Source organism: Thiothrix nivea DSM 5205 (genome assembly GCF_000260135.1).
GTDB lineage: Bacteria > Pseudomonadota > Gammaproteobacteria > Thiotrichales > Thiotrichaceae > Thiothrix > Thiothrix nivea.
Window position 1 is genome coordinate 1,780,695 of the sequence record NZ_JH651384.1, and the last position, 57,671, is coordinate 1,838,365.

Genomic DNA, 57,671 nt, shown 5'->3' on the forward strand with positions numbered 1-57,671 from the left:
ACGCCTGACCGACATGGGGATTGGCGGCAATGTGCGTTATGTGCAGGCCAATGCCGAATGCCTGCCATTTGCCGACAACCATTTCGACATCATCACCATCGCTTTCGGTTTGCGCAATGTGACCGACAAGGATTCCGCCCTGCGCTCCATGTACCGGGTGCTGAAACCGGGCGGGCGGCTGCTGGTGCTGGAATTTTCCAAACCGATTGTGCCGGGGCTGTCACCGGTTTACGACCAGTACTCCTTCAAGTTCCTGCCGATGATGGGCAAGCTGATTGCCAACGATGCGGAAAGTTACCGTTATCTGGCCGAATCCATCCGGATGCACCCTGACCAGGAAACCCTCAAGGGCATGATGGAAGCCGCCGGTTTCGAGAAAGTCACTTACACCAACATGACCGGCGGCATCGTAGCACTGCATAAAGGGTTCAAATTCTGACAAGCAAACAGGGCGTATGCGATACGCCCTACACGCCATTTACTGGCATCATCCCGTTAATGTAGGGGCGTATTGCATACGCCCTGGCTCCAACCTTCGGGATTGCTGCTCCTTCTTACGTTTCTGCCGCTGCTCATACCACCATGCAGGCAGGCTCAGGCTGGCGAGAAATAGCGGCAACAGCACCCATTTCTGGTTGTCGGTCAGCGCCCATTCACCCCAACGGAACGGGATGTAGCAATACAGGAAAATCAGGTGGTAGGCGAATACCTGCAAGGAATTGCGCCCCAGAAACGCCAGCCAGCGTCCCGGCAATGCCAGCAGGTTAAACAGGCCATAACGTTTGTGGAACCCGATCACGCCCGCTACCACATAAACCATCGCCAGGAAATTCAGCAAACGCAGCCACGCCATGTTGTCCCGGGCGATATGGCGGTATTCCTGCAACCAGGCCATCAGCGGCGACCAGTCATGGTGGATATGGCCATGCCGTTGCATATACAGGAACATCACCACCACCACGCTCGCCATGAACAACCAGCCGTTGACGCGCGGGAATGCATCCTTGCTGCTGAAACGCAGGTAGCCCAGCACCATACCCAGCACAAAAATCAGTTGCCAGGCCATGAAATCAAACGCACCGACCCGCACCATGACGGCATGGGGCAGCAAGGCAAGCAACGCCCGCCCGCCACCGTATTGCGCCGCCAGCCAGAACCCAACGCTTCCCAACAGCAGCATGGCCACGCCAATACCCCGGTACTGCAACATCAGACGCAAACCAAACGGAGCCGCCAACATCACCAACACATACAGCGGCAACACATCCAGCATCGGTGGCTGGTACACCAACGCCATGCCTGACAGCAAGCCGCGCACCGGCTCGGCCTGCATTTCGGTGGCGAAACTTTTCCAGTAAGCGCCGGACAGATCCGTCAGCACCGTAAACACAAACACGGCCAGCAGCACAATCAGGTGATAAAGGTAAATGGTGCCGGCGCGATGCCATACACGGCTTTCCAGCACATGCCCGCCCGCCGTGTGGTAACGGCTGTAGACCAGCGCCACCAGCATTCCGGACAGGAACACAAACCCTTCCGCCGCGCTGACATAGCCTGCAAATTCATACAAATGCTGGAAAACCGGCTCCCCGAAATGGTCAGCGGCCATCACTATCAGCATGATGCCTCTCAGTATGTCCAGCGAAATGTCACGCTTCATCTGATCCTGTTTCCTTGCCCATCAGGGCTTGACAATTTGTGGTAGCGAACTATACGGCCAAGCAGGCTCCCTGCCAACAATATACCGCTAGACGCGACCGGAATTCTGCTCTAGAATTCCCGCCCCAAGTCCTTTGGTCAATTCTGGCAACCTACCCTGCAACAGCTTTCTGCGGTATCCTTCCCACCATGAAACCCAACCTGCCATTGTGGCTATTTTCTACCCTGATCCTGGTAATGGCCAGCGCTTCCGTGCAGGCTGCTGACGGGTGCTTCGGTCATGTCCAACAGCTTGCCGAGCAGCTTTCCGCACAGCCTTTCAGCAAAACGCCGATGATGCAGGTCGATACCGGGCGGATTACCTATGACCACTACCAGCACATCAAGTTCAAGGGCAACCAAACCTATTGGCGCGATGAAATGCTGCCCTTCCAGCTGGAATTTATGCACCCTGGGATGCACTTCATCCGCCCGATCGAGCTGTTTGAGTGGAAAGACGGGCAGGCTACCCCGATCAAGTTTTCCAGCAAGTATTACGACTACAGCGAAGTCAAGGATCTGCATCTGGAACGGGATGAAGACAAGATGGCTTTCACCGGCCTGCGCATCCTCTCCAAACTGGGGGGCAAACATTCCAGCTATACCGAAACGCTGGTTTTCCAGGGCGCTAGCTACTTCCGCGCCCTGGGGCTGGATAACCGCTATGGCCTGTCAGCGCGCGGCCTGGGCATCAATACCTCGCTGGAAGGGCAGGAAGAATTCCCCGACTACACAAAATTCTGGCTGGAAAAGCCTGCCAGGGATGCGGAGCAACTGGTGCTGTGCGCCCTGCTGGATTCGCCCTCCACCACCGGGGCGACCCGCTTTGTGCTGACTCCCGGCAAAACCACAGGTATTGAGGTGGAAACCCAGTTATACCCACGTCAGGGCATGGCCGAAATCGGTGTTGCCCCCCTGACCAGCATGTTCTTCCACGGCGAAAACTCGCAGGAGCGCTACGGCGACTACCGCCCGGAAGTGCATGATTCCGACGGCCTGCTGATCCAGCAAGGCAAAGACTGGCGCTGGCAACCGCTGGTGGAAGTCCCCTACTTCAACTTCCAGTCACTGCCGCTGGATGGCATTAGCGGCTTCGGCCTGATGCAGCGCGACCGCAATTTCGACCATTACCAGGATTTGGAAGCATGGTATCATGCACGTCCAAGTGTATGGGTCGAACCAATGGAAGACTGGGGCAAGGGAAACATCCAGCTATTACGCCTGCATACGGAATCCGATACCGTGGACAACGTGGTGGCATACTGGAAAAGTGACGCAGGCCAGGATTTCCGCCACCTGCATTACCGCTTGTCGTGGGGCATGGATGAACCACCCGCGCATACCCTCGGCAAGGCCGTTTCCACCCTGGCCACCAACCGCGCTGTGGACAGTATGCCAGGCCACAAGGGGCGGATGCGTTTCATCGTGGATTTTGCAGGCATGCCCTCCGGTAAGGAAGCGCCAGAAGCCGAGGTCACCTTTGACGGCAAAGGCCACTATAACCCCCCTGTTGTAGTGGAAAATCCTTACACCAAAGGTTGGCGGGTCATTACTGCCGTTTTTCCGGAGATATGTGAAAAAGATGCGACACTCACTATCCAGCTGACAAACGGTGGAAACCCGGCGAGTGAAATATGGTCTTACCCAATTCCAGAAACACTATGCAACGCGCCTTGAGCGCAGCAAGACAAGAACAAAAACAAGTAACAACCGGGCAGTTAATAACCCCTTGAATGGACTGACTGACACATGACTGAACAACTAGTACAAACCCTGACCAGTACCCAGCAAATGGACTCCCACAACACCATGGACGCCTGGACACTGGCAAAAAAACGCGCCAACGCCTACCTGAAACTGCATGGCTTGCTCGACTACGAACGGGAACGCCTGCTCGCGCGCATCACATTCCGGCTAGCGCAGACCAACATTTTTAGCGAGCAGGAACTGATCCAGCTATACATCAGCACGGCCAGAGAAGAACTGGCCTTGCTGCAAAACGGGCGTGATCCCTCCTGCTGCCAATGCAAAAAGCCCACCGGGGCGGCACAAGCTGTTGAAGATGACGCATCTGGCAAGCCTGAGCTGCGCACCCAAACCGGGCCACGGTTTGAACGCAGCAGCATCCGGGTTGCGCCCTTGCAGGCCATTTCCCTGCTGCCATCACGTCAACGTTCTGTGCGCCATTCCCACTAAATGCACACAGACAGCGGGCAGCGCCCCTGGCAAACGCTTGCCACCCGGCGTCGGGCAGCCTTTTTTGCCGGTATTGGCCTGCTGACAGCATTGGCAACTTTCTGGCTGGGCGCAAACCTGCCAGCGGGGCTGCCATTCGCTTGGCAGGCGCTGGTTGTTATCCCTTTCGCCATCCTGTTTTTCTGGCTGGCGCTGGGTTTCATGACGGCGCTGGCGGGTTTGTGGGTACTGAATTTCGGCGGCATCAACCGCGTTGCCAGCGCACCTTCCGCCCCCCTACCCCAGTTGCAATCAACGGAAACCACCGCGATCCTGCTGCCGATCTACAACGAAGACATCGCCTACGTCTATGCCGGCTTGCAGGCCATCTACCAATCACTGGAACAAACCGGACACTTGCAACATTTCGAGTTTTACATCCTGTCGGACTCGGATGACGCCAGTAACTGGCTGCGCGAGGAAGCCGCCTGGACAGCCCTATGCGAGGCAGTCGGCAGCACTGACCGCATTCACTACCGCCGCCGCAAGCACCGTACCAAGAAGAAAAGCGGCAACGTGATGGATTTCTGCCGTCGCTGGGGCAAACGCCACCCCTATATGGTGGTGCTGGACGCCGACAGCCTGATGACTGGCGATACGCTGGTACGGCTGGTCGACGCCATGGAGCGCAACGAGCGCGTCGGCCTGATCCAGACCCCGCTATACACGGTCGGGCTGAATACCCTGTATGCACGTGGCCAGCAATTCGTCAACCGCCTGTACGGGCCGGTGTTCTTCGCCGGGCTGCACTGGTGGTGGCTGGGTGAAAGCCAGTACTGGGGGCATAACGTCATCATCCGCACCCAGGCTTTCATGGCGCATTGCCACCTGCCCAAGCTGGAAGAAAGCGGCAAGCTGGGTGGGGAAATCCTCAGCCACGATTTTGTGGAAGCGGCCCTGCTCAACCGTGCAGGCTGGGAAACCTGGCTGGCCTATGATCTGGAAGGCAGTTTCGAGCGCCCGCCACCGACCCTGACCGATGCACTCAAGCGCGACCGCCGCTGGTGCCAGGGTAACCTGCAACACTGGCGCATCATCTGGTCGCATGGCATTCCCCAGCTGCACCGTTTCCTGCTGCTGGGCGGCATCATGTCGTATGTCAGCTCCCCCATCTGGCTGGGTTGGCTGCTGGTGCTGACTGCCATTGCCGTGTCTTACCCGCACCTGACGCTGATTCCACTGACACCAGGCAATAGCGCCTTGCTGGTCATGACCGTTATCCTGCTGTTTTTCTACAAGACATTCGGGCTAGTGCAGGCGGCACGCAAACATTCCACCCAACAATTTGGCGGGACACTTGCCCTGAGCGCCAGCGTGATCACCGAAACCCTGCTTTCCATGGTGACGGCTCCGGTACGGATGATGTATTACAGCCAATTCGTCATTCAAGTATTGCGCGGCAAAAAGGCCGTGTGGGGAACCCAGCAACGTACCGGCGGCGGTCTGGAATGGCACGATGCGGCGCAGGAATATGGCTGGGTCAGCCTGATTGGTCTGGCGTGGGGGGGATTACTGTTGGCCGTCAACCCGATGACCTTCCTGTGGATGTCACCGGTGCTGGCCGGGCTGGTGCTGGCGGTGCCACTGGCCATGCTGACCAGCCTCCAGACTAGCGTGCAAAACCCGCTGTTCCGCACGCCTGACGAAGCCGAGCCGGATTTTATCCTGCAAGCCTTTGAAGAAAATCATGCGCGGATGCAATCCACCCCCTGCATGTCGACCCGCGACCTGTTCACCCGTGTGATTGTCGACCCGCTGGCATTCCGGCAACACATGACCTACATACCGCAGCGCTCCAATGTGCCGGAGGGTACGCGCCACCAGCGCGAGGATCTGGTCAGGCGCCTGCTGGAACAGGGGCCGGTTTCCATTTCCAACAGTGAGCGCTTGGTCATTCTGGAAGACGCCGACATGCTTTGCCAATTGCATGCACAGGTCTGGCAGTTGCCGGAAACGCAGTTCCACGAACACTGGATGTCGAAGCTGTAACCAGGCATCCAGTGTTCACCAGCCGTTACGTTACTGGTAGTTGGTTGTATACTGGCGCTGGACGTTCATCACCGTAAAGGTCACGGGGTCGACTTCAATAGTAACCTCATCCCGCATCTGGTTAGTGGGCATGACGTTGCCACCAATCAGGCTGCCCGCCAGCGAACCAAGCGGCCCGCCCATGTAGCCGCCGACTGCCGCCGCGCCTGAAGACACTACCTGCTTTTCAACATTATTGTTCATGGTGTAAGCATAGACCAGTACCCTGCGCTGCGGCGTCACCGTAAGGGAGGTCGGCCTCCCCAGGCGCTGGACAACTTCCTGTTCTGTCGTTTGGCCCTGCCTGATCATGCTGAGTTGCTGGTTGTCAATCCTGACGCCTGCGGGTGCGCACGCACCTAGCAAAACAGCCGACAGCGAATAAACAAGAAGTTGTTTCATTCATATCTCCAAAATGTCTTAATGCCCATTATGACATTCGAGACAGCGGCTTTGTTCAAAACGAAAGCGAGCCGACGCTTATGTCGTCAAACGCCGGTAAATATCGGCCACCTTCAGCGGTAACTTTTTCACATCATCGATCTCCACCCAGTTGGCGTGGCCGTACATGTGCGGCAAATAATCCTTGCCGTGCTTGTCAATGGTGATGCAAAACGGGTGGATGCCGGTGCGGCGCGCCTCAAACAGCGCTTGGCGGGTGTCTTCAATCCCGTACTGGGTGTTGTAGATGTCGAAATAATCTTCAGGCTTGCCGTCGGAAAGCGTGATCAACAGCCGGGTTTTCGCTTCCACAGCATTCAGCTTCTGACTCAGATGGCGGATCGCCACCCCCAGACGGGTGTAATCTTTCGGCACAATCCCGGCAATACGCGCCTTGGTGTCGGCGTTGTAAAGATCGTCGAAGCTTTTGATGCGGTAGATTTCGCAACGCTTGCGCCCGATGCCGGAAAAGCCGTAAATCGCGTAACGGTCGCCCAGCGTTTCCAGCACTTCGCACAACATCACCAGCGCTTCGCGTTCGGCTTCGTTGATCCAGCCCTTGGTGCTACCGCTCATGTCGACCATGAACATTACCGCCAGATTGCGGTCAGCGCGATGCATGTGCTGGAACAGCTTGTCGCTCATTTCGCTGCCGTCGCGGCTGTCGGCCAGCGCTTCCACCAGTGCGTCGATGTCCACGTCATCGCCCTGCGACTGGCGCTTCAACAAGCGGTTTTCATCGCGCATGGCCTCGAACGTGCGGCGCAAATGCTTGACCAGCCCCTGATATTTTTCCTGCACCCTGTCGACGTAGGCCGGGTCGCCTGCGGTCATTTCAATTTCGCGCAACACGCACCAGTTCTTGCGGTAATGCTGGCGGGCGTAATCCCATTCGCCATACAGGAACGCGCCCTCTTCGTGGTAGACCCCTTTCCAGACATCCTCCACATCCTTTTCTTCCTTTTGGTAGAGCGAAGGGTCGTATTCGCCATCGCCCGCCGGCACCAGAAATTCCGGCGGAATATCCCCCCAGTCGAGCATGATGGATGACATCAGTTGCTTCACATCTTCTGGCGGCGCAATCGGCTTGTCTTCCAGCACCAATTCCACGCCTTCGCCCTGTTGCGCCTCGCGCACCTCAAATTCCGGCGGCGACTTCTCTTGTTCCTCCCCTGATAAGGGGAGGTTAGGAGGGGTTTCTTCCTCCCCCTTATCCTTACCCAGTTCCTTCACCAGTTCCGCCAGCTTCACCCGGAACAGGATTTTTTCCCGCTCCATCCGCGCCTGCATACAGGCTGTGACGGCTGCGGGGTCGAGACGGGGCTGGTAGACGGGCTGAGGGAATGCCATTCCCAGTACTTCCGGAACCAGTGCCAGTACATCGTTGACAGTCGCAGAGGGCATATGCAATACGCCCCTACAGGCTTCCCACGACGGGTGTAGGGGCGTATTGTATACACCCTCTCCGCCATGCAAACCTTCCAACCGCTGCATATCGCGCCACAAGCCCGGCAACTCCCGCTCCAGGCACGCTTCCAATCGGATCGTATCCAGCGCATGAAACGCCGCCAGCGCCTGTTCCGGGTCGGGGTATGCCGCAAACGCCGTGGCGAAATCCACCCGGAAACTGCCAAACCGCGTCTGCGCCCACATGAAGGCCACCTGCGCCTTGCACAGCAGGAAATTGTCCTTGGCCTTTTCCATGCGCGCGGAAATATTGGGCAGAAACAGGGTTTCGCTGTCGGTATACACCTGTTCCCCCTGCGCCAGCTTGAGTCTGCGACCTGACAAGCCGCAGACGAAGGTGGAAAGCACTGGTTCGACTTCATCGAAGGTAATACCTTCTGCATGGGCATGGGCATTGAGGAGGAAACTGTCGACCTTCTGGATAACATCCAGCGCCGGACGCAAACCGGAACGGTCGAAGGTGTCCGCCGCGTGTACCGCCCAGGCTTCGATGACGCGCCGCTCCAGACTGTCGAGCGCTTCCACCACGCGGATGATGAATTCGTGGCTGATGTAGATATTGGTGGTCAGCAAACGGGTTGCCCAGCCGATGATGAAATCCTGCGTGTCACGATCCAGGCCAGACAGGCCATCGACCAGCTTGTCGACCTTGAGCCAGGTGAACTCGACTTCGTACAGCTCTTCCAACTTTTCCAGCAGGTATTCTGCGGTGTAAGGAGTGCGGGATGCTTTCATCATTTACCCCCCACCTCAAAACAACGCCCCGATCAGCTCGTTGATGGCGGCAATCATGTCGCTGTCATCAGTCAGCGCCAGCGCAATCGCGCCTTGGCAGGCGGCACGCTGATCCACGCCCCGGGCAATCAGCTTGCCTGCATGCACCAGCAGGCGGGTAGACGCCCCCTCTTCCAGCCCGTTGCCCTTGAGGTTACGGGTCATGTCGGCCAGTTTCAGCAGTTTATTGGTGGTGGCTTCGTCGAGGCCGGTTTCGTGCATAATGATCCTGCGTTCCAGATCGGCCTTGGGGTAGTCGAATTCAATGGCAATGAAACGTTGGCGGGTGGACTGTTTCAGTTCCTTCAACACGCTTTGGTAACCGGGGTTGTAGGAAATGGCCAGACAGAAACTTTCCGGCGCTTCCAGCAATTGCCCCAGCTTTTCGATTGGCATGATACGGCGGTCGTCGGCCAGCGGGTGGATCACCACCATGGTATCTTTGCGCGCTTCGACGATTTCATCCAGATAGCAGATGCCGCCAGCACGCACCGCACGGGTCAGCGGGCCATCCACCCACACGGTTTCGCCGCCTTTCACCAGATAGCGCCCGACCAGATCGGAGGTAGTCAGGTCATCGTGGCAGGAAACGGTAATCATCGGGCGTTGCAGTTTCCACGCCATGTATTCCATGAAACGGGTCTTGCCGCAACCGGTCGGCCCCTTCAGCAACACGGGCAGATGACTGGCGTAGGCGGCCTCGAACAGGGTAATTTCATCCCCGACAGCGACGTAATAGGGTTCTTTTTCAATCAGGTAGGAAGACGGGTCGTGGATAAGGGCGTTATTGTTGCTGGCAATGTTTCCCACTACATACTCCTGTGGCTGGTGAACTCGACAGCAGGATCATAGCAGCAACAAACCATCCAGGGGTATTGTCTGCGCCATATGTCAGGAAAAGTGGCCAACAAACTTTCCCGGTGATAGATTTACCCGCACCCAAAATAATAATAACAACAAGAAAATCACGACCATGAGCACAACAGAAGCAGACATCGAATTGGCAGCACCGGTGCAGGACAAAAACCTCGACATGGTGCGCAACATCCTGTTCGGCGAACAAAGCCGTGAAAACGAAAAGCGCTTGGCCACGCTGGAGCGTTTCGTCAAGGTCTGGACGAATTCCGTGCGCGACGAAATGCGCAAGAACATGGACAGCCTCAACCACGAAATCCTCATGCTGCAAGACCTGCTGGATCAGGAAGCCAAAGCGCGCATGGAAGACACCGCCATTGCCCGCAAGCATTTTGACCAGACCAGCAAAGGCATTGACAGCCTGCAACGCCAGCTACAAGCCAGCGAAACCCGTCTGCAACATAACCTGGAGCAGGAAAGCAACCAACTGACCGACCTGCTGGACGAACAACGTACCGAACTCCTCGCCCAGCTCAAGCAAGCCACCGAGCAACTGCGTCAGGACAAGGTTGACCGCAACATGGTCGCCGCCCTGCTCGGCCATGTCAGCCAGCAGCTGGCTAGTGAAACGGTGTAAGCCATGCAGGGCACGCCCGACATTGCCCAGTTACGTAATCTGCTGTTCGGCAAAGGCTATGATGAGCTGCTGGCGCTGAAGGAACAGTTTGCAAACTCCGACCGCTACAGCGCCAGCGTCGCCAGCATCATCGCCGAAGCCATCAGCCTGCGTCTGCAACAGGACGACGCCCTGCCCACCGTGCTGGAACCGGTAGTGGAGCAAAGTATTACCCGCGCTATCCACAACCAGCCCAAACACTTTGCCGATGTGCTGTACCCGGTGATGGGGCCGGCCATCCGCAGATCCATCCAGCAGGCACTCAGCGAAATGCTGGAAAACATCAACCAGCTACTGGAACACAGCTTTTCCCTGCGTACCTTGCGCTGGCGTTTCGACGCCTGGCGCACGGGGCACAGCTACGCCCAGATTGCCCTGCTGCATAACCTGGTCTACCAGGTCGAGCAGGTCTTCCTGATCCACCGCGACAGCGGCCTGCTGCTGCACCATCGGGTGGCTGAGAACGCCATTAGCAAAGACCCGGAAATCGTCTCCGGAATGCTGACCGCCATCCAGGATTTCATCCAGGACTCTTTCGCCATCAACAGCGAGGATACTCTCGACTCACTGCGCCTCGGCGAACTGACCGTATTGGTGGAACACGGCCCCCACGCCATTACCGCGCTGGTGGTGCGCGGCACGGTTCCGGGAGAATTGCGATCGCTGCTGGCGAACACGTCCGCCGCCATCCACAGCCACTACGCACAAGCGCTCCAGGCTTACCAGGGCGACGCCAGCCAGCTCGCCGGGGTTGAAACCCTACTGGAACCCTGCCTCAAGCGCCAAACCCGCCCCCAGCAACGGCGCAGGCCATGGCTGGCCTATGTCCTGCTGGGCGCGCTGCTGGCAACAGCTGCTTACGGCCTTTACGCCTACTACCAGCGGCAGGCACAACAGGAAGCCGCAACCCGGCAGGTGCAACAGGCCGTCCAGGACAAACTGCAACACTTGCAACAAGCGCTGACCGAACAGCAAAGCCGCAATGCCGAGCTGGAAACCAGCCTGCAAGACCTGCGTGCACAACACAGCCAAACCGCAGCACAACAGGCGCAGGAAACTGCCGCCAACGAGCAGCAACTGGCAGCCCTTGCCCAGCAACTGGATGCCTCGGCCTACCCGTTCGCCCACGCCCAGGCAGATGTTGACCCAACCAGCCCCGCTGTACAGCAAGTGGGCAAGACCATCCGCCAATTGCTACAAATGGCCCAGTCACTCAACAAAATTCCGCAAATCACCCTGGTCGGCAATACCGACGCGAGCGGCACTGAAACCATCAACCAAACCCTGGCACAAGACCGCGCAACCAACATGCGTAAAGCCCTGATCCAAACCGGCATCCCAGCTTTTATCCTGCTGGCACAGCCCGCCTACCAACCAGGCACGCCGACGGAAGCCCATAAAAACGAACGCGGCATCCGCTACAAGGTAGAACTTTATTAGAGGTAGAACACCCATGATCCAGAAAAAAATCTGCCTGCTAGGCTCCTTCTCGGTTGGCAAGACTAGCCTGATCCGCCGCTACGTCGACAGCCTGTTCAGCGACCGCTACCTGACCACGGTCGGCGTCAAAATCGACAAAAAGCAACTCCAACTCAACGGCCAAGACATGACCCTGATGATCTGGGACATCGCCGGGGAAGACGCTTTCACCAGCATCCGCACTGCTTACCTGCGTGGCATGGCGGGCTACGTCATCGTCATTGACGGTACCCGCCCGCAATCGCTGGAAGTCGCCACTTCCATCCACCGCATGGTGCAGGAAACCGTAGGTGACTTACCGGTTGCATTTGCCCTCAACAAGGCCGACCTGCAACAGCAATGGCAACTCGACAACGCACAACTCGACACCCTGCGCCAGCAGGGGCACACCCTCATCGAAACCAGTGCCAAGCATGACCAGGGCGTCAATGACCTGTTCCTGCATCTGGCCAAACAATTTGGCATCTGACATGAACTTTACGCTGCCCAACCTGTTCGGCGCACTGGATATGGCTGTATTCCTGCGCCAAGATGCAGACACCTTCGGCCTGCATACCGAAGCACCGCCTTGGCTGCTGTTCTTCCTGCGCCAAAGCGAACAGGAAGGCTGCTCCCTGAGCCAAACATTCCCCTACCTAAGTTGTTTCATGGAAGATGCCGAACAACACTGGCAAGCGCATCAAACCCAGCGGCTCCCCTCCGGCATCTGGGTCGAAACGGACGAGCTCGGCAATGAACTGGCGCTCGAAGCCAACGCCTTGTGGGTTGACGGTCAGGCCGTCCTGCTGATCCAACACCTGGGCGAAAAATACCGTGAGGCAGTCAACCACCTGCAACACCTGCGCAACGGCCTGCTGGAACAGGAAAAACTCGAAAATGAAGTGCTGCGCCGCACCCTCAAGATCAAGCAACGCGAAGAAGAAATCGCCATCAAGCTGGTCAGCCTGACCAGTTACCGCGACGAAGAAACCGGCGCACACGTCAAGCGCATCGGCCTGTATGCTGCCGCCATGGCCAAAGCGCTGAACTGGCCAGGCCAACAAGTCGACGACATCCGCATTGCCGCCCCCATGCACGATATTGGCAAGATTGGCGTCCCCGACAAGATTCTGCTGAAAAAGGGCAAACTGACTGACACCGAATTTGCCATCATGAAGCGCCACACCGAAATCGGCGCCCGAATGCTGGAAAACTCCAATATTCCCGTGCTCAACATGGCAGCAGAAATTGCCCTCTGCCATCACGAAAAATGGGACGGCAACGGCTATCCCAGAGGCTTGTCCGGCACCGACATCCCCCTACCCGCCCGTATCACCAGCATCGTCGACATTTACGACGCACTGGTGCATGAGCGCGTCTACAAGAAAGCCATGAGCGAGAAAGAAGCGCTGGCCTTGATGCAAAGCATGACCCATTCCCATCTAGACCCCGAACTGTTCCAGCTATTTTTGGAACTGCTGCCGGTGATGCGGCGCATCCGCAAGGAAGTGAACGAAATTGGCGATTTGTTAGTATCTTACTAAAGGGGTAGTGGGTTAAACCTGTTACAAACCCACTACCCCCTAGCACGCTCAGGGTTGCTTCTGATAAACGGCAGCATTAGCACTCTATGCAGTATGTTAATATTGATTAACGCAAGCTTAATCACAACAAACACAAGCAACATAAATGAGGCGGGTTCTAATCAATGCACGTCGTATCCACTTTCTACACCCAGCCCACCGGCTGGCATATTCCCTTGCCTGACATGGACTCACCACAAACGCTGGTCATGGTCTTCGGCGACGCTGATTTCGCCCCCTACAAACATGCCCTGGCGCAATTACAGCGCAAGTACCCCAACTCGGTCATCGCAGGCTGCTCCACCCTCGCAGGTATTTTCAACGAACACCTGCTGGAAAACGCGCTAGTGGTAGGGATAGCCCGATTTGACAACACCCGTCTGTTGCTGGCCCATGCAGAGCTGAATTCCAAGGAAACCTCCTGGCAGGCGGGACTGCAACTGGCCAAGCAACTGGCCGCGCCAGACCTCAAGGGCATCATCATCCTCACGGATGGCCTACACACCCAGGGAACCGACCTCATCCAGGGCATGGCTTCCTACATCAACCCGCATCAGGTCAACATCATCGGCGGGCTGGCCAGCGACCCCTTCAAGTTCCAGTCCACCTGGGTACTGACCAATGGCACGCCAGCCGAACACATGGTGTGTGGCATCGGCTTTTATGGCGAAAAACTCGTATTCACCAGCAACACCCAGGATGGCTTCAAACCATTCGGTGGCGAACGCATGATTACCCGCGCCAATGACCGCATCCTGTATGAACTTGATGGCCACCCCGCCCTGCAACTCTACAAGGAATACCTCGGTGCACACGCAGCCAGCCTTCCCCAGTCTGCGCTGAATTTCCCACTGGCCATCTGGAATGAAAACAAACAGCATTACGCTATCCGCGTACCAATAGCCGTTGACGAAGACACCCAGAGCCTGCATTTTGTCGCCGATATTCCTGACGGCCACAAAGCACAGCTCATGTACGGCAATATGGATAACCTGCTGGAAGGCGTGGAAACGGCAGCCCGCACCCTGGCCGACGCCCTGCCGGACGACAGGCCGGTACTGGCATTCACCATCAGCTGCACTGTCCACAAACTCATCATGGGCGACGATACCGTCCAGGAGCTGGAAACCGTCATGGATGAACTACCCACCGGCAGCCAGCAAATCGGCTGCTACACCTACGGCGAGCTGGCTCCGACCGAACAGGGCGGCGGATGCAGCCTGCACAATGCCACCATGACGCTGGCAGTGTTGTACGAACAGGATGCCTAAGCAGCCACCTGTCCCAACTCACATGGAAATTGCATTTCCGCCAACCCTGAGACACACTTCCGGGCTGTTTATTGTCAGGAAGTGATGTCTCATGCTCATGAAAATCGACGCCAATGCCTTCATGCCGATGGAAATGCCCGTCATGACCGAAACGCATGAAGAAGAGCGGCTCATGCTCAACGAAATCTATGAGCTGTTGGCGCAGGAGCCGCTGGATGCAGAGCTGATCGATACGAAGCTGGATGCATTGCTGCACCACACCGAAGTGCATTTCGAGCGCGAAAACCGCAACATGCTGATCATCGAATTTCGCCCGTACCCGGTACACAAGGACGAGCACGATATGGCGCTGTCTGCCATGAAAGCCGTTATCAATCAATGGAAACTCAACCGGAATCTGAAAGTGCTACGCGCCTATCTTGAAACCGAGTTGCCTGCCTGGTTGCAGCAGCACATCGCCACCATGGACATGATCACCGCCCGTTTCCTGAAAATGTATCAGGACAAGGGCGGTGAACTCGACTTTAGCTGAGTGGCCGTTTTGCTGACGCTACACCCGCACCCGGCAACGCCCTGTGCCGCCGTCCATTCGCTGCAAGTCACGGTGGAACGGACTGAAGAGGGCGGTTTGCGTCTGCAATACCGGCTTTCCGGCGACCTTACCCAAATCCGTATTCCGGAACCACAAACCCCGGTATTTGCCGATGGGCTGTGGGAACACACCTGCTTTGAAGCCTTCATTGGTGTGCGGGGGGAAAGCGGCTATCACGAATTCAACTTTTCGCCTTCCGGCCAGTGGGCTGCGTATACCTTTAGCGGGTATCGGGAGATAGAGGGAAGAAAATCCTCCCCCGGCCCCTCCTTTTTCAAAGGAGGGGAGCTTGATCGTGACTCCGTTGGTTGTTGCGGAGTTGAATCTGGCTTCCCCCTTTGCAAAAGGGGAATTGAGGGGGATTTGCTTCTGCAAGTGGTTATCGTTACAACCGACTTACCCCCCAACTCCGGCAACAACCCTTTTGAACTGGGTCTGACCGCCGTCATCGAAACTACAAGCGGTGAAAAATCCTACTGGGCGTTGCAACATCCGGCTGCTCGTCCCGACTTTCACCTCCGGAGCGGATTTACTTGCCAGACAGCTTCTAACGGATGCTTCTGATCACCTTATATAGAATCTCAGCTTGGGACTGTAATCGCCGTCGCCGTAGGGGGTATCATCGGCACGGACTTTCCACTGATAGCGATGTGCCGCCCAGGATTGGGATGGCAGACTGACCGTACAGAGATTACCGTCGCAAATGCTGTTCGCCGGATACTTTTGCGAATGGACTGTGTAGTCATCGTCACGATCCCACACCGACACTTTATATTCTTGAGTTTGGTACGGTAGTGCTGCAAACGTCAAAGTAACCGCGTCACCCGCTGAATAATAAGTACCGTTCGGTGCAACTTGCGTTACAACATGGGCACCGGCGGTGATCGGCTGGTCGACAACGAATGGTTGCGCATCTGCCCAACGGCTATGCCCGACATCATCATGTGCCTTGACTGAGAAATAATGATAACCAGGCATTGCATCAATGTTGATTGAGCAAACACCATTACGGCAACTAGAGGGATTTGCTGACAAACTGAAGAACAAGACATCTTGGTCTTGCAGCCATTTGTAGACAAAGGCATCAGCCTCAGTATTGTTTTGGGCGAGACCGACTAAAATTTCATAGTGGGTTGCACCATTTACCTCATTCCAGCTTAAGGCCACCGTACCGGATGGCACAGTACCTTGAGGCTGCAAATTTACCGGCGCTGGCAGGCGTGACACCACTTCGTCACGGAATGCTTTCACAGTGGGTGCGGTCAAATGCAAGGAAGCGACTGCATCGGCATCACAGGGAGGATTGTCCAGATTCCGGTTTTTGCAACTCACGTCCGTGCCTGCTGGTACTCCCATCGCAAAACCACCGTAGTGAATCCGGTTCGGATCTGAGAACAGTGGTAAACGGTAGCAACTGATCCCGGTAGCAACCACACAGTGCTCGTCATAAGCCATCAAAGTGCGCCAGGTGAAGTCAGGGCTTACATAACCGAACGAGTGCGAAGTCGGTAGTTCCCCATATTTATGGGAGGAGCGGAACCAGTCATGGTGTAGCCCCATTGCATGGCCGTTTTCGTGAGGCCACGCGCTTGAGTCGATCCCGTTCCAGTCGACCAAATAGAAAGGGGCAGATTCACTGAGCGCCGGATCGTTGGCAGACAAGACATTGGAGCTGCCACCCGTCCAGGTCGGCCAGTCATCCCCCTCAACGAGCAAGACCACCATGTCAGCCCCATATTGATCACGAAGCGCCAGCACTTCATCCATTACGCCATCATCTTTGGCTGCCAGGTGGTCAAGCGTTTTTCGTTGTGCTGAATCTCCATCATCGTCTGCGTTGCCCGGATCATCGGTGACAGTCGCTTCATCAAAATCAACCGGATGATCCATGAGATGCGCAATTCGGTAACGTACATCAGTGCCACTATTTTGATGGACATGGTTCATACTGACCATCGAGAAATTCAACGACTCCTCCAGGGTGCGGTTGACTCCCAGTCCCCGAAAATAAGCATCATGATGGGCTAATGCCAGTGGTGTATAGGCCACCAGGATGTCAATGTCCTGAGTTTCCGCTTTCACCGCATGGCTCCAACCAATGCTGGCCAATACGGATAGGGATAATAAGCTGATTTTAATTGCCTTTAGCATTGAAAATAACCTCGCAAGAAATACACGATAAACCAATGTTTGGTATAAAAATTATACAAACCTTTACAATGTTGTCGTAATTTTGAATGCTCCGGATACACCGCCAATTCTTAGGATGGTAGTAACCGTAGTATTGGCTTTGGATGATGAAGTACGCCGCAACTGCACGGTATCACCGTTGTTCACAGTTCCTGCCGCATTGGTGTAATTCCCGCCATTAATGCGGTACTCTCCCTTGGTGATACGAATGGCCGCAGGCGCGTTAATCCCGCTGACTGTGATGGTGTTTGATTCAAACACTGTTGATCTGGCCACATGTGTCAATGCACTGAAACTGAAGGCGTCTGGCTTGGCGTCCTTCTTCACCGTGATGCTTTTGAAGTTTCGCTTGATCCCGCCGATTGTCAGTCTGCTTACTACGGCTGTGCGGAAGTTGGCGGAAGATGTATGCCGCACCTGCACTGTGTCACCGTTGTTGATGGTTCCGGTGGCAGAGGTGTACTCCCCGCCGTTGATACGGTATTCCCCTCCACTGATACTGATGGCAGAGGTCGAGTTGATACCACTGATGGTTACAGGGTTAGAAGCGATAGCGGCTGATAAAGCCACTCCAACCTGGTTAGTGAAGCTAAACGCATCGGGGGTGGTATCGGCATTGCCAGCACCAGTAACGGCCTTGGACAACAAGCGCACATAGGCTGCCTGATAATTGATGGCCGGTTCAGTAATCTCGTAAGACTGCTGTCTGGCATTGTTCCATGACCAGTAACGTTTCATTGCAGGTTGGCTTTTCAAGTTGTGGTCGCTGTCCTGCACACCGTCAATGTAGACTTTGGCCGTGCTCCAATACTGGTTTGGCCCGCCAACCAGGAAACCGGGGGCTGGTCCGTTGGATGTCTGGATATTGTCCCATTGCGTATTGTCGGCAAACCACATGTGGTACATCTCCGGTACGGAGTCTTCCGCTCCCGCTGCCCCCATGTTGGACAGGAAGACCATGGCGTGAGGGTTCACTCCATGCAGGTAGTGCAGGTAGCCGTCGGCTCCTGCTTTGGCGTTGGAGACATCCGCCTCCGGCACGGGAACGTTGTATTGCAGGACATTCCACAAACTGGTTCCGGCAATGGACTTGGATTGGTTGCTGCCCCACAGGTATTCATCCAGATAGGCGCGGTAAGGGTCTTTGCCTTCCTTGAAGCGCGCCAGTGGGGAGAATGGCGTCCAGGCATAACGCCATGACAGGGCATCCTTGTAGGCTGAACGGATTTTGCCTGACAGGGCGGCGTCAGCGCCAGGTTGGGCGGCGTAATACAGCAGAGCGTCCTGGGATTCCGCAGCCATGCCGTTGTGGGTCAGATCCCCCCGCGCCATCAGGGTGGTATCGGTTTCCGCATGTTGCCGAATATAATCGGCAAAGCGTTGTTCGCCTGTCAGTACCCATAGGTGGATGGCCGCGTTGACCTGATTGGCGTGTTGTTCGAGTCCGCAATTGGTCTGGTCGAGACTACCATAAAGGCAATCTTCTGCTCCGGCAGTGACGAAACCGGCATTGTCATACAGGGAGGGAACAGCCTGTGGGTGAGCTTCCAGCCAGTTCCAGGCTTTTCCGGCTGCTTCTTCCAGTATGGCGGAATAGGAGGAAAACTCCGGGAAAGCGCCAAAAACCTTGGCTGCATGGGCAAACGCGCCAGCACCGGAAATGGTGGCGGAGGCAGTGGCGGGCGCATAGCGGCGCGGAATCAGGTCGGTACTGGGTGGGCTGACATCATCCCAGTCAATGGAGGTCACTTTATGCAGCAGGCTGCCATCCGTGTTCTGCATCCGCAACAGCCAGTCCAGTTCCCACTTCAATTCATCCAGTACGTCAGGTATGCCGTTGCCAGATTCCGGAATAGCATAATCATCCCCCCACGCCCTGCTGTTTTCCTGATAGGCATAGAGCAGGTCATGGATGGCTCCATCGGCATAATTCACGTATTTGTTGAAATCGCCAGCGTCATACCAGCCGCCGGACAAATCACGGGATGTGGCGGGGTCCGATACTGCCGGGTTTGCCGGATTCATGGCGCGGGCATCGAAATCCTGTTCCGCATAACCATGACTTGCCGCATCGGCATAGCGGTCATCAGCGTAAGGCGGCAGTTTGTCCGCATTGACACGTTGGTAGAAGAAAGCCCGCATGGCGGCTTTCAGGACTGCATCATAAACATGCCCGCCAATGGTGAAGGGATACGAACGCCCAGTGGTTTCCGGATCGTAGATGTAATAATCCCCCGTCGTTTGTAGCTGTGAAAAATCAAACCACCATGCCTTATCCCCCGATTTTGCATCGGTGGCTCCACCATTCCAGACAGTGGGGTTCCCGGTGTAGACAACCCCATTGTCCACTACTCGCCGTACCTCCAGTTGGGAACCCGGAGTATAGGCGCGGGTTGCGTTGAAGCCTTTTTGCGGATCCGCCAGTACTGCCACTTTACTGGAATCAGGTAAATAGCCGAACTGGTCAACCATGATCAAAGGTCGTTCAGCGGCTACTCCGGCGCTAGTCAGGCAGGACAGGCCACACAGCAGCACCGTCCACAGATATTTTCTGGCCAACATATCAAAACCTCCCTCGCTCGCGGTTGTTCAATTGTTGGCTAACATGTTATATACATACGCAAATGTATGTAAGTGAATTATTTATAAAACTAATGATAAATATCAAACTATCAGATAAAGATGCCGCGCAGCAGGATGTCTACCAAATCTTCCAATTGTTGTCCTGTGGAAAAGGAACGGAAGCTTATCCAGTGCCGGTGTAGGTTTTGCTGGTAAATCAGCACGGCTTCAGCGGCTGTGGCGGCTTCAAGTCCGGGGTAAAGTTCCCCCCGCTGTTGACTGCTTGTGAATAATTGAATCAGTTGCTGTTTTTGTCGTTGGCGTCTGGCTGCGAGGGTTTTCCGGACATTTTCAAGGTCAGAATGTCCATCCGTTTCCAGCAGGATAAGCCGGGCAATGGCTTCATAACGGGAATCCTTGGCAAGGTGGCGAATGATTCCGACCAATACATACCGCAACTGCTCCTGTGCGGAGACACCCTGTACACGCAGTTGGGCGATCAATGCATCCAGTTCCTGCGAGGTGTCATGCACCAGTTCGCTGAATATCTGGGCTTTGCTGGCGAAATGGTGGTATACGGCTCCACGGGTCATCCCTGCATTTTGTGCAATTTGCTGTAGGGTTGCCCTCTCATAGCCGACCCGGACAAACTCCTCAAGTGCGGTTTCTAAAAGTTTCTGACGAGTCAGGATAGCGTCTTCATTTGTGCGTCTCATGCCGCCAACATATTGCATCTGTTGGGGCGTGTACATACTTGGCCAAAGATAAACAGAAAACAGGGGAAACCCGCAGGTTTCCCCAATGCTTATAGATAGCTAATTAGTTTAATTTACCGTCAGGTCAATGGCCTTACTGTTATTACTCATCAGGCCGTCATCCGTATCTGACAGGGCTGAACCCGTTAGGGTATAAGGGCCTGCCACGGATGGACGCAGATAGATATAGCGGTTACGGGATGCGCCATTCGCCAGATCACCAAAGCTGCACGTGATTTCCGTAGCGGAAGGCGTGCATTCGGAGGCACCGGATATCCAGCTCATATTGGCGGGCATTGGCAACACGAAACGCGCATTGGTTGCAACGTCGTCACCCTTGTTTTTGATCACGAAGTTGAAACTGACAGACTTCCCCACCTTGGGGGTGCTGGTGGTTGTGCGGAAAGTGGTAAGCGCCATATCGGCCTGGGAAGTAACCGCCATATCCACGGAGACACCGTTATTCGCCATGTTGTTGTCCGCAGTATCGGATACAACGGAACCCGTTAGGGTAAACTGGCCTGCTTCTGTGGGATGCAGGTAGAAATAGCGGTTGCGGGATGCTCCATTCACCAGATCGCCAAAGTTGCAGGTGATCTCCGTTGCGGAAGGTGTACATTCGGATGCACCGGATGCCCAGGTCATGGCTGCTGGTAACGGCATGACAAAACGGGTATTGGTGGCAGTATCCGCTCCCTTGTTTTCAAGCACAAAGTGGAATTCGACTGCATTACCGCCAATAGTTGGAGCAGTATTCCCTACCGTGAAAGTCCGCATACTCACATCAGCATTTGCACCAGTGGCGACCTGGGCTGTGGTGCTGCTGAATGTGTCAGATACCCCCCCGATCGTCAAGGTAGTGCTAACCGTAGTTTCAGGTAGGGCGGATGAGGTGTGCCGTACCTGCACGGTATCGCCGTTGCTGACAGTTCCGGCGGCTGAGGTATATGCCCCTCCATTGATACGGTATTCCCCGCTTGTTACCGAAACTGAAGTCGCGCTATTGATGCCGCTGACAGTGACCGATCCGGATTCCACCAACGTAGAGATGCCTACATTGGTTTGGTCTGTGAAGCTGAACGGGTCAGGCGTGGCGTCATTCGGTTCAGCTGCCGTGGTACTAGTGAACGTGTCGGAGACGCCGCCAACGGTCAGGACAGTATTCGTGGCAGTAGCGTAAGCAGCAGATGAAGTGTGCCGTACCTGCACGGTATCGCCGTTGCTGACGGTTCCGGCTGTGGAGGTATACACCCCTCCATTGACAGCATATTCCCCACCGCTGACGCTGATAGCCGTAGCGGCATCGATGTCGTTGATCGTGATCGGGCTGGAGGTGATCGTGGCAGACAAACCTACCCCGCTCTGGTCAGTAAAGCTGAACGCATCTGGTGTGGTGTCAGGGGTATCGCCGCCATTGCCGCCGCTATCGGCGCCATTGACTTCCGGTAAAGCAGCCTTGAGGGCAGTAGTCGTTGTGAGGTGCCCGTTCGGATAGCTGTTCCAGCTCCGGTAAACGCCGAAATTGCTTTCGTTATAGTGGAACAGGTCACGGCTGATACCGAAATAATCGAAGGCTGCATTGGCATGTTGCAGCCACGTCACGCCGTTGACGCCCGCCAGTTCGTATTTCTCAAACGTAATCCCGTACTCGCCAATATTGAATGGCACGGTGAAACTGTCAGTAGCCTCATCGTAGAAGTTGCTCAAGCCTTCACCCTCGCGCAGTTGCTGCTTGAATTCTTCCAGTGTGCCGGTGTAAGGCGTGTTGTTAGTGTGGGAACCTGCCCAACTCCAAGGCTCATACCAGTGGACATCGTACAGGATGTTGTCATCCGCCAGCTTGTACATGCCGATGTCTTTGCTATGGAATGATACTTCCACGTCAATCAGGTGGTTGGCATCCACCGCACGGATTTTGTCGATGACGGTCTGGGCGTAGGCAAACCAGTTGTTGATGTTGGGTTCGTTAATCAGGTCATAGGCCACGATGGTGGTTTCATTGCGGTAGCGCTGGGCAATGGCAACCCATAGATCTTCCAACCGTTTTTGCAGGTCTGGGCGGTTGCCGAACCCAGCATAATCGTTGCTCTGGTAGCCGCCCGGCGGCACATGCATGTCCAGGATCAGACGTATGCCGTTCTGCTGCGCCCATTGGATGTTCCTGTCAACTACTGCCCAGCCTTCTTCCTTATAGACGCCAGGAGCCGCATCGTCTTCAAACAGGCTGTAAGACAAATTCAGGCGCACGGTATTGAACCCAAGGCTGCGGATTTCCTGATAGGACTCCGCATCGGCGTTTTTGTATTTGAAATTATCCAAAGCATGTTGGTTGCCATAACCAGGGTCATACTGGTAAACGTTAATACCCTTCATGACAAAAGGCGTATTGCCGGAACCGACGACCAGACGGTTGCCATCCGCATGCACCAGATTGGCGGAATCAAGAGTGGCAGGCGGCTGGTAGCCGACTTGCGCACTGGTCAGCGGCTTGACGAAGGTGTCATCCACATGGAAAGGTTTGTTGGCTCCGCCGCTGATGCAGACTTTAAGGCTATCGGTAGGGGCAAAATTGGCCTTGTAGACACCATACAAGTGTGTCCATTCATCGGGGTAGGCAGCGCCGTCGTAGGCAGACTGTTCGCCATCCAGCCAAACGGGGTCAGCCCCGTTCTTGATCAGCCCCAGCCAATGATTGGCGGAAGTATCCGCATTGTTGGCCAGACGGATGCGCGCGCCGAATTCATACATTGTGCCATTCTGGAGTTGGCTGGTGTCCAGCGTGTACAGCGCGCCATAGGGGCACCACGCATAGGCGGAATCCACCTTCATACCCGCCTGTCCGGCGTAGGCGGCAGTCGGGTCAAGGGTCAGGATGGATTTGGTGCTTGTCCACGGCAGTACGCCGCCTTCAAAACCGCCATCATTGATCAGGTTGCCAGCCAGTGCGCTTTGCACAGCTAACACCAACGGGATTGCAATGAATCCCCGTGTATTCAGTTTCATGGATATTCCCTCGCTTCTATCTTTATGTATAAGCACAATCTTATGCTGCATTACCATGATCGTTTATTTGCCGGATGCAGTTAATGGATTTATTGCCCATCCATTTGGACTATCTGGAGGACTTTCGCTATTGTCTTAAATAGATGACAGAGGGTTTGCTACCCGGAAGGCTGACCGTGGTGTTTACGGTATTGACTGGGCGAGAAACCGGTCTGCTGCTTGAAAAAACGGCTGAAGTAGGCCGGGTCTTCAAAACCCAGTTGATAGGCAATTTCCGTGATGGCGGCATTTCCCAGACGTAACTCCCGCCGGGCTTCCAGCAGCAAGCGTTCCTGTTGAAGCTGAGTGAGTGTTTTGCCGATCCGCTGGCGCAGGATTTCATTGATTCGCTTGGCGCTCAACGAGAGTTGGCTGGCATAAAATTCCGTGGTCTCATTTGAGCGGTAATGGGATTCAATCATCTGAAACAGCTTTGTCAGACTGAAGCCGCCATTGACCGGTTGCGGGTGTGTTGTACAACCATTCCTGACACGCTGGGCAGAAAGCAGGAAGGCACGCAGATACGATTGCAGTATGTGTGGGTTCGGGTTGTCACTTTTGCACTCAAACGCCATCAGACTAAGCAGACGCCACAAGGCAAAGCGTTCATGTTCAGCGGGAACGATAAAGGGTTCGTTGTGGTAGTCGCAGAAAAGATCAAATTCAAAGCTGTCACCGGGCAGCCTGCTTTGCGCGAGAAACTCAGGGGAAAAGGCGAGCAGATAGCCTTGTTTGCCCATCGGATTAAAGCTGTGCACCATTCCTGGTGAGATAAAGAAAAGGCTGTTACCGGGTATCGCGTAGGTGACAAAATCGACGTGGTGGTCGTCACCGGCATTCTCAAAGCACAGTACCTCATAGAACTGGTGGCGATGGGGATTGTTGACAAAGGAATCGTTACAGCGCTCCTCCATCCTTACGGCCACAATCCATGTTGGAGCGATCTCATAATTCGGTATTTCTTGCATGGTTTGCGTTTTGTATCAGTTTTATGTGGTGATAGACAAACTCAGCACCGTAGCGGGTTTTGGTGTAATCAACGGCGGCATTCAGGCTAAACAATGGCCATGTTGATTGTCAATGTTTATGACAACCCGCATTACAATGATTGTCTTGCCAGACGGCCAGCAGCACTGCGTGCACTGAAAACAGTTGATGCCGTTTTTTCAGGCGCTATTGCCTTTACACAAACTTACGCAATACTTTGCGTTCCTGTTTAGCCTTTCAACGGATTTGTACATGAAATTTGGCCTTGACCGCTTCCTCGAAGATTCCTCCATTCGCGCGCCACTGGCTGGCAAGCGCGTAGCCCTGCTGGCGCACCCGGCATCCGTTACGCCTGACCTGACCCATGCGCTGGATGCACTTGCCGCCTTACCCGACATCACGCTTTCTGCCGCCTTCGGCCCGCAGCACGGCATCAAGGGCGACAAGCAGGATAATATGATGGAATCGCCTGATTTCACCGATCCGCAGCATGGTATTCCGGTGTTCAGCCTGTACGGGGAAGTGCGCCGCCCCACCGATACGATGCTGGATACCTTTGATGTGCTGCTGGTGGATTTGCAGGATTTGGGCTGCCGTATCTATACCTTCATCACCACCTTGCGCTACGTGTTGGAAGCAGCCGCGCAACATGGCAAATCCGTATGGGTACTCGACCGCCCCAACCCGGCAGGCCGCCCGGTCGAAGGGCTGACCCTGCGTGCAGGCTGGGAAAGTTTTGTCGGCGCAGGCCCGATGCCAATGCGCCATGGTCTGTCTATGGGCGAACTCGGCCTGTGGTTCATCGACCAGCTCAAATTGGATGTTGATTACCGGGTGGTCGAAATGGAAGGTTGGCAACCGGACACAGCCCCCGGCTACGGCTGGCCGCTGGGGATGCGGGAATGGATCAACCCCAGCCCCAACGCCCCCAACCTTTCCATGGCGCGTTGTTACGCCGGAACCGTGATGCTGGAAGGCGCAACCCTGTCGGAAGGCCGGGGAACTACCCGCCCGCTGGAGCTGTTCGGTGCGCCCGACATTGACGCCCGCAAGGTCATCGCCACCATGCAGGCACTCGACCCCCACTGGCTGCAAGGCTGCGTCCTGCGCGAATGCTGGTTCGAACCAACCTTCCACAAGCATGTCGGCAAGCTGTGTTCCGGCGTGCAAATCCATGTAGAAGCGCCGCATTACAACCATGCCGCATTCCGCCCGTGGCGGGTACAGGCACTGGCGTTCAAGGCTATCCGCCAGCTTTATTCCGACTACGAATTGTGGCGTGATTTCCCCTACGAATACGCTTTCGGAAAATTGCCGATCGACGTGATCAACGGTTCGCCACTACTACGCGAATGGGTGGATGATGCGCAAGCCACGCCTGCCGATCTGGATGCACTCACCATTCCGGACGAACAGTCGTGGGAAGAAGCCCGCCGCCCTTTCATGCTATACCCAAGCTGACGCCAATCCCCGCAGCTGCCGACAGCAGCAACGGAACCCCCACCCGCAAACCAATTCCCCAGCCACCAATCGCGGTGGCTATACCCGCTTTCACCAGCGAGTTGACAGCGGCGGCAATCACGATGCCGTATGCCGCCACCTGCAAGGCCAGACCATTCTGGCTCAAACGCGCCAGCGACAGGGTGATGGCATCCACATCCGCCACCCCGGAGGCCGCCGCCAGCAACAGCACACCGGTTTCCCCCAGCCATTCCTGCAACGCCCGCCCCAGCAGCAGGATCAGGGCCAGCAGCAAGCCGAAACCAAGCGCCGTTTTCAGCTCCAGCGGGTTACGCAATTGCGTGCGTGGTTCCGGCTGATTGAAGTTTGCGGTAAACCAGTAATACAGCGCGGGCAAATACACCAGCACGGCCATGACCGTCGCCGCTGGCCACAAGGCATTGAAAATATCACGGTTGATCAGGCTGGCCACCAGCAACATGCGCGGCAACATGGTTCCGCACGCCAGCAGGATGCCGGTCGCCAGTGCAGGCGTCAGCGCCGCTTCATGCCGTGCCAACCGGGAAAAACTCAGCGTCAGCGCCGTCGACGACACTAGCCCGCTGGCCAGCCCGGTCAGCACCGCCCCCTTGCGCGCACCGCCCAGTTTGAGGGCGAAATAGCCGATAAAGGAAATCGCCGCGACCAGCACTACCATCCACCACATGGCGTAAGGGTTGAGCGCCTGCCACGGCCCGAACCCCCGGTCGGGCAACAGCGGCAACACCACCGCCGAAATCAGCAACAGCTTACTGGCCGCCCGCAGTTCGCTTTCCTCCAGCGCATTGACCCAACGGTGCAGCAAGGGCTTGTATTCCAGCAGCAACAGCGCCACCACGCCGACGGCAACCGCGATTTCCTCCATGCCGCTGACGGCCAGTGCGCCCAGGATGAACACCAGTAAAGCAGCCACCACACCGGTGATGCTCACATCCAAGCCTTCGCCCTGACGCAGGTTGGCAATGTAGACCGCAGTAAAAACGCCCACCATGCCGATGAACACCAGCCCGATCACATACGGGCCGACCAGCCCCGCCAGCAAGGCCGAACAGCCACCCAGCAAACCCGTCAGCCCATAGGTGCGCACCCCGGCAATACGCTGGCCTTCACGCGCTTCACGCCGTTGCCAGCCGCGCTCAACACCAATCAGCAAGCCAATGACCAGCGCCACGCCCAACTGGAAGAAAATGGTTTGTTCCGTATTCATGCCGGTTTCCTCACTCCAACCACTCTTGTCAGTATAAGGCTGTGGGCGCGGCAATAGCTTGATTTAGTGGGAATCCCGGATCAGTTGCGCAATATTCCAAAGGCTGGGCACATACTCCACCGCCGCCTTGAGCGACTTGTCGCCGGGATGCTTGCGGTGGGTGCTGTACAGGTGATGGTAAAAACTGGCGAAATCCGGCTGGATGCCGTCGGCTTCCATGTCAGCCAGCATCCGCTTGACGTTGCCCGCCCCCCAGTTGAAGGCGGTAAAGGTCAGCAACCAGGCGTCGCTTTCCGCAAACCCCGCCACGTTGGCGAAATAGAAATGGTAACGGTGCAAATGCGCCTGTGCCGCCCGCGTGCTCAAATCGGCATCCGCGCGTAGCTTGTTGATGTCGGCGCTCTTGATGTCGGCATCGACGTAATCCAGCGACTGGATTTCCTTCAGCACCTCCGGCGTCAGTTGCCAGTAGCCGTAGTCAGCGGATTTGCGCCCCTTTTTGCCGTGCCATTGCGACTCCATGTAGGGGATCAGCAGGATGGTGTCGGGCATCCCCTTCAGGTCGACGTTGCGCACAAACGGCCACGAGCGCACAAAGGCCGCATCATAGGCATTCTTGCCATCATCAGTGCGCCAAACGATGTTGTTCTTTACCTGTTCGGCAACCTGCTGGAAATCCTGTTCACCTTTACCGTGCAGTGCATTGTCGAGGAAGAATTCAAACAGCGCGTGCTGCTTGTGCGCCAGACTGTTGAGTGATGGTTTGGCTGTGGTTTTATAGGCAACCTTTACCCAGGCGGGTTCAGTAGCGTGCACCACCCCGGCCAACAGCATGGCTGCGAACAGGGCAGCCAGAAACCGTTTTTTGTGCCACATATCAGCTTTGCGCCGACAGTTTGCGTTCCAGTTCCGCCATGCCCGCTGGCAGGTCGAGTGTTGCGCCCGCCGCGCGCATACTGGAACCGAGCGCGTGCAGGGTGCGGAACAGGTTGTGGGCGCGGCTTTGTTCCCCCATTTGGCCGATGCGCAGGATGTTGAGGCCAAATGCCCCGGAAATTTCCACCTTGTGTACCTTCGACATATGGGTACGCACAGCTTCGGCGGAAACGTGATCCGGCACGACAATGCCGACCACCGAATTCAGCCGGTGCTGTTTTTCCACCAGCAGCCCCAGCCCCATCGCCTCGATCCCGGCTTGCAGGGCTTCGGAACAGCGTTGGTGGCGGGCGAAACGCTGCGGCAGGGTTTCCTCGCACACCAACCGCAGGGCTTCGTGCAGGGCGAGGATGCCGGAAACCGGCGCGGTGTAGTGGTAGGATTTCTGGTTCCAGAACTTGTCGGCCAGTTGCGCATCCAGACACCAATGGTAAGGCAGTTCCTCGCGGCGGGCGATTTTCCGCGCCCAGGCTTCTTCCGAAAACGCCAGCAGCGAGACGCCCGGAATCGACGACAGACCCTTTTGCCCGCCGGTGATGATGGCATCGACCTGCCAGTTATCCATTTCCAGCGGCATGGTGCTGAGGGTGCACACCGCATCCACAATGGTCAGGCAGCCATAACGGCGTGCCAGACGGGAAATTTGCGCAAGGTTGGTGTTGCAGACGGTGTTGGACGTTTCCCCCTGCACCATCGTGACCACATCGTATTTGCCTTGTTGCAAGGCGCGTTCCACCGTCGCCACATCCGCGCCCTGATTGTGCGACGATTCCAGGATGGTCGGCTCGCCGCGCACCCGCCGCACCATCTCCGCCAGCCGCTGGCTGAAATAGCCATTGGTAATGCACAACACCCGCGCACCCGGCGTCACCAGATTGGCAACCGCCATTTCCATCGCTGCCGACCCCGGCCCGCTCACGCCCAGCACATGGCTGCTGGAGGTCTGAAACACATAACGCCCCATATCCTTGACCTGCTCAATCACCCGGCTCATGGTTTCCCCCAGGTGGTTGATGACGATGGAATTGGCGGCGGCGACTTTTTGCGGGATGGGGACTGGCCCGGCACCCATCATCAGCAGCGGCTCATCCGGCAGGATGTGTTCAAGCGGAACAATGCTGGGGGCGGGAAATGCGTCGATCATGGAAATCGTGTCCTTCAGGTGTTTAACCGTTTTGTAAAGGATGCCAGTGTACGGCAGCTCAACGCAGATTGGGAGAGGCGGCATCTTGCCTACGACTGGCCGTCGAGTATTTCCGCGCGCCGGAAGCAATCCAGCAGGTGGTCGTTCACCATCCCGGTCGCCTGCATGTGCGCGTAACACACGGTGGAACCCATGAACTTGAAGCCGCGTTTTTTCAGATCCTTGCTGAGCGCATCCGATTCTTTTGTGATGGCGGGACACTCGGCCAGGGTACGGAATTCATTGACGATCGGTTGCCCACCAACAAAGCGCCAGACATAGGCGTCGAAACTGCCAAATTCCTGCTGGATGGCGAGGAAGCGTTGCGCATTGTTGATGGTAGCGAGGATTTTCAAGCGGTTGCGGACAATACCGGGGTTGGCCAGCAATTCCTGCACCTTGGCACTGTCGAAACGCGCCACCTGTTCCGGGTCGAAACCAGCGAATGCCTGCCGGTAGCCTTCACGCTTGCGCAGGATGGTGTACCAGCTTAACCCCGCCTGCGCCGATTCCAGCACCAAGAACTCGAACAGTTTGCGGTCATCGTGTACCGGCACGCCCCATTCCTCATCGTGATAGGCGACGTAATCGGGCTTGCCGAGGTTTACCCAAGGGCAGCGGCACACATTGTGATCATCTGACATGGCGGCTCCTTTATGCCATTATTCACGCAATGCACAAAATACCACACGGAACCCCGCATGGAATCCATTATCCAAGTGATTCTCGAAGCAGGCCGCACCGGCATCGACCTCGCCCTTTACACGCTCATGCCGATCATGGTGGTGATGCTGGCATTGATGAAACTACTGGACGCCTGGGGCGTACTCATGTTCATCACCCGCCTGCTTAGCCCGATCCTGAAGCCATTCGGCATCCCCGGCCTGGGCATTTTCGCCGCCGTCAAACTCCTGCTGGTCAGTTTTGCTGCCCCGGTAGCCAGCTTCGCCCTGATGGCGCAAAACGGTACATCCCGCCGCCACATTGCCGCTTCACTGGCCATGATTCTGGTCATGACGCAGGCCAACGTCCTGTTCCCGCTAGCGGTCTTCGGTCTGGATGTCGCCACTGCATTAGCCACATCGATGGTTGGTGGCCTGATCGCGGCGGCTGTCACCTACCACCTGTTTGCCCGCAAACCCGGTTGGGATGCAGAAACGCCCTCCGCTGACTCAGTACTCTCCACCAGTCACCCACACAAAAACGCTATCCGCATCCTCTCCGATGGTGGCCTGGAAGGGTTGAAAATCGTCGTCAACTCCATTCCCATGCTGGTGCTGGCATTGTGTTTCGTCAATGTGCTCAAAGCCAGCGGAGCCATGACCTTGCTCAGCGGCCTGCTAGCCCCAGTGATGGCGTGGCTGAACCTGCCGGAAACCGCCGTACTGCCACTAGTCACCAAATTCATTGCTGGCGGCACTGCCTTCATGGGCGTCAGCATGGATTTGCTGCAACAAGGCAGCCTGACAGCAACAGAACTCAACCGCATGGTGGGTTTCGCCACCAATCCGCTGGACATTGTAGGGGTAGCGATTTTCGCCAGCGCTGGCCCGCGCATCGGTGAAGTCATGCGTCCTGCCCTGCTGGGAGCGTGCTGCGGCTTGTTGGTGCGGGGCACAATTCATCTGCTGATGTACTGAATTTGTGCCATCATTTACCTGTTATCCATCATCCACACATGACCATGACCACCCCCATCCTCGAAGTCCGCAACCTGCGCAAGCATTACCCCAGAGTAAAAGCCGTCGATGGCGTCGATTTTGCCGTGCGCCAAGGCATCTGTTTCGGCCTGCTTGGCCCCAATGGCGCGGGCAAGACCACCACCATCGAAATGATGGAAGGCATCATCAAGCCCACCTCCGGCGACATCCTCTACAAGGGTGAACCACAGGGCGCGCGCTTCCGCAACGAAGCCGGTATCCAGTTCCAGTCAACCTCGCTGCAAGATTTTCTCACCGTGCGGGAAAACCTCCAGTTCTTCAGCAGCCTGTATCCCGCTGGCTTGCCACTGGAAGAGCTGATCGACATTTGCCGCCTGCGCGAATACCTCGACCGCGACGCCAGCAAGCTGTCCGGCGGGCAACGCCAGCGCATGTTGCTGGCCTTGGCGCTGGTGAATGACCCGGATGTGGTATTCCTCGACGAACCCACCACCGGCCTTGACCCGCAAGCGCGGCTGAATTTCTGGGAACTGGTCAACAGCATCAAGGCACGCAACAAGACCGTACTGCTGACCACGCATTATATGGAAGAGGCATACAACCTGTGTGATGAAATCGCCATTATGGATCACGGTAAAATCATTGCGCACGGCTCGCCGGATGATCTGCTGGCGACGCATTTCCAGGATGTCATCATCGAGCTGCCGCAACGTGATTTCCCGGAAGCCGCCAAAGACAGCATTCCACACCGCCACCTCGACAAAGTGACCGGCACGGTGGAAATCATTACCCAGGATGTGAACGCAACGCTGGCGCAACTGATGCAACATGGCGCATCCCTGGCGGGTTTGCAGGTACGCCCACGTACCCTCGAAGACCTGTTCCTCGAACTGACCGGCAAGGAGTTGCGGGCATGATCAAACGCATCTGGGCGACGTTTTACGCCCGCACCCTGGAGTTTGTGCGCGACCGTTCCACCCTCGGCTGGAATTTCATCCTGCCAGTGGCGCTGGTGTTCGGGCTGGCGTTCGTGTTTTCCGGTGATGGGCAACCCCTGTTCAAGGTTGGCGTAGTCGCCGACAAGCTGACAGCAGACGCAAAACCGGAAGCAAACCTACACCCCTTCCTACAAACGGCTCATGTGGATTTTTACACGGTTCCGGCGGATACGGTGGAAACTGCCGTGCGCAAGGTGGGTCGGCATCAGACTGACATGCTGCTGGATTTACGTGCCGGACAAATGCATTACTGGGTCAACAGTGATTCGCAGAAAGGCTATTTTCTGGAAAAACTGCTGGCGGAAAACAGTGGCGCGAAGCTGGCGAAACAGAGCGTGCAAGGTGAGGAAATCCGCTACGTCGACTGGGTAGTTCCCGGCATCCTGGGCATGAACCTGATGTTCAGTTGCCTGTTCGGGGTTGGTTTCGTGATCGTGCGTTACCGCAAGAGCGGTTATCTGAAACGGCTCAACGCCACACCGTTGAATGCAACCGAGTTCCTGCTGGCGCAGGTTTTTTCCCGTTTATTGCTGGTGGTCGTGGTCACCAGCATCGTGTTTACCGGCACCAACCTGTTCATGCATTTCACCATGGAAGGTAGCTATCTGAATTTGCTGCTGGTGCTGGTGGTAGGCGCTTTCTGCCTGATTGCGCTGAGCCTGGTGGTAGCCGCAAGGGTCAGCAGCGAGGAACTGGCAGGCGGGCTGCTCAACCTGCTGACCTGGCCGATGATGGTGCTATCGGGCGTGTGGTTTTCGATGGAGGGAACCAACCCCATCATGCAATGGCTGAGCCAGCTTTCACCGCTAACCCACATGCTGACGGCGGCGCGTGCCATTATGCTGGATGGGGCGGGGTTGGCTGACATTACGCCGCAATTGCTGGTGCTGGCGGGCATGTCGGTGATTTTTCTGCTGATAGGCGCAGCCACCTTCAAGTGGACGGCGGAATAGCAGGGAGAAGCGCAACCGGCTCCTCCCTGTACGTGGATTACTTGCCCAAAAATTCCAGCGCAATCTTCAGCATACGCCGCACCGGCTCGGCAGCACCCCACAGCAACTGGTCACCAACCGTGAAGGCAGTGATGTATTCCGACCCGATATTCATCTTGCGGATACGCCCGACCGGGATGCTCAGCGTACCGGAAGCCTGCACCGGCGTCAGGCCATGCAGGGTGGATTCCTTGTCATTCGGGATGACCGTGACCCACGCGTTGTGGCTGGCGATGATGCGCTCGATCTCTTCCAGCGGCAGATCCTGCTTCAGCTTGATGGTGAAGCCCTGGGAATGGCAACGCATTGCGCCGATCCGCACGCACTGGCCATCCACCGGGATGATGCTTGCCTCGGTCTTGCCCAGAATCTTGTTGGTTTCCGCCACGCCTTTCCACTCTTCCTTGGTCTGGCCGTTGGGCATGGCCTTGTCAATCCACGGGATCAGGCTGCCCGCCAGCGGCGCACCGAAGTTGGCGGTCGAAAGGGTACCGTCATTCAGCTTGGCCGTGACCTTGGTGTCGATGTCGAGAATGGCGGAGGCAGGATTAGCCAGCAAATCGCCGACTTCACCTTCCAGCTCACCCATTTGGGTCAGCAGTTCGCGCATGTTTTTTGCGCCCGCGCCGGAAGCCGCCTGATAAGTCATGGAAGAAATCCACTCGACCAGCCCTTTTTCAAACAAGCCACCCAACGCCATCAGCATCAGGGAAACAGTACAGTTGCCGCCGATGTAGTTCTTCACACCACTTTGCAGACCCGCGTCGATCACGTTGCGGTTGACCGGATCGAGCACGATGATAGCGTCATCGGCCATGCGCAGGGTGGAAGCGGCATCAATCCAGTAGCCATTCCAATTGGCACGCAGCTTTTCGTAGACTGCGGTAGTGTAATCGCCACCCTGGCAGGAGAGGATAATGTCCATTTCCGCCAGCTTGTCGATGTTCATGGCGTCTTCCAGTGGTTGCGCACCCATGCCGACATCCGGGCCAGCCTGGCCGGACTGGGAAGTGGTGAAGAAAACCGCTTCAAAGCCCTGAAAATCATTCTCGGTACGCATCCGTTCCATCAATACGGAACCGACCATTCCACGCCAACCGACAAAACCTACTTTGAGCATGACAAACTCCGTCAATCAAGGGGATACAGGCCGCCCCACTGCTACGCCTGCGGGTAAGCGGGCGATTGTAACACCCTGCAAGGTAGAGAAAAATAGCCGCAATTTATGGAAATCCGCATCAATACCCCGCTTTTAGACTTGCCCTTACCTATAAATAAAATCTATTATTGTCCGCATAAATTCAAACAAGTAGCGCAATCCCTAGCAGGATGCACTATAGTCAGACTTGGCTTTGACAGGGGCGTCGTCATGCCGAGGCGCGGTAACTCGATGCAGCAACACAACGAAATGATTTCGATGAATAAGAAAAAAGCAAGTTCCTCCTTGCACACCTCACCCTTGATCCTGTTGGGGCAAATCACCTTTTTGTCCCGCCATGGCAGCATCTGGTTTTGGGGCAATATTCTGGCTGCCAGCCTGTTTGTTTTGCTGCGCTGGGTGGAGGGTAATGAAAGCATGGCGTTGTTGCTGGCCTGGTTTGGTGCCATGGTAGGCATCAATATTGTCAGATGGCTATTCGGCCAGCGCTTCCTGCCCTCCCAACACTATTCACCAGAAGAATTGCAGGAATTCGGCCAGCGTTACCTGATTTATTCAACCCTGATCAGCACCTTGTGGGGCGTTTCCGGCTTTATCCTGTTTTCGCAGGAGCCGCTGGTGCAAGCGGTGCACGTCACCCTGCTGGCCGGGGCGGTCATCGCCGCCATGCCGGTGCTGGCTCTCTCCACCCTGGCGCTATACATGCAAATCGGGGTCATTTTACTGCCCATTACGCTGGATCTGTTTTTATTGGGGCACGGCACACAGCATTCACTGGCACTGGCGACCGCCCTGTTGGGCATCCTGCTGGCGATGGCATCCCGCGCCATTACCAGCCTGTTGAATGACCTGCATGCGGTGCAGATACAGATGCAGGAACAGGCGCATACCGACCCGGTCACACAAATTGCCAACCGGCGCTTTTTTGACACTATTTTCAAGACGGAATGGCGGCGGGCAGCGCGGGAGGGTAAGACCATTTCCCTGCTGATGATTGATGTCGACCACTTCAAGCGTTACAACGACCGTCATGGGCATCATGCGGGCGACCAGTGCCTGCAAATCATTGCCCAATGCATCAAGGCGGTAGCCAGGCGGGCTTCCGACGTGGTAGCACGGCACGGGGGGGAAGAATTCGTGATCCTGTTGCCCGACACTAGCCTGGAAAATGCCTTCACGCTGGCCGAGCGGGTCAGGAAGAATGTCGAGGAACAACGCATCCCCCATTCTGATGGCGGAATCCCCCGCATTGTGACCGTCAGCATCGGTGTTTCCAGCTGCACGCCCAATACGCCCCGCGACGCCACCGCACTAGAAGAGGCAGCCGTTGTTTACCCGGCCATGCTGCTGAATGCCGCTGACCGTGCCCTTTACCGTTCCAAACGCAACGGGCGCAACCAGGTGGCACGGGAAAGCTGCGGTGATGGTATCATCCAGCTGTCTGCCCCACCCTCAGCAGCCACCACCCACGCAGCCTGAGCTGCTGCAACACCCATCATACCTTTTGACAAAAACTGAGTGATTATCCGAAAATAGTGTTTTTCCGTAACAAAAAAACATGCTATAAAATAGCTGACCATGTTTACAAAAGAACACAAGAACGCGGATATTTCACTGGTTTCCATGAATACAGACAAAGAACAAATCATTGCGGAACTGGAACGCATCCTCAATCACCCACGCTTCCGGGCCAGAAAACTGATCAGGCTGTTTTTGCAGTACGCCGTACTGGAAACTCTGGCTGACCGTGGCCAGCACCTGAACCAGTACACCATTGCCGTCAATGCCTTGGGCAAACCGAAGGATTTTTCCCCGGTTTACAACCCGGTCGTGCGCATCGAAGCAGGCCGCCTGCGCAAGCTGCTACAAGATTACTATACAGAAAATGGCGACGACAGCCCCGTCATGATCAGCATCCCCAAAGGCTCCTATCAGGCAAGCTTCAAGGCCAATAACCGGACAACAACCCGCGCAGACACCGCTATGCCCAGCCAGACGCCCCACGTGACTGAAGGCCCACGCATCGCGGCATACTGCCAGCACGCAGGCTCCTCCGACAACGCGGCGCTGACCCTTTGCCACAAGCTCCATAACGACTTGTTGCTCATGATGAGCCGTTTCCGCAATATCCGTCTGGTTTCGCCATCACTGGAAACCTGCCCTTCAGCCGCCGCCCTCCCTTCACTGGATAATCTGCGGCAGCATCGCGTTGACTACCTCCTGAACTGCGACATCCAGATCCACGCCGCCAGCACCGAGGTATTTTGTACCCTCTTGCACATTCCCAGCAACGAATTGGTCTGGACAGACATCCTGCCACTGCCAGCCCAGCCTGCGCAGGCCAATATGGATGCCTTCTGTATGCGGGTGGCAGCCAATACCATTACCCTGCATTCCGGTAGGGCACTGTCTCATTGGGCTGCCTACCAGCAAAGCCTGAAACTGCCCCTGCCCTCACATCAGCAAGTGCTGGTGGATTACCTGGCATTCCTGCGTGACATCAGTCAGGAAAACTTTACTACTGCACAGGAAAGCTGCCAGCAAAGGCTGGAACACTTTCCGGATGATAGCCGCGCAATGGTCATCCTGGCGCGTTTGTGTGGTTATGACCATGTATTGCAATACAATCTGCTACCTGACATGGAAACACTCTGGACTCATGCAGCCCGCATGGCGATGAAACTGGATCCGGGCGGGGCGGAATCGCATTCCGTGTTTGCGCACAACAGCTTCCTGCGCGGAGACTTTGAGCTATGCCGGGCAGAGTTCGAGATTGCCCGTAAAATCAACCCTTTTGACACATCCATCGAATACCTGTACGGGCTAGGGCTATACCTGATGGGTGACGAAGCTGCGGGGATGCAATCGTTCACTGAGCTGACCGCCATCCCTTTTACCCAGCCTGACTGGTATCACTTACTACCGTTCATCGACGCTTTCAATCGGGATAATTACCAACAAGCCCTGAGCATGGCGGAACAAATCCAGCAGTTTGGTTACTGGGGGGAAATGGCGCGCAGCGTGAGTTATTTCCGCCTTGGCCAGCACGAGCGCTGCCTAGCCGAATTCAGGCAACTGTTACAACGCCCCGGCATTGTGTTGCCGGGTCAAGGCAATCAACATAGCGCCCTGTTTGCATACCCCCCATTGCGCAAACTGGCGGAGGTATTACAGGAAATCCGCCACGCCCTGCCTTTACCAGCCAAAACGCCAGAGGCTTGAGGCAGCCTATCTGCCTCCAGACAGGTGAATCCCGCCAAGCCACGCGTTACAATGCCCGCCTTGTACCCTAACGCCGAAATGTTCCTGACTTCACCGTGAGCAAAGCTGACCAAAGGCGCGCCTTGCGCCTGCAAAACCTGCCCAAACCGGAATATCCGGAAGAATTGCCGGTAGCGGCCCGCCGTGAAGAAATCATGGCGGCCATCGCCAAACATCAGGTGGTGATCATCTGCGGCGAAACCGGCTCCGGCAAAACCACCCAGTTACCCAAAATGTGTTTGGCATTGCAACGCGGCGTCAACGGCTTCATCGGCCACACCCAGCCGCGCAGGCTTGCCGCCCGCAGTGTCGCGGCACGGATTGCGGAGGAGCTCAAGACCCAACTCGGCCAGCAGGTCGGCTACAAAGTGCGCTTCCATGACCGTTGCTCCCCTAACAGTTACATCAAACTGATGACCGACGGCATCCTGCTGGCCGAAATCCAGCAAGACCGCTTACTGCGCCAATACGACACCCTGATCATCGACGAAGCACACGAACGCAGCCTCAACATCGACTTCCTGCTCGGCTACCTGAAATGGCTGCTGCCGAAACGGCGTGACCTGAAAGTGATCATTACCTCCGCCACCATTGACCCGGAACGCTTTTCGTACCATTTCAACAACGCCCCCATCATCAATGTCTCCGGGCGCACTTACCCGGTGGAAATCCGCTACCGCCCGCTGGTGGATGTGGATGGCGAAGAAGAGCTGGAGCGCGACCAGACCGAAGCCATTCTCGATGCAGTCGATGAATTGGGGCGGGAAGCCCCCGGCGACATCCTGGTCTTCCTGCCAGGCGAACGTGAAATCCGCGAAACAGCGGAAGCCTTGCGCAAGCACCATCCACCTGCCACCGAAATCCTGCCGCTGTACGCACGCCTTTCCAGTGAAGAACAACACCGCATTTTCGAGCCGCACGGACGCCGCCGCATCGTGCTGGCAACCAACGTCGCGGAAACCTCGCTCACGGTTCCCGGTATCAAATACGTGGTGGATAGTGGCTATGCGCGCATTTCCCGCTACTCCTGGCGTGCCGGGGTACAGCGCCTGCCGATAGAAAAGGTCTCGCAAGCATCCGCCAACCAACGTTCCGGACGCTGCGGGCGGGTCAGCAACGGCATCGCCATCCGCCTGTACAGCGAAGACGATTTCAGCAAGCGCCCACTGTTTACCGAGCCGGAAATCCTGCGCACTAACCTGGCCGCCGTCATCCTGCAACTGACCGCCTTGTGGAATGCCGATGTCGAAGCGTTTCCGTTTGTCGAACCACCCGACACCCGTCTGATCCGTGATGGCTTCAAGCTGCTGTTTGAACTCGGGGCAGTGGACAGGAACTACAATGTCACCCGCAGTGGCCACCAGTTGGCCAAGCTACCGCTAGATCCGCGTTTCGGGCGCATGTTACTGGCAGCACAGGAAAACGGCGTGTTGCGCGAAGTGCTGGTCATTGTCAGCGCCCTGACCCTGCAAGACCCACGCGAACGCCCACTGGAAAAACAGCAGGCTGCCGATGAAAAACACAGCCGCTTCAAGGATGAACAGTCCGATTTCCTCAGTTTCCTGAAGCTGTGGGACTACTTCCACGAACAGCGCAAACACCTGTCGCAGCGCAAGTTCCGCGAACTGTGCAAAAAGGAATTCCTGTCGTTCATCCGCCTGCGCGAATGGCACGACATCCACACCCAGCTGCACCAGATGGTGCTGGAAATGGGCGGCAAGCTCAATGAGACGGAAGCCAGCTACGACGCTATCCACCTCAGCTTGCTGACTGGCCTGTTAGGCAATATCGGCCTCAAAGATGAAGACCGCGAATACCAGGGCGCGGGCGGACGCAAGTTCCACATCTTCCCCGCCTCCGGCCTGAAAAAGAAAGCCCCGCCATGGGTAATGGCAGCAGAACTGGTGGAAACTTCACGCTTGTTTGGCCGCACCATCGCCCGCATCCAGCCGGAATGGGTGGAAAAGCTGGCCGACCACCTGTTGCGCCGCCATTACAGCGAACCGCACTGGGAACAACGCCCCGCACAAGTGGCCGCGTTTGAACGCACCACCCTGTACGGCATCACCATCACCCAGCGCCGCAAGGTCAGCTACGGGCGCATTGACCCACCGGTTTGCCGCGAACTGTTCATCCGCCACGCGCTGGTCTACGGCGAATTCCGCACCTCCGCCCGCTTTTTCCAGCACAATGCCGAGTTGATCGCCGACATTGAAACCCTGGAAGCCAAGAGCCGCCGCCGCGACATCCTCGCCGACGAGCAACGCCTGTATGAATTCTATGACCAGCGCATTCCGGCACATGTCGTCAACGGCCACTCATTCGAGCGCTGGCGCAAGAAAGCCGAGCAACAAGACCCACACCTGCTTTATCTGAGCCGCGAGTACCTGATGCAGCGCGAAGCCGGGCACGAAACTAGCGGCCAGTTTCCCGACAGCTTGCAGGTGCAGGGGCTGGAATTGCCATTACGCTACCACTTTGACCCCAAAGCAGCGGACGATGGCGTCAGCGTGCGCGTTCCCCTGCTGGGTTTGAACCAGCTTGCCCCCACCCGTTTTGAGTATTTGGTACCGGGGATGCTGGAGGAAAAAATCACCGCACTGATCCGCGCCCTACCCAAACAGGTGCGCAAGCAATTCGTGCCCGCCCCGGATTACGCGCGTGCCTGCATGGAATCCATCCAGCCCAACGACACCACCCCTTTGCAAGCTGCTGTCGAAAAGCAGCTCTTGCGCATGACCGGCAGCCAGATTCCCCCTGAAGCCTGGGCAGACATCATACTAGACCCGCACTTGCTGATGCGGTTTGAAGTGGTGGACGAAAACGGCAACATTATCCGCAGCGGGCGCGACCTGGAAACCCTGCGCGGCAAGGTACGCCAGCAAACCCGCCAAGAATTGGCCGCTCAGCCCACCCAGTCGATCGAGCGCAGCAGTATAACGGCCTGGGATTTCGGGGACTTGCCGGAAACCCACTGGCTGGAAGCAGGCGGAACCAAATTGCGCACCTGGCCAGCACTGGTCGACACCAGCACTTCACCTACCAACCAACAGGTTGCCATCCGCCTGTTTGACAATGAAGCCGAAGCCACCCAAGCGCACTGGCAAGGCGTATTGCGCCTGTTCCTATTGGCCTTGCCCACCGAAGCAAAAGACCTGCCGAAACATGTGCCCCAGATGCAGACCCTGTGCCTGCATTACGCCGCTACCGGCAAATGCGAGGAACTGAAGGAAAGCATCACCCGCTACGTCTTCCGCCAAGTTTTTGCCGATTATCTCACCATCCGCAAGCAGGATAGCTTTGCATACGCGCTGGCGGAATGCCGCAAACAGATTTTCCCGCAAACCCAGGAAACGGCCCGCCTGCTGACACCAACCCTGGCCATGTACCACGATTTGCGCAAACAACTGAAAGGCAAGGTACAACCTGTCTGGCTGGAAGCGCTCAACGACATCAGCGAGCAGCTGGGCCAGCTGGTGCACCCAGGGTTTCTGGACGCAATTTCCCCCGAGGAGTTACGGCATTTCCCGCGTTACCTCAAGGGCATTCAACGACGTTTGCAAAAGCTGGCGGAGAATCCCGCCAAAGACAGGGGGCTACGGGTGCAAGTGCAGCCGTACTGGGACAAGTGGAAGGAACAGCAGAAAAAAGGCGGGGGCAACCCGGCACTGTACGAGTACCGCTGGCTGCTGGAAGAATTTCGGGTTTCGCTGTTCGCGCAGGAACTGGGAACCGCAAGGCCGGTATCGGCCAAGCGGCTGGATGAGTTGTGGAAAAAAGCCTGACCCTGATTTATTGGCTAGGCGTGGCCACCATCGCCGTCTGGCTGCTACGGGAATAGCGGCTGGGGTAACCGTAATACTTGTTGGAAACCTCCGCTGACTTCATCTTGGTCAGGACAGAACCAATCACATTACACTGTGCCTGCTTCAAACGCCCGAACGCATCTTTTAGGCCACGCTTGCGGGTTTGCCCATAGGAATTGACGAAGACGGTATTGCCCGTGCGGTTGGAGATGATCAGCGCATCCGCCAACCCCATGACTGGCGGGCCGTCGACAATCACGTAGTCAAACATGCCTTCCGCCTCACTCAGCAGTGCCGGGAAGCGTTCACCCGCCAACAGCTCGGTAGGGTTAGGAATGGCGGCACCTGCCGTCATGATGGAAAGGTTCTGCACTGGCGTTGTCTGGAGAAACTCGCCGATATCCTTGTCAGCCAACAGGAAATCGCTGACGCCCACGGTGTTTTCCACGCCCACCTTGTTGTGGGCCTGAGGGTGGCGCATATCGCAATCAACCAGCAACACCTTTTTGCCGGTATAGGCAAAGACTGTCGCCAGATTGGCAGCTGTCGTGGTTTTACCTTCCCCCGGTGCCGGGCTGGTCACATTGACAACCAATGCAAGGCCATGATGCGAAGGCGCTTTCATCATCAGGATGTTTTCACGCAATGAGCGGAAAGCTTCCAGCATGAAAGAAGAGCTGCTGACATTGCCGCGCAAGGCCAGCACATTCTTGTTGTTGCGACCCGTGGTGTAAGGGATAACACCCAGCAAAGGCACGGAACCCAGCGCGCGTTTCAGGTCTTCAACCCCTTTTACCCGATCGTCCAGTAAGTCCGCCAAAATGGTGGCAAGCAGCCCCAGCAGCAATCCGATGACCGCACCCATCCCCAGATTCAAAGGGATATTCGGCTTGTAAGGCTTGCTGGGAACAACGGCCTTGTCAACAATGGCGACATTCCCCGAGCCACTGTCTTCCGCCAACCGCACTTCGTTCAGACGTGTTTCGAGTGCGTCGTAATTGCGGCTTGCTGCCTCGACTTTGCGTTGCAGGGTATTGTAGTCAACTGAGCGGTCGCGCTCACCCATCAAAGCCGCTTCCTGCTTTTTGACTTCCGCCTTCAGCTCGCTTTCCTTCTGGCTGGCAGCCTCATAGGCAGCTTTCAAACTGCCACGGGTCGCGGAGTCAATGCTGGCCGCCTCACGCTGAATCTCGCTTCTGAGCTCGCTGATACGCCCCTGCAATTGTTGCATTTCCGGGAAACCAGGCTTGAACAGGCGGGATTTGTCACGGTATTCAGCCTGCGCACGCGCCAGTTCTTCCTTTAGTGCTTGTACAGCAGGGTTCTCCAGGGTACGGTCGGCACCCGCCACATTCTGGGAACGCCGGTAGGCCGCTTCAGCAGTAATCCTGGCTTCCTTGGCATCAGTCAGGGCGCGGTTGAGGGTAGACAAAATGTCTTCCGCAGCAGAAGAGCGGTTGGCACCCAATATCACAATACCTTCTTTCTTGGCGTAATTAACCAGCTTTTCTTCGGACGCCTCCAGTTCCTTTTGTGCCTCAGCCAGTTTTTCCGTCAAGGTATTCTTCGCCCGCGCCACCCGCTCGTTGCGCAGTTCAAAGTTCATCTCCTTGTAGCTATCCGCCAACGTATTGACAATGTTGGCAGCCAGCTCCGGATCCTGATGGTCATAGCTGATGCGGAAAATCTGCGAACTTTCCACCGGCGAAATCGACAGGAAGCGCTGAAAGTTTTCCTCCATCGTATTGGGCTGGGATATTTCCCCCCCATTCGTTAGCTTTTGCTTAAGGGTTGACAGCCAAACATGCATTTTTGATGACAGCGAATCGTTATCAGAAAATTTCTCAGCAATGTTAAGCTGTTCAATGACATCCCGGGAGAGCCTCTGGCTGTGCAGCAATTCAGTCTGGGTCAGGTAAAAGGCTTTTTCATCCAGGGGAACCCTGGCCGTATCGTTGGCACTCCCCAGATCCAGCGAGCGGACATCTTCCGCCGTGACCTGCAAGGTGGTGGATGCACGGTAAACATTCTTGCTTGTCAGGGTGATTAGCACAGCAATGGCAAACGTCGTCAGGGCAATTCCCAGCAACAGCCACTTGCGCCGCATCAGGCGACGCCACAGTTCGCCTAGCCCAGGTTCATCCGGTGAGAGCTTGGGAGCCACCTCTTCGATTGGAATATATTCAACAATTTGAGCATTATTCGATCTCACATCAAGATTTTTTGACTGGCTTATATAGTAATTTTCCATGGTCGCTCCTACAGCATTGCTGCCCGTATTCTTGTCCACTGCCATGGCTTATGCCAAGCCATGGCAGTCTGCATAAACAAAATATTAAAACCCGGTATTCCCTTGCCCGTTTTCAACCCTAAGCTTCATTACGCCCATACTGATCCATAAAGCGCACAATATCATCTTCCCCCAAATAACTACCGGATTGAACTTCTATCAGCTCAAGTGGCACTTTTCCGGGATTGGCTAAACGGTGGACACTGCCCAGCGGTATATAGGTAGATTGGTTTTCAGTCAGAAGGAAGGTTTTGTCATCACAAGTCACCTCAGCCGTACCTTTTACCACAATCCAGTGTTCCGCCCGGTGATGGTGTTTTTGCAATGACAGTTTTGCGCCTGGGTTGACCGTGATGCGCTTGACCTGGAAACGATCGCCGAGATCCAGTGAGTCGTAACATCCCCACGGACGGTTGACCAGGCAATGGACAATGGCCTCTTCCCGCCCTTCTTTTTCCAAGGTTGATACAATGTGCTTGACATCCTGCGCCCTGTCCCGGTGTGTAACCAGCATGGCATCGCGGGTTTCTACCACGATCAGGTCATCTACGCCCAATACACTGACCAAACGTTCTTCCGCAAAGACCAAGTTATTGTGGGCTTCATGAGTCATGACATTGCCACGCAATACATTGTTTGCGCTGTCACGTTCGCTGATTTCCCAGATAGCCGACCACGCACCAACATCATTCCAGCCCGCATCCAAAGGCAAGGTAGCAGCATGGTGGGTATGCTCCATCACCGCATAATCAATCGAGTCTGAAGGGCAGGCTGCAAAAGCGCCGACATCCAAACGCACGAAATCGAGGTCGCGTTGCGCCAGCTGGAGGGTTTTCCGGCTGGCATCCAGAATAGCGGGCTTGTAGGTTTCCAGTTCCCGCAGGAAAACACTGGCCTTGAACATGAAGATCCCGGAATTCCACAAATGCCGACCATCATCCAAGTATTGCTGGGCGGTTGGCGCGTCGGGTTTCTCCGCGAACGCTGCCACCCGTCGTGCAGCAGTGAACCCGGCAATCAGTTCCCCTTGTTCAATATAACCGTACCCGGTCTCGGGTCTGTCTGGCGTGATACCAAATGTCACCAGATAACCGGCTTCTGCCAGAGCATGCCCTTGGGTGACCGCTTTCAGGAAAGCATCCTGCCCAGGAATGACATGATCGGCAGGCAATACCAGCATGACCGGATCCCAACCAGAACCATATTGCTCAGACTTATCTAGCAGATGTAATGCGGCAACCGCCACGGCTGGTGCGGTATTGCGCCCAACCGGCTCCAACAGGATACCCTGGTGCGGATGATCAATTTCATGCAATTGCTCCGCTACCATGAAACGGTGGTTTTCATTGCATACCACAACCAGCGGTTGCTTGCCTGGAATCCCTCCGAGCCGCTCCACCGTGGACTGGAACAGCGTAGTATTAGTCTCCACCAGCGGCAGGAACTGTTTGGGGCGCAGCTTGCGCGATACCGGCCACAACCGTGAGCCTGAACCACCTGACAGCACAACAGGGACAATGGGGGTTGACATTTTATACCTTAAATATTCATCAAAAGTCGATTATAGCTTATTGGGCAAACACTTACCCATGGTAGATATAGTCAAGGATGTCCCGGGCAGCAAAGAATTCAACCTTGGCATAAGGCCGTAAGTTAGCCGTCAACTGGGCAATGTTCTGGATTGAATCCGCGACATGCTCCACCTTGTCGCACACCGCGCACAAGCTGTTGGAGCCGACATAACCCGCCAATTCCGTCTGGTGTTTATCCGCCCTTTCCGTATTAGGCACCACTAACACAGGCTTCCGGTATTCAAGCAGCATAAAAATGGTGCCTGCTCCCGCGTGGGTCACGAAATAGTCGTAATCCCCTAGTTTTTGCTTCAGGTCAGCATCAAAGGCAAAATATTTTTTATGGCAAGGTAAATACTTGCCCTCCCCCGTTTGCAGGACAATTTCGTAATCATTTTCCAGTTCACGGGCTGCATCAATGCTTTTCACCAAGGAATCGAAGCCTGTAGTGCCGGTAATGACCAATATACGTTTTTTATTATAAACGCCCTGCGAATTCAGCATTTGGATACAATTCCTTCAAAGATTCATTTTGCACAAAAAACTTTGTACTGAACGGCTTACAAGCTTTGCCCGACAGGCTTTTACTGCTAAACCTGCACCAGTCCTCAAAAAATATCCGCTTTTTGACGTTCAGCAACTTGCACACCATAAAAGCGGGTATGCATATGCCGGGTCCAAACCCTATCACCGCTTGTGGTTTGTACTTCCTGACCAGTTTTGCTGACAAATACATCCCTTCCAGATAGGAATACAGAAAGCCAACAGGGCTAAATGCATGATTTTTATGACGCATAGGCGTTGTCCAGTAAAAATCCTGCATACCTGTTTTATTGATGGACTCTGAGTCTGTCAGATGAACAAACTGAATGTTCTTGTCAAGCAACTGCATTTGCTCCATAAGGCGGATAGCTTGGGCCTGATGCCCCCCCTCTCCGTACACAAGCAATATATTTACCTGTTTCATACTGGTTTCCCCGGATTCTCGCCAATACCAACAAAACTGAAAACTCGATCCCCATGCGGCCAAATTCACCATAAAATGGCATCATGAAGCAGGATGACACAAACATTGCCGCGAGGATAATGCTGAACTCATTTCTATGTTGCCGATAGATTGCAAGTACTGCGTATAAAAAGATTGCAAACAAAAATAAATAGACAAAACCATACTTATATAAATTCCCCGCCAGACCAATGTCATAGGTGTAAATATTGATCCCGAAATATTGCTTGAAGCCACCGTCAAACTGAAGGGAAAGATGCCCGTGCGGTATAAACCAGTCGGCAATGACCTTATTGAAGACAAGCCGGAACTCCATGTTTCTGTACATATCATAGAATGCGACAGGCTCCCCAAACAGGAAGCTGTAGAGGTAATACAAAAAATATGCACATAAAAAGAAAACTGGCACAGCCACCATCAGCATAAGATTAAACTCCTTACGCCCACGCATCAGCCCGATAAAAACCAACATCAAGACACCCAGCGCCGCCAAGGAACGGGTCTGATTAATAAACACCATATAGAGCACTAGCAATATAACAGGCAAGAGTGCCTTCAGGTATTGTTTCCTTGCCAGCAGGAAAAACGGATATAGAAATACAATAATTGAGCCGTTGATAAAGCGGGTTTCAAAGCGCTCATCCAGTGACTGGAATCCCTCGGCAAACTGTTCCTTATGGACGGAAAAAGAGAACCCCTGATGCCTCGGAACAAGGTCAAATGCATTTAAGGTCGCCCAAATCAAGGCAACCCAAAAAACGATTTTCAATACCTTCTCAATATCAATGGAAGTGTAGTGTCTCCCCCCAAGCACCAACATGGCAAGGAAACTGGAAAAATACAGCAGGCTACGGCGTTCTTCCAAAATCCCAAACTGAAACGGCTGCGCAAAATAGAGGTATGAAGACAGGATCGGTATAAAAAACACCAACAAAGCCAACAGCAGCACTGACCAGTCAATATTTCCCAACAGGTGGCGGCGCATGGCCAAGATATACAAGAAGCTAGCAATGGAAACTGCTGCAAGGCTTTCCTGAAAAAATACCACACCATAGCGATGGTCGTCACTTAGGAAAAACAACCCTGACATGGCAAGCAGCAGCAACCCCAAGATCACCTTGTCGGCAACAGAAGCTGCTGCTTCCGTCATGATTTCCCCATTCAGCAGGAGTATTCTGGATGACATCTTTGTTTCCTACCTTGCTTCCACACCAAACCACATTTTTAGCACATCACCGAAGCAGAAAGCTGTCCCGGGAATGGCCAAACATCGTGTTTTTCTTGTTATGTATATTCAGTTTTAATCTAAATAGTTGCCAAAATCTCAAGCGGAAGGCACATCGGCGACGGGTTTATGACCCGGAACCACGGCGGCAAACGCATACTTGGCGGATGAGTAAGCGGCTTTAAGTACCAACCCAACCCGGGTTTTCCAGTCCAGCCGACTGGAAATCGCGGTAACAAACAGCTCCCACCAAATTTCAGAGCCCCTGACGACTTTATCAATCAACTTAACGCTGGACGCCTCTTTCATGTAGCTGGAATTGGCATAATAGCGGTAAAGCTTGAGCGGGGCGTCAATGGAGGCAATTTTACCTTTGACAGCAACCTGGGCAAGAAAAGGCACTTCCAAGCTAAACACCAGATTTTTCCAAATGTGCTCCGGCAAATGGCAACTCTGTACAATTTCCGTCCGGTACATGCCGTAAAAGCAGTCATACAATTTGTGCCCTGGATACTGGAAGAACAATAAACGCTTGCTTTCCCAGTCCGCGTTAACATCGTCAATGCGGATGGAATCCAGCTTGTTAACCTTGACCGGCTGGCCACTCTCTGAAATGTACTTCAGGTCAGCCATGACCAGCGCCAACTCAGGATCCCGCTCCAGCTGTTCCACCAGCTTGCCGACAAATTCCTTTTCACACATGTCATCGGAAGCCGTCCACATGAAATATTTGCCGCGCGCTTCCTTCATCACAAAGTTGAAGTTACCCAACAAACCCAGATTACGGGGTTGCCGGATATAGCGGATGCGCGCATCGTTCGCGGCATATTGCCGACAAACAGCCTCTGTCCCATCCGTGGAGCCATTATCGGAAATAATGATCTCAAAATCAGTAAAGGTCTGGGCCAGCAAGGATTCCAACGTTTTGGGGATTAATGCCTCCCGGTTATAAACCGGCAAACCAATACTCACTAATGGCGTTTTGCTTGTTGTCATGCCACGGCTTCCCCCGCTGCTTGTTCATAAGCATGGATTTGCACCAGACTGGCCGTTGCCATATCTTCACCCCGCCGCCAGGCATGATGCCATTCCAAGGTATTTTGCAGAGCCTCAGGCAAGCGCCAGCGTGGATGCCACCCCAGTTGGGCTTTGGCTTTGGAGCTATCCAGCCGCAGCATATTGGCTTCATGCGGCTGCGGACTGACATCACACTGCCAACTAGAACCCGGAGTCTGCGAGCAAAGGTGCTCAACGATCCATTTCACCGGGCGGGCATCACCTTCATCCGGCCCGAAATTCCAGCCCTCCGCAAATGCCCCACCCTCTTGATGCATTTTCTCCGCCAGGGTCAGATAGCCTGACAGCGGTTCCAGCACATGTTGCCATGGGCGGACAGCACCCGGAGAACGGATGGTGATCGGTGTACCCGCATCCATTGCCCGCAAGAAATCAGGAATCAGCCGGTCAGCTGCCCAGTCACCGCCGCCGATGACGTTCCCGGCACGGACACTGGCCAAATGTATGCTAGCCTTCTCAAGAAACGAGCTGCGGTAGGCTGATGTCACCAGTTCGGCACATGCCTTACTGCTGGAATAAGGATCATGCCCCCCCATTGCCTCATTTTCACGGTACGGCCAAACCCACTCACGGTTTTCATAACACTTGTCAGTCGTGATATTGACCACCGTGCGTACACTAGGTGTCTGGCGGACGGCTTCCAGTAGATTGATCGTCCCCATCACATTGACCGCATAGGTTTCAACCGGAGCCACGTAGGAATAACGCACGAGTGGCTGGGCAGCCAAATGGAAAACGATCTCCGGCTGGCAACTTTCAACCGCATGGCTCAGGGCTGCGGCATCCCGCAAATCGCCCACCACGTTGCTGCTGATATGCTCTGCCACCTTGCAGACCGAGAAAAAACTGGGAGTGGTGGGTGGTTCCAGCGCATAACCATGCACTTCGGCCCCCATGTCAGCCAGCCACAACGCCAGCCAGCCACCCTTAAAACCGGTATGGCCGGTTACAAAAACACGTTTGCCTTGCCAGAAATCACGCATCATGCCACACCTTCCATGGCGCTTTGCCTGAAGACCACAAACTTTCCAGTTGATGCTTTTCACGCAGCGTATCCATAGGCTGCCAGAAACCGGAATGATGGAATGCCATCACCTGCTCCATCGCCACCAGACGTTGCATCGGCTCAGCTTCCCACATCTCCATGTCGTTATGTACCGCCTCCAGGCACTTGGGTGATAGCACGAAGAAACCGCCATTCACCAAGCCATCGCTGTGAGGTTTTTCTTCAAAGCTCATTAGGCGATTGCCGTCCAGCTGCAATACCCCATAACGCCCGGAACGCTCCACCGCAGTCATGGTCACCCAGTGGCCATGTTGTTTGTGGAACTGGATGGACGCGCTAATATCCACATCGCCAACACCATCACCATAGGTAAAACAGAATGCCTCCTCATCCTTGAGATACTCGGCCACCCGCTTCAGACGGCCACCGGTATAGGTTTCTTTGCCGGTATCCACCAACGTTACCCGCCACGGCTCGGCTGTCTGGCGGTGTACTTCCATCTGGTTATTGCTCATATCAAAGGTTACGTCTGCTGTGTGCAAGAAATAGTTGGCAAAATATTCCTTGATCACATAGCCCTTGTACCCACAACAGATAATGAAGTCATTAACCCCATGCGCTGAATAAATTTTCATAATATGCCAAAGGATTGGCATCCCGCCTATTTCAACCATCGGTTTTGGCTTGTTGGTTGTTTCTTCTGATAATCTTGTCCCAAGCCCGCCTGCAAGAATGACTGCTTTCATGATTGTTCCTTTCGTTTCTAAGCCTGAATTTATAGTTAGGGTTTATGAGTTAAAAAGTACTCGTCTTGCTCTGCCCGCAACCGGTCACACAGACGGTCTGCTGGAAGCTCAACGTCAGCATAGGTAATGGGGTAGTCTTTCGGTACATCCCTACGCATACGGCAACCATCACTCAGCCCCATTGGCAGCAGGTTTTCCTGTCGGCTGATGTCGGCATTTTCTGCCGCACCATAACACGTAAAACCACCGATGCCGTCCAGCGTTTCACCTGCTTTCAGGTCGCGCTTGGCCAATGTAATGACATCCACAACCGGTGCACCAAGAGGAGCCACTGCCGCATCCCCAAACAGGACTGCACGCGCCACGGTCAAAGGCACTTCCAGATGGCACAGATGATAAGGGGTATAAAAAACATACAGAGGGCCATCGCCCATTTTGTAATATTTCAGGTATTGCTGCTGGATGGGGTTGTCATTATAGCCAAGGACAAAGACGCCTGGCGTGCGTTGCGCACCCAGCACATAATCCACCAGCCCGGTTTCCAGCATTTGCTCCAGAGGGAACAAGCCTGCCGCATCGTTAACCTCTGCGCACGGTGGGCCATACATGCCACGCTGGCCAACCTTGAAGCCAGTCGCATTGGCTACTACCGCCATTTCCATCGAAATTTTAGTACCATCCGCAAATGATGTCACCATCCGTGGCTTCTGGTTATACTGCTCCGCATAAGCACGCTGGGTTTCCGGCGTCCGGTAAGGATCTTGCAAGCCTTTAATATTACCAGCCAGGACTGGACGGCAACCGATGCTTTTGGCATAGCGGAGCAGATTCATGACAACACCGGGCTGATCCCCATCCACATTGGTCATGACCACGCCCGCGCGGTCTGCATACACTTTCAGGATGGGGCCAACAGTGGCATCCAGCTCAGCATTCATCAAAATGATATGCTTATGGTTTTCAATCGCTGCCATCGCGACATGGGCACTGAATTCCACGTCGCCTGTTGCCTCAACGACCGCATCCACATACTGGGACTTACAGACCAGCGAAGGGTCACTGGTAACAACATATTTGCCCGCTGCCAGCAGAGTTTCCACTTCATCAAAGGAATTGCCGACATAAACCTCCTCGACACCTGCCTGCTGATAAGCCCGCTTCGCCTCAGCCAAGGTACGGTTTACAACGGCCACCAGCTTCATGCCCGGCAACCCCTGCAAGATTTGCAAGGCAACACCGCGCCCCATGTAACCAGCCCCGACAATGGCGACCCTTACTGGACGCCCTTCCTGTTGCCGCTGCTCCAACGCCGTATCAACGATTATCATTGAACACTCCCGAACATTAGTAAAAAAGTTTAAGCGTCTTACATACCTGCTGGCAGGTAGTCAGGCCAAGATCCATCCTTGTCCGAAACGGAAGCAACCTCAAGTGGCCAAACAATTCCAAAGGCGGGGTCATTGTAACGGGCACCACGCTCATACTGCGGGGCATAAAATTCAGAAACCTGATAAAAAACTTCAGAATTATCTTCAAGTGTCTGATAACCGTGGGCGAAGCCAGCCGGGACATACAACATCTTGTGATTCTGCTCAGTCAACTCCACCCCAAACCACTGCATGTGTGTGGGAGAATCAGGGCGCAAATCCACAATCACATCGTAGATGGCACCCTTGGTGCAACGCACAAGCTTGACTTCGGCGGCAGGCTCAATCTGCCGGTGCATACCCCGCAGGGTTCCCCGGTATTTGTTGAATGAAATATTGCTTTGCGCCAGATTTGTGCTTAACCCAAGCTCTCCCATCTCGCGCTTGCACCAAACCCGCGCAAAAAAACCACGCTCGTCCTGAATGAACTGTGGCTCAATGACATATGCGCCACCCAAATTTGTTTCCGAAAAAATCATCGCTTTCCGCCCAATTTAAATTAATCAAAAGATTAAAAATAATTATAATAGAACATCAAAACGCTAACACCCACCACAGCACAATAGTAGACAAAAATCCGACAAAGGGTATCAGCACCTAAAACATATCCTGCACTGGAACTTCAACGTAGATAAAAACTGACAAGGCCAGCCCGCTCAGCATAAACATTCACCATCCTTTCGTCCCACTCGCAGGCAACAGGTTATCCTGCAAAAAAACCCTTGTCCTGTCGGCAAACGCCATCTTCAACGCCAACGCTTTCTTCTCCAAAAAGTGCCATGAGAGTACCGCCAGGAGCACAACCATCACACTGGACAACAGCATCAATTGCCAAATCGAAATATTGGGAATCAAGGCAACCAATGCCTGTTGTAAGGGAAATGCGTAGACATAAACGCCGTAAGAGTAATCCCCCAAGCGGTTATACTGCCGGATACTGCCAGCAGGCACGTAAGCAACATAAAATATGCAATAAGCCAAAACTATCGAATAAACAAGCGAAAAAGGAACAGAGTCATGGAACAAGGAAAAAATCAAAATTGCCAGCGCCACACCAAAAAGTGCCGATGACAAGTGGATGCACTCCCTGAACAAATAAAAAGCTGCACCAGTAAAAAACATGAAGGACAGAGGAAAAAAACGAACCATTTCAAATTCAAACCAACGCGCAGCCAACACGTACACACCTACAGGCAGGAGATAAGCCAACACCACACGCTTCATCCACACGACGCGCAGCCCCGGCAAGTGCATCAGCGGCACCCAAACATTTTTCTTCCTCCCGGTAGCATCCGTTTTCCGAAAGGAGTGTCGCCCCCACCCCACCATAATCCAGAAAATCGCCAGCTGCGCATACATCAAGACTTCGAATGTGATAGTCCACAAGGATCCATTTACAACACCCGCATACGGATTGCCTTCAAAAACACCCGGCAACAGGAAGCTGAACCCAATAAACGGCAGCAACCCACGCATCAGGTAAAACCAAGTATCCGGGTCAAGGAAATAGCCTGACAAGGGCAAGGTAGTGAAATAAGGCCCTAGGATAAAAGCACTTAGCACCAAAGCCACGATCAATGCAGGATAAATCCTCAACATTCGCGCCCAAATGAAATCAATCATCGACTTTCTGGATAACAAACTGGCTGTAATCAGGAACCCGCTGGTCACAAAGAACATATCGACAGCAATGTCACCTATCGTCATGCCTAGCATGGATAAAAGAGGCTCACTTTCCCTGGATCCACCCACCAAGGCAAAACAATGCGTCAGCAGGACTGAAAAAGCTGCCACCATGCGTATCAGGTTAAAATTATTATCACGTCCCTGAGCATAAGCTGATAATTTCATTATATCTTCCTTGGATTCACCCCATTTGCCACGCACTGGGGTTCTTCATTTTTGGGGCGGCCTCCTATATACAACCACCAAATCGACATTTAACCTCCGTTGTCATAAACACAACAGATATTGAGCATTCCCGCAAACTGGCGGGAGATAACTTCGGGGAAGGAATCAACTTTTTACCGACTGGAGCAGCAGCCTTCTCACTTTGGCTGCATAGATGAAGAAACCCACCATGAAAGTCAGGAAAATTATAACCTCACTCCAGTGCCATAATTCCATACCCAACCCCACAATAGCCAGAAATGCCGACAAAGTGCAGATTTTCAGAAGCACAACCTGTTTACTGTCGCCAACGGCCTGGAGAATATGATGCAGATGAGTGCGGTCTGCGGCAAACGGAGAACATTTATCCAACACTCTGTTAATGATGACTCGCGCCATATCCATCAAGGGAAATGCGATCAGCCACAGAGCAGTTGACGGCGAAAAGCTCACAGAACCCTTGCTATCAGGCTGGGTACCCTGAATCAACAACCATACGACCGTAAACCCGATCAGCATGGAACCCGTGTCACCCATGAAAACTTTTCTAAACTTGACCGGGGGAAGCCCAAGGTTTGCCATCAGGTAAGGGACTAGTGCGACCGACATGATTAAGGCCAGCTTCATGTTGTCTATGTCAGAATTGAGGTAGAATAGGAGACCAATGCTCAAAAAAGTAACCAGCGAAGAAACACCGAGCAAACCATCAATCCCATCAATCATGTTGAATGCATTGATTGCACCGATCACAGCAAGGACAGTCAACACATATCCAGCCACCCCCAAATCAACAACACCAAACCCAAAGATGTTGCCCAGCTGATGAATATACATGCCGCTGCCCGCACACATCAGTACAGCAATAACGCTTTGGGCCAGCAAACGGAATTTTGGCGACAGATCACCGGCATCATCCGCCACACCCAATGCCACGATGAGGCTACTACACAAAAGATATGTCACTGAGCTATCGTTGGGCGTCACAAACAGGGAGATGCCGAAAACCAGCCCCACATAAATCGACACCCCCCCTACCAAGGGAATGTGGCCATCATGGAACTTGCGATGACTGTTCGGCGCATCAACTAAACCAAACCTTTCCGCAACCGGGGTCAACAAAAGAATTGACAATGCTGACATCATTGAAACCAGCAAAACAATACCCGCAAAACTCATAGGAACCTCCTGTTCACAACCGCGCACCATAATTCCATATGGCGGGAATGTGCGTAATTACTGGACGCTACCGCCCTCCAGGCATTTCCCGGCATAGTGACATTATTTAAAAATTTCATTTTCAAAACCCGAACACTCATAAGCACCCGCCACTGACAGTAACAGACACACGAATCACTGACCAAGGGAGACTGACACCGACGCAGCTCAGAGTCACCAGATACCAGCTGCAACTTACGCCACTTGTCAAGTGAACAACAAACAACCGAGAGGCAGGAGCCACTTTTTTTTGCTCAAAGCAATTCTTCCATGCCTTTCACGCAAGATAAATTCTGCGAATCAATCCTGATATAAATAAAGTATAGCTATCGGCAACCATATAGCAACACTCAAGTAGCAAAAAAACATCAATATAAGTAAATTTAATTACGAAGCTACTTTTACTATTATTCCGGATGCTACCAGACACACAAAAGCCAAAACTTACTCTATTCTTTATAAGCTAAATGTATAAGAATAAATATTCTTAATGCCTTCCGACTGATTATAGCTTGCACACTTACAATTTCTGTTTATTTTTTAACTTTTTAGATTATTTTAACAATCATTAGTGCGAAAACATGCCATTAAGTAAAACAATTGATTTTATAGGTGGTTTCTTAAGCAGGCATTTTTGTCTCCCCTTAATACCCAGACGGACGCACCCACCTCTTGCAACAGAAACAGGAGTGCAGCTGTTCGCCTGTTCACGCTTCCCACAACCTGCATTAGCCCAGAAACAAGTAATATTATGCGAAAATAGCAATATTCATAAATTTTTGTTATAAATTCTCAGCAAACTGATGCCTTTGCTCATTAATTATCCAGTTATCTTATGCCACCTACCCTACACGCCGCCAAGCTGTTTTAACAAAGCCTCCTCACCCCCAAACACCTGCCAAGTAGCACACCAACAGACAATACCGTTAAAATGCGGCCAATGAATAGACATATAAAACGGCGTAACCATGGACAAACAAGATTCCCGCGTCATATCCCCGCAGAGTAACCGGGAGGAAGAGCGCACAGACGACAATATCCGCCCCCGCCGCCTTCAGGACTACATAGGCCAGCCGGTAGTACGGGAACAAATGGAAATATTCATCCATGCAGCCCGCCATCGTGGCGACGCGCTGGATCATGTTCTTATTTTCGGGCCACCAGGGCTGGGCAAAACGACCCTGTCCCACATCATCGCCCATGAAATGCACGCCAACCTGCGCCAGACATCCGGCCCCGTGCTGGAAAAGGCTGGCGACCTGGCCGCCCTGTTGACCAACCTCGAACCCCACGACCTCTTGTTCATTGACGAAATCCACCGCCTCAGCCCGATGGTGGAAGAAATCCTGTATCCCGCCATGGAAGACTTCCAGCTGGACATCATGATCGGCGAAGGCCCCGCCGCCCGTTCCATCAAGCTGGATCTGCCTCCCTTCACCCTGGTAGGCGCAACCACCCGCGCCGGCCTGCTGACATCACCCTTACGCGACCGTTTCGGCATCGTCCAGCGGCTAGAGTTTTACAACGAAACCGACCTCGCCTCCATCGTCATGCGCGCCTCCGGCATTATCGGTGCCAAACTGGACGCTGACGGCGCGCACGAAATTGCCCGGCGCTCACGCGGTACACCCAGGATAGCCAACCGCTTGCTGCGGCGGGTGCGGGATTACGCCCAAGTCAAGGGCGACGGCATGATCAACGCCGACATGGCGGACAAAGCCCTCAACATGTTGAACGTCGACCACCAGGGCTTTGACCACATGGACAGGCGGCTGCTGTTGGCCATCATGGAAAAATTTGACGGCGGCCCGGTCGGCGTCGACAGCCTGGCCGCCGCCATTGGCGAAGAACGCGGCACCATTGAAGACGTACTGGAACCCTTCCTCATCCAGCAAGGCTTCCTGATGCGCACACCCCGCGGCAGGGTAGCCACCCGCCATGCCTGGCAACACTTCGGGCTGACCATGCCGAGCCACCTCACATCCTTGGCTGACAGCAATAATACGGAAGGCTCCAACCTTGACCTGTTTGAATGAATTCACCCTCCCCGTTCGGGTCTATTACGAAGATACGGACGCAGGCGGCGTGGTCTACCACGCCAACTACCTGCGCTTCATGGAACGCGCCCGCACCGAATGGCTACGCACCCTGGGTTTCGAGCAAGACCAACTGGCCCGGGACATGGACATCGTGTTCGTCGTGGCCGGACTGGAAATCCGTTACCGCAAACCCGCCCGTTTCAACGACGCCCTGCTGGTCAGCGCAGCCATGGCCAAAACCGGGCGCACCCATATCCTGTTTGAACAAAAAATTTCCCGTATAAACACAGATAATTCACCTGAACTATTGACAACCGCTAGCGTCAAAGTAGTCTGTGTCGACTTGGGCACATTCCGTTCAACAACGATTCCAACAGGGATAAGGGAACTCCTTCAGTGACTACTGACCTTTCCATCTTCAAACTGATCATGGACGCCAGCCTGGTCGTCAAGATTGTCATGGCCTTGCTGGTGCTGGCCTCGCTGCTGTCGTGGACGCTGATGCTAGTCAAATCCGGTGCCATCAGCTCCACCCAGCGCAATGTGGCCAAATTCGAGGAACGTTTCTGGAGCGGCGTTTCCCTGAACTCCCTGTACGAAGAGTTGTCCCAGAAAGTGAACCGGCGTGGGCTGGAACGGATCTTTTTCGACGGCTTCCACGAATACAAACGCGCGCTCAACACCGACCCGGGGTCACGCCTGTCAGTGACGGATTCGGTACAGCGCGCGATGCGGGTAGCCGCCGCCAAGGAAGTCGATGACTTGGAGCAAAACCTGGCATTTCTGGCGACGGTAGGCTCCACCAGCCCCTACGTCGGCCTGTTTGGAACCGTGTGGGGAATCATGAACTCATTTATTTCAC

Annotated in this window: 47 protein-coding genes (2 of these 47 cut by a window edge); 21 read left to right on the plus strand and 26 right to left on the minus strand. The window is 54.7% G+C overall.

Annotation, left to right across the window (positions count from 1 at the left end; all coding sequences use genetic code 11):
• Positions 1-439: the 3' portion of a bifunctional demethylmenaquinone methyltransferase/2-methoxy-6-polyprenyl-1,4-benzoquinol methylase UbiE gene (gene ubiE, locus THINI_RS08950; RefSeq protein ID WP_002708277.1), read on the plus strand. It extends 314 nt beyond the left edge of the window; 439 of the gene's 753 nt are visible here — the last part of the coding sequence; its start codon lies off the left edge, out of view; it ends in the stop codon at positions 437-439.
• A gap of 48 nt (positions 440-487) precedes the next feature.
• Here ubiE and opgC read toward each other — a convergent pair whose 3' ends face one another.
• The gene (gene opgC / locus THINI_RS08955; protein WP_002708278.1) at positions 488-1,660 is read right to left on the minus strand and encodes an OpgC domain-containing protein; all 1,173 of its coding nucleotides are present in this window, start codon (positions 1,658-1,660) and stop codon (positions 488-490) included.
• Between the two features lie 188 nt (positions 1,661-1,848).
• Between opgC and THINI_RS08960 the strand changes: the two genes are divergently transcribed.
• The 3 genes from THINI_RS08960 to mdoH all read left to right on the plus strand — a co-directional run bounded on the left by THINI_RS08960 (position 1,849) and on the right by mdoH (position 5,922).
• Positions 1,849-3,375: an OpgD/OpgG family glucan biosynthesis protein gene (locus THINI_RS08960; protein WP_050988021.1), complete on the plus strand. Its 1,527-nt coding sequence runs from the start codon at positions 1,849-1,851 to the stop codon at positions 3,373-3,375.
• Positions 3,376-3,447: 72 nt separating this feature from the next.
• Positions 3,448-3,894: a hypothetical protein gene (locus THINI_RS08965; protein ID WP_002708280.1), complete on the plus strand. Its 447-nt coding sequence runs from the start codon at positions 3,448-3,450 to the stop codon at positions 3,892-3,894.
• Positions 3,895-5,922, plus strand: coding sequence for a glucans biosynthesis glucosyltransferase MdoH (gene mdoH / locus THINI_RS08970; RefSeq protein WP_002708281.1), 2,028 nt, complete (start codon positions 3,895-3,897; stop codon positions 5,920-5,922).
• A gap of 30 nt (positions 5,923-5,952) precedes the next feature.
• Here mdoH and THINI_RS08975 read toward each other — a convergent pair whose 3' ends face one another.
• The 3 genes from THINI_RS08975 to THINI_RS08985 form a co-directional block, all read right to left on the minus strand.
• Entirely contained in the window at positions 5,953-6,363 is a 411-nt protein-coding gene (locus THINI_RS08975; protein WP_002708282.1) for a hypothetical protein, read from the minus strand.
• A 78-nt stretch (positions 6,364-6,441) separates the two neighbouring features.
• Complete coding sequence (locus THINI_RS08980) at positions 6,442-8,607, minus strand: nitric oxide reductase activation protein NorD (protein WP_002708283.1); 2,166 nt, start codon at positions 8,605-8,607, stop codon at positions 6,442-6,444.
• 12 nt (positions 8,608-8,619) lie between these two features.
• Entirely contained in the window at positions 8,620-9,453 is an 834-nt protein-coding gene (locus tag THINI_RS08985) for a CbbQ/NirQ/NorQ/GpvN family protein (protein ID WP_002708284.1), read from the minus strand.
• 163 nt (positions 9,454-9,616) lie between these two features.
• On the opposite strand from THINI_RS08985, the gene THINI_RS08990 reads away from it, so the two are divergent.
• The 7 genes from THINI_RS08990 to THINI_RS24255 all read left to right on the plus strand — a co-directional run bounded on the left by THINI_RS08990 (position 9,617) and on the right by THINI_RS24255 (position 15,642).
• A complete protein-coding gene (locus THINI_RS08990) occupies positions 9,617-10,135 on the plus strand; it encodes a hypothetical protein (protein WP_002708285.1) in 519 nt (172 codons plus the stop codon).
• Between the two features lie 3 nt (positions 10,136-10,138).
• Complete coding sequence (locus tag THINI_RS23295; protein WP_002708286.1) at positions 10,139-11,614, plus strand: OmpA family protein; 1,476 nt, start codon at positions 10,139-10,141, stop codon at positions 11,612-11,614.
• A 13-nt stretch (positions 11,615-11,627) separates the two neighbouring features.
• Positions 11,628-12,122: a Rab family GTPase gene (locus THINI_RS09000; protein ID WP_002708287.1), complete on the plus strand. Its 495-nt coding sequence runs from the start codon at positions 11,628-11,630 to the stop codon at positions 12,120-12,122.
• Position 12,123: 1 nt separating this feature from the next.
• Positions 12,124-13,176: an HD-GYP domain-containing protein gene (locus THINI_RS09005; RefSeq protein WP_169314603.1), complete on the plus strand. Its 1,053-nt coding sequence runs from the start codon at positions 12,124-12,126 to the stop codon at positions 13,174-13,176.
• Between the two features lie 164 nt (positions 13,177-13,340).
• A complete protein-coding gene (locus THINI_RS09010; RefSeq protein ID WP_002708289.1) occupies positions 13,341-14,486 on the plus strand; it encodes an FIST signal transduction protein in 1,146 nt (381 codons plus the stop codon).
• A gap of 91 nt (positions 14,487-14,577) precedes the next feature.
• Positions 14,578-15,018: a hemerythrin family protein gene (locus THINI_RS23300; RefSeq protein WP_002708290.1), complete on the plus strand. Its 441-nt coding sequence runs from the start codon at positions 14,578-14,580 to the stop codon at positions 15,016-15,018.
• A gap of 9 nt (positions 15,019-15,027) precedes the next feature.
• A complete protein-coding gene (locus THINI_RS24255; RefSeq protein ID WP_002708291.1) occupies positions 15,028-15,642 on the plus strand; it encodes a DOMON-like domain-containing protein in 615 nt (204 codons plus the stop codon).
• Here THINI_RS24255 and THINI_RS09025 read toward each other — a convergent pair whose 3' ends face one another.
• From THINI_RS09025 to THINI_RS23310, 5 genes are all read right to left on the minus strand, one after another.
• Positions 15,643-17,229: a zinc metalloprotease gene (locus THINI_RS09025; RefSeq protein ID WP_002708292.1), complete on the minus strand. Its 1,587-nt coding sequence runs from the start codon at positions 17,227-17,229 to the stop codon at positions 15,643-15,645.
• A gap of 63 nt (positions 17,230-17,292) precedes the next feature.
• Entirely contained in the window at positions 17,293-19,830 is a 2,538-nt protein-coding gene (locus tag THINI_RS09030; protein ID WP_002708293.1) for a glycoside hydrolase family 9 protein, read from the minus strand.
• A 110-nt stretch (positions 19,831-19,940) separates the two neighbouring features.
• Positions 19,941-20,546 (minus strand): TetR family transcriptional regulator, encoded by a 606-nt coding sequence (locus THINI_RS23305; RefSeq protein ID WP_169314604.1) that lies wholly within the window; start codon positions 20,544-20,546, stop codon positions 19,941-19,943.
• A 108-nt stretch (positions 20,547-20,654) separates the two neighbouring features.
• A complete protein-coding gene (locus THINI_RS09040) occupies positions 20,655-23,588 on the minus strand; it encodes a cellulase family glycosylhydrolase (RefSeq protein WP_002708295.1) in 2,934 nt (977 codons plus the stop codon).
• A gap of 158 nt (positions 23,589-23,746) precedes the next feature.
• Positions 23,747-24,595, minus strand: coding sequence for a helix-turn-helix domain-containing protein (locus tag THINI_RS23310; RefSeq protein WP_002708296.1), 849 nt, complete (start codon positions 24,593-24,595; stop codon positions 23,747-23,749).
• 271 nt (positions 24,596-24,866) lie between these two features.
• On the opposite strand from THINI_RS23310, the gene THINI_RS09050 reads away from it, so the two are divergent.
• Positions 24,867-26,075: an exo-beta-N-acetylmuramidase NamZ family protein gene (locus THINI_RS09050; protein WP_002708297.1), complete on the plus strand. Its 1,209-nt coding sequence runs from the start codon at positions 24,867-24,869 to the stop codon at positions 26,073-26,075.
• On the opposite strand, the gene THINI_RS09055 is transcribed toward THINI_RS09050, so the two are convergent.
• The 4 genes from THINI_RS09055 to THINI_RS09070 form a co-directional block, all read right to left on the minus strand.
• Positions 26,056-27,321, minus strand: a complete 1,266-nt coding sequence (locus THINI_RS09055) for an MgtC/SapB family protein (RefSeq protein WP_002708298.1) — start codon at positions 27,319-27,321, stop codon at positions 26,056-26,058. The two genes, THINI_RS09050 and THINI_RS09055, sit on opposite strands and share 20 nt — an antisense overlap.
• Positions 27,322-27,384: 63 nt before the next feature.
• A complete protein-coding gene (locus THINI_RS09060; protein WP_002708299.1) occupies positions 27,385-28,197 on the minus strand; it encodes a transglycosylase SLT domain-containing protein in 813 nt (270 codons plus the stop codon).
• Position 28,198: 1 nt separating this feature from the next.
• A complete protein-coding gene (locus THINI_RS09065) occupies positions 28,199-29,401 on the minus strand; it encodes a pyridoxal-phosphate-dependent aminotransferase family protein (protein WP_002708300.1) in 1,203 nt (400 codons plus the stop codon).
• Positions 29,402-29,490: 89 nt separating this feature from the next.
• The gene (locus tag THINI_RS09070; protein ID WP_002708301.1) at positions 29,491-30,084 is read right to left on the minus strand and encodes a DNA-3-methyladenine glycosylase I; all 594 of its coding nucleotides are present in this window, start codon (positions 30,082-30,084) and stop codon (positions 29,491-29,493) included.
• Between the two features lie 57 nt (positions 30,085-30,141).
• Here THINI_RS09070 and THINI_RS09075 point away from each other — a divergent pair, with 57 nt between their 5' ends.
• Genes THINI_RS09075 through THINI_RS09085 form a run of 3 tightly spaced genes read left to right on the plus strand, consistent with a single transcriptional unit; the run spans position 30,142 to position 33,052 of the window.
• Positions 30,142-31,080, plus strand: a complete 939-nt coding sequence (locus THINI_RS09075; protein ID WP_002708302.1) for a nucleoside recognition domain-containing protein — start codon at positions 30,142-30,144, stop codon at positions 31,078-31,080.
• A 38-nt stretch (positions 31,081-31,118) separates the two neighbouring features.
• Positions 31,119-32,018, plus strand: coding sequence for an ABC transporter ATP-binding protein (locus THINI_RS09080; protein WP_002708303.1), 900 nt, complete (start codon positions 31,119-31,121; stop codon positions 32,016-32,018).
• On the plus strand, positions 32,015-33,052 hold the full coding sequence (locus THINI_RS09085; protein WP_002708304.1) for an ABC transporter permease: 1,038 nt from the start codon (positions 32,015-32,017) through the stop codon (positions 33,050-33,052). Before THINI_RS09080 ends, THINI_RS09085 begins: the two co-directional genes overlap by 4 nt.
• Positions 33,053-33,089: 37 nt before the next feature.
• Here THINI_RS09085 and asd read toward each other — a convergent pair whose 3' ends face one another.
• The gene (gene asd, locus THINI_RS09090; protein ID WP_002708305.1) at positions 33,090-34,211 is read right to left on the minus strand and encodes an aspartate-semialdehyde dehydrogenase; all 1,122 of its coding nucleotides are present in this window, start codon (positions 34,209-34,211) and stop codon (positions 33,090-33,092) included.
• A gap of 249 nt (positions 34,212-34,460) precedes the next feature.
• Here asd and THINI_RS23315 point away from each other — a divergent pair, with 249 nt between their 5' ends.
• The 3 genes from THINI_RS23315 to hrpA all read left to right on the plus strand — a co-directional run bounded on the left by THINI_RS23315 (position 34,461) and on the right by hrpA (position 41,296).
• Entirely contained in the window at positions 34,461-35,729 is a 1,269-nt protein-coding gene (locus tag THINI_RS23315; protein ID WP_211206968.1) for a GGDEF domain-containing protein, read from the plus strand.
• Between the two features lie 144 nt (positions 35,730-35,873).
• Positions 35,874-37,472, plus strand: a complete 1,599-nt coding sequence (locus tag THINI_RS23320) for a tetratricopeptide repeat protein (RefSeq protein ID WP_154724387.1) — start codon at positions 35,874-35,876, stop codon at positions 37,470-37,472.
• 95 nt (positions 37,473-37,567) lie between these two features.
• Complete coding sequence (hrpA, locus tag THINI_RS09105) at positions 37,568-41,296, plus strand: ATP-dependent RNA helicase HrpA (RefSeq protein ID WP_081485813.1); 3,729 nt, start codon at positions 37,568-37,570, stop codon at positions 41,294-41,296.
• A gap of 7 nt (positions 41,297-41,303) precedes the next feature.
• On the opposite strand, the gene THINI_RS09110 is transcribed toward hrpA, so the two are convergent.
• The 12 genes from THINI_RS09110 to wecA all read right to left on the minus strand — a co-directional run bounded on the left by THINI_RS09110 (position 41,304) and on the right by wecA (position 54,731).
• A complete protein-coding gene (locus THINI_RS09110) occupies positions 41,304-43,613 on the minus strand; it encodes a polysaccharide biosynthesis tyrosine autokinase (RefSeq protein WP_040839322.1) in 2,310 nt (769 codons plus the stop codon).
• Positions 43,614-43,686: 73 nt separating this feature from the next.
• The gene (locus THINI_RS09115; protein WP_002708310.1) at positions 43,687-45,138 is read right to left on the minus strand and encodes a mannose-1-phosphate guanylyltransferase/mannose-6-phosphate isomerase; all 1,452 of its coding nucleotides are present in this window, start codon (positions 45,136-45,138) and stop codon (positions 43,687-43,689) included.
• Between the two features lie 52 nt (positions 45,139-45,190).
• A complete protein-coding gene (gene pssE / locus THINI_RS09120) occupies positions 45,191-45,682 on the minus strand; it encodes a PssE/Cps14G family polysaccharide biosynthesis glycosyltransferase (RefSeq protein ID WP_002708311.1) in 492 nt (163 codons plus the stop codon).
• Positions 45,657-46,070, minus strand: a complete 414-nt coding sequence (pssD, locus tag THINI_RS23325; protein WP_245536605.1) for a PssD/Cps14F family polysaccharide biosynthesis glycosyltransferase — start codon at positions 46,068-46,070, stop codon at positions 45,657-45,659. Before pssD ends, pssE begins: the two co-directional genes overlap by 26 nt.
• The gene (locus THINI_RS25645) at positions 46,057-47,334 is read right to left on the minus strand and encodes a hypothetical protein (RefSeq protein ID WP_169314608.1); all 1,278 of its coding nucleotides are present in this window, start codon (positions 47,332-47,334) and stop codon (positions 46,057-46,059) included. The genes pssD and THINI_RS25645 overlap by 14 nt, the downstream gene beginning before the upstream one ends.
• Positions 47,335-47,508: 174 nt before the next feature.
• Complete coding sequence (locus tag THINI_RS23330; protein ID WP_002708314.1) at positions 47,509-48,405, minus strand: glycosyltransferase family 2 protein; 897 nt, start codon at positions 48,403-48,405, stop codon at positions 47,509-47,511.
• The gene (gene rfbG / locus THINI_RS09140) at positions 48,402-49,472 is read right to left on the minus strand and encodes a CDP-glucose 4,6-dehydratase (RefSeq protein WP_002708315.1); all 1,071 of its coding nucleotides are present in this window, start codon (positions 49,470-49,472) and stop codon (positions 48,402-48,404) included. The genes THINI_RS23330 and rfbG overlap by 4 nt, the downstream gene beginning before the upstream one ends.
• A complete protein-coding gene (gene rfbF / locus THINI_RS09145) occupies positions 49,462-50,238 on the minus strand; it encodes a glucose-1-phosphate cytidylyltransferase (protein ID WP_002708316.1) in 777 nt (258 codons plus the stop codon). The genes rfbG and rfbF overlap by 11 nt, the downstream gene beginning before the upstream one ends.
• 35 nt (positions 50,239-50,273) lie before the next feature.
• Entirely contained in the window at positions 50,274-51,566 is a 1,293-nt protein-coding gene (locus THINI_RS09150) for an NAD(P)H-dependent oxidoreductase (RefSeq protein ID WP_002708317.1), read from the minus strand.
• Between the two features lie 38 nt (positions 51,567-51,604).
• Positions 51,605-52,144 (minus strand): dTDP-4-dehydrorhamnose 3,5-epimerase, encoded by a 540-nt coding sequence (gene rfbC, locus THINI_RS09155; RefSeq protein ID WP_002708318.1) that lies wholly within the window; start codon positions 52,142-52,144, stop codon positions 51,605-51,607.
• Between the two features lie 190 nt (positions 52,145-52,334).
• The gene (locus THINI_RS09160) at positions 52,335-53,516 is read right to left on the minus strand and encodes an acyltransferase family protein (RefSeq protein WP_002708319.1); all 1,182 of its coding nucleotides are present in this window, start codon (positions 53,514-53,516) and stop codon (positions 52,335-52,337) included.
• A gap of 165 nt (positions 53,517-53,681) precedes the next feature.
• On the minus strand, positions 53,682-54,731 hold the full coding sequence (gene wecA, locus THINI_RS09165) for a UDP-N-acetylglucosamine--undecaprenyl-phosphate N-acetylglucosaminephosphotransferase (protein ID WP_002708320.1): 1,050 nt from the start codon (positions 54,729-54,731) through the stop codon (positions 53,682-53,684).
• A 1,007-nt stretch (positions 54,732-55,738) separates the two neighbouring features.
• On the opposite strand from wecA, the gene ruvB reads away from it, so the two are divergent.
• The 3 genes in view from ruvB to tolQ are tightly spaced (each overlapping or abutting the next) and all read left to right on the plus strand, a layout consistent with a single transcriptional unit that may run on beyond the window.
• Complete coding sequence (ruvB, locus tag THINI_RS09170) at positions 55,739-56,806, plus strand: Holliday junction branch migration DNA helicase RuvB (RefSeq protein WP_002708321.1); 1,068 nt, start codon at positions 55,739-55,741, stop codon at positions 56,804-56,806.
• A complete protein-coding gene (ybgC, locus tag THINI_RS09175; protein WP_002708322.1) occupies positions 56,790-57,209 on the plus strand; it encodes a tol-pal system-associated acyl-CoA thioesterase in 420 nt (139 codons plus the stop codon). Before ruvB ends, ybgC begins: the two co-directional genes overlap by 17 nt.
• On the plus strand, positions 57,206-57,671 hold the 5' portion of the coding sequence (gene tolQ / locus THINI_RS09180) for a protein TolQ (RefSeq protein WP_002708323.1). It continues 221 nt past the right edge of the window; only the first 466 of its 687 coding nucleotides appear in the window; it begins with the start codon at positions 57,206-57,208; its stop codon lies off the right edge, out of view. The genes ybgC and tolQ overlap by 4 nt, the downstream gene beginning before the upstream one ends.

What these genes read in the sequence shown, in the direction of transcription:
- opgC (WP_002708278.1), bottom strand. Translation starts at nt 1,660, where the DNA reads ATGAAGCGTGACATTTCGCTGGACATACTGAGAGGCATCATGCTGATA.
- THINI_RS08960 (WP_050988021.1), top strand. Translation starts at nt 1,849, where the DNA reads ATGAAACCCAACCTGCCATTGTGGCTATTTTCTACCCTGATCCTGGTA.
- THINI_RS08965 (WP_002708280.1), top strand. Translation starts at nt 3,448, where the DNA reads ATGACTGAACAACTAGTACAAACCCTGACCAGTACCCAGCAAATGGAC.
- mdoH (WP_002708281.1), top strand. Translation starts at nt 3,895, where the DNA reads ATGCACACAGACAGCGGGCAGCGCCCCTGGCAAACGCTTGCCACCCGG.
- THINI_RS08975 (WP_002708282.1), bottom strand. Translation starts at nt 6,363, where the DNA reads ATGAAACAACTTCTTGTTTATTCGCTGTCGGCTGTTTTGCTAGGTGCG.
- THINI_RS08980 (WP_002708283.1), bottom strand. Translation starts at nt 8,607, where the DNA reads ATGATGAAAGCATCCCGCACTCCTTACACCGCAGAATACCTGCTGGAA.
- THINI_RS08990 (WP_002708285.1), top strand. Translation starts at nt 9,617, where the DNA reads ATGAGCACAACAGAAGCAGACATCGAATTGGCAGCACCGGTGCAGGAC.
- THINI_RS23295 (WP_002708286.1), top strand. Translation starts at nt 10,139, where the DNA reads ATGCAGGGCACGCCCGACATTGCCCAGTTACGTAATCTGCTGTTCGGC.
- THINI_RS09000 (WP_002708287.1), top strand. Translation starts at nt 11,628, where the DNA reads ATGATCCAGAAAAAAATCTGCCTGCTAGGCTCCTTCTCGGTTGGCAAG.
- THINI_RS09005 (WP_169314603.1), top strand. Translation starts at nt 12,124, where the DNA reads ATGAACTTTACGCTGCCCAACCTGTTCGGCGCACTGGATATGGCTGTA.
- THINI_RS09010 (WP_002708289.1), top strand. Translation starts at nt 13,341, where the DNA reads ATGCACGTCGTATCCACTTTCTACACCCAGCCCACCGGCTGGCATATT.
- THINI_RS23300 (WP_002708290.1), top strand. Translation starts at nt 14,578, where the DNA reads ATGCTCATGAAAATCGACGCCAATGCCTTCATGCCGATGGAAATGCCC.
- THINI_RS09025 (WP_002708292.1), bottom strand. Translation starts at nt 17,229, where the DNA reads ATGCTAAAGGCAATTAAAATCAGCTTATTATCCCTATCCGTATTGGCC.
- THINI_RS09030 (WP_002708293.1), bottom strand. Translation starts at nt 19,830, where the DNA reads ATGTTGGCCAGAAAATATCTGTGGACGGTGCTGCTGTGTGGCCTGTCC.
- THINI_RS23305 (WP_169314604.1), bottom strand. Translation starts at nt 20,546, where the DNA reads ATGAGACGCACAAATGAAGACGCTATCCTGACTCGTCAGAAACTTTTA.
- THINI_RS09040 (WP_002708295.1), bottom strand. Translation starts at nt 23,588, where the DNA reads ATGAAACTGAATACACGGGGATTCATTGCAATCCCGTTGGTGTTAGCT.
- THINI_RS23310 (WP_002708296.1), bottom strand. Translation starts at nt 24,595, where the DNA reads ATGCAAGAAATACCGAATTATGAGATCGCTCCAACATGGATTGTGGCC.
- THINI_RS09050 (WP_002708297.1), top strand. Translation starts at nt 24,867, where the DNA reads ATGAAATTTGGCCTTGACCGCTTCCTCGAAGATTCCTCCATTCGCGCG.
- THINI_RS09055 (WP_002708298.1), bottom strand. Translation starts at nt 27,321, where the DNA reads ATGAATACGGAACAAACCATTTTCTTCCAGTTGGGCGTGGCGCTGGTC.
- THINI_RS09060 (WP_002708299.1), bottom strand. Translation starts at nt 28,197, where the DNA reads ATGTGGCACAAAAAACGGTTTCTGGCTGCCCTGTTCGCAGCCATGCTG.
- THINI_RS09065 (WP_002708300.1), bottom strand. Translation starts at nt 29,401, where the DNA reads ATGATCGACGCATTTCCCGCCCCCAGCATTGTTCCGCTTGAACACATC.
- THINI_RS09070 (WP_002708301.1), bottom strand. Translation starts at nt 30,084, where the DNA reads ATGTCAGATGATCACAATGTGTGCCGCTGCCCTTGGGTAAACCTCGGC.
- THINI_RS09075 (WP_002708302.1), top strand. Translation starts at nt 30,142, where the DNA reads ATGGAATCCATTATCCAAGTGATTCTCGAAGCAGGCCGCACCGGCATC.
- THINI_RS09080 (WP_002708303.1), top strand. Translation starts at nt 31,119, where the DNA reads ATGACCATGACCACCCCCATCCTCGAAGTCCGCAACCTGCGCAAGCAT.
- THINI_RS09085 (WP_002708304.1), top strand. Translation starts at nt 32,015, where the DNA reads ATGATCAAACGCATCTGGGCGACGTTTTACGCCCGCACCCTGGAGTTT.
- asd (WP_002708305.1), bottom strand. Translation starts at nt 34,211, where the DNA reads ATGCTCAAAGTAGGTTTTGTCGGTTGGCGTGGAATGGTCGGTTCCGTA.
- THINI_RS23315 (WP_211206968.1), top strand. Translation starts at nt 34,461, where the DNA reads ATGCCGAGGCGCGGTAACTCGATGCAGCAACACAACGAAATGATTTCG.
- THINI_RS23320 (WP_154724387.1), top strand. Translation starts at nt 35,874, where the DNA reads ATGAATACAGACAAAGAACAAATCATTGCGGAACTGGAACGCATCCTC.
- THINI_RS09110 (WP_040839322.1), bottom strand. Translation starts at nt 43,613, where the DNA reads ATGGCAGTGGACAAGAATACGGGCAGCAATGCTGTAGGAGCGACCATG.
- THINI_RS09115 (WP_002708310.1), bottom strand. Translation starts at nt 45,138, where the DNA reads ATGTCAACCCCCATTGTCCCTGTTGTGCTGTCAGGTGGTTCAGGCTCA.
- pssE (WP_002708311.1), bottom strand. Translation starts at nt 45,682, where the DNA reads ATGCTGAATTCGCAGGGCGTTTATAATAAAAAACGTATATTGGTCATT.
- pssD (WP_245536605.1), bottom strand. Translation starts at nt 46,070, where the DNA reads ATGCAGTTGCTTGACAAGAACATTCAGTTTGTTCATCTGACAGACTCA.
- THINI_RS25645 (WP_169314608.1), bottom strand. Translation starts at nt 47,334, where the DNA reads ATGACGGAAGCAGCAGCTTCTGTTGCCGACAAGGTGATCTTGGGGTTG.
- THINI_RS23330 (WP_002708314.1), bottom strand. Translation starts at nt 48,405, where the DNA reads ATGACAACAAGCAAAACGCCATTAGTGAGTATTGGTTTGCCGGTTTAT.
- rfbG (WP_002708315.1), bottom strand. Translation starts at nt 49,472, where the DNA reads ATGATGCGTGATTTCTGGCAAGGCAAACGTGTTTTTGTAACCGGCCAT.
- rfbF (WP_002708316.1), bottom strand. Translation starts at nt 50,238, where the DNA reads ATGAAAGCAGTCATTCTTGCAGGCGGGCTTGGGACAAGATTATCAGAA.
- THINI_RS09150 (WP_002708317.1), bottom strand. Translation starts at nt 51,566, where the DNA reads ATGATAATCGTTGATACGGCGTTGGAGCAGCGGCAACAGGAAGGGCGT.
- rfbC (WP_002708318.1), bottom strand. Translation starts at nt 52,144, where the DNA reads ATGATTTTTTCGGAAACAAATTTGGGTGGCGCATATGTCATTGAGCCA.
- THINI_RS09160 (WP_002708319.1), bottom strand. Translation starts at nt 53,516, where the DNA reads ATGAAATTATCAGCTTATGCTCAGGGACGTGATAATAATTTTAACCTG.
- wecA (WP_002708320.1), bottom strand. Translation starts at nt 54,731, where the DNA reads ATGAGTTTTGCGGGTATTGTTTTGCTGGTTTCAATGATGTCAGCATTG.
- ruvB (WP_002708321.1), top strand. Translation starts at nt 55,739, where the DNA reads ATGGACAAACAAGATTCCCGCGTCATATCCCCGCAGAGTAACCGGGAG.